Origin of the sequence: Mesorhizobium sp. B2-4-13, assembly GCF_006658535.1 — a bacterium.
GTDB lineage: Bacteria > Pseudomonadota > Alphaproteobacteria > Rhizobiales > Rhizobiaceae > Mesorhizobium > Mesorhizobium australicum.
This window is the reverse complement of the sequence record NZ_VFVB01000004.1, coordinates 566,403-623,857: the sequence shown is the minus strand read 5'-3', so window position 1 is coordinate 623,857 and position 57,455 is coordinate 566,403. Positions and strand designations below refer to the sequence as shown.

General features: G+C 62.7%; 51 protein-coding genes and 1 pseudogene (2 of these 52 cut by a window edge). 18 read left to right on the top strand and 34 right to left on the bottom strand.

The features are described 5' to 3' along the window. The 4 genes from FJ936_RS14925 to FJ936_RS14910 form a co-directional block, all read right to left on the bottom strand. A protein-coding gene (locus tag FJ936_RS14925; protein WP_174361997.1) for an ABC transporter permease crosses the window boundary here: on the bottom strand, positions 1-871 show its 5' portion. Its footprint begins 125 nt before the window's first position; only the first 871 of its 996 coding nucleotides appear in the window; its start codon is at positions 869-871; its stop codon lies off the left edge, out of view. Positions 872-947: 76 nt separating this feature from the next. After that, a complete protein-coding gene (locus tag FJ936_RS14920) occupies positions 948-2,609 on the bottom strand; it encodes an ABC transporter substrate-binding protein (protein WP_140616442.1) in 1,662 nt (553 codons plus the stop codon). 18 nt (positions 2,610-2,627) lie between these two features. Next, a complete protein-coding gene (locus FJ936_RS14915; protein WP_140727022.1) occupies positions 2,628-3,533 on the bottom strand; it encodes a proline iminopeptidase-family hydrolase in 906 nt (301 codons plus the stop codon). Between the two features lie 39 nt (positions 3,534-3,572). Continuing rightward, positions 3,573-5,087, bottom strand: a complete 1,515-nt coding sequence (locus FJ936_RS14910; RefSeq protein WP_140793590.1) for a leucyl aminopeptidase — start codon at positions 5,085-5,087, stop codon at positions 3,573-3,575. Positions 5,088-5,344: 257 nt separating this feature from the next. Between FJ936_RS14910 and FJ936_RS14905 the strand changes: the two genes are divergently transcribed. Both FJ936_RS14905 and FJ936_RS14900 read left to right on the top strand, forming a co-directional pair. Further along, positions 5,345-6,247 (top strand): LysR substrate-binding domain-containing protein, encoded by a 903-nt coding sequence (locus FJ936_RS14905; RefSeq protein ID WP_140793588.1) that lies wholly within the window; start codon positions 5,345-5,347, stop codon positions 6,245-6,247. 252 nt (positions 6,248-6,499) lie between these two features. Continuing rightward, positions 6,500-7,957, top strand: a complete 1,458-nt coding sequence (locus tag FJ936_RS14900; RefSeq protein ID WP_140793586.1) for an NCS1 family nucleobase:cation symporter-1 — start codon at positions 6,500-6,502, stop codon at positions 7,955-7,957. Positions 7,958-7,993: 36 nt separating this feature from the next. Here the strand turns inward: FJ936_RS14900 and FJ936_RS14895 are convergent, their stop codons facing one another. The 5 genes from FJ936_RS14895 to tpiA all read right to left on the bottom strand — a co-directional run bounded on the left by FJ936_RS14895 (position 7,994) and on the right by tpiA (position 13,233). Then, positions 7,994-8,533, bottom strand: coding sequence for a DUF1697 domain-containing protein (locus tag FJ936_RS14895; RefSeq protein ID WP_140793584.1), 540 nt, complete (start codon positions 8,531-8,533; stop codon positions 7,994-7,996). An 8-nt stretch (positions 8,534-8,541) separates the two neighbouring features. Then, positions 8,542-10,179, bottom strand: coding sequence for a CTP synthase (locus tag FJ936_RS14890; RefSeq protein ID WP_083883046.1), 1,638 nt, complete (start codon positions 10,177-10,179; stop codon positions 8,542-8,544). Between the two features lie 299 nt (positions 10,180-10,478). Continuing rightward, a complete protein-coding gene (locus FJ936_RS14885; RefSeq protein ID WP_140790119.1) occupies positions 10,479-11,609 on the bottom strand; it encodes a L,D-transpeptidase in 1,131 nt (376 codons plus the stop codon). 209 nt (positions 11,610-11,818) lie between these two features. Beyond that, positions 11,819-12,295, bottom strand: coding sequence for a preprotein translocase subunit SecG (gene secG / locus FJ936_RS14880; protein WP_140790121.1), 477 nt, complete (start codon positions 12,293-12,295; stop codon positions 11,819-11,821). A gap of 167 nt (positions 12,296-12,462) precedes the next feature. Continuing rightward, a complete protein-coding gene (gene tpiA, locus FJ936_RS14875; protein WP_141906713.1) occupies positions 12,463-13,233 on the bottom strand; it encodes a triose-phosphate isomerase in 771 nt (256 codons plus the stop codon). A 143-nt stretch (positions 13,234-13,376) separates the two neighbouring features. Between tpiA and FJ936_RS14870 the strand changes: the two genes are divergently transcribed. The 5 genes from FJ936_RS14870 (at position 13,377) to glp (ending at position 18,879) form a co-directional block, all read left to right on the top strand. After that, the gene (locus FJ936_RS14870; RefSeq protein WP_015317810.1) at positions 13,377-15,269 is read left to right on the top strand and encodes a SurA N-terminal domain-containing protein; all 1,893 of its coding nucleotides are present in this window, start codon (positions 13,377-13,379) and stop codon (positions 15,267-15,269) included. After that, positions 15,266-16,276 (top strand): anthranilate phosphoribosyltransferase, encoded by a 1,011-nt coding sequence (gene trpD / locus FJ936_RS14865; RefSeq protein ID WP_140616428.1) that lies wholly within the window; start codon positions 15,266-15,268, stop codon positions 16,274-16,276. Before FJ936_RS14870 ends, trpD begins: the two co-directional genes overlap by 4 nt. A 3-nt stretch (positions 16,277-16,279) precedes the next feature. Continuing rightward, positions 16,280-17,125 carry an indole-3-glycerol phosphate synthase TrpC gene (gene trpC / locus FJ936_RS14860; RefSeq protein ID WP_140790124.1) on the top strand — a complete coding sequence of 282 codons (846 nt, stop codon included), beginning with the start codon at positions 16,280-16,282 and terminating at the stop codon, positions 17,123-17,125. Between the two features lie 66 nt (positions 17,126-17,191). After that, a complete protein-coding gene (gene moaC / locus FJ936_RS14855) occupies positions 17,192-17,674 on the top strand; it encodes a cyclic pyranopterin monophosphate synthase MoaC (RefSeq protein ID WP_140718001.1) in 483 nt (160 codons plus the stop codon). After that, a complete protein-coding gene (gene glp, locus FJ936_RS14850) occupies positions 17,674-18,879 on the top strand; it encodes a gephyrin-like molybdotransferase Glp (RefSeq protein WP_140727001.1) in 1,206 nt (401 codons plus the stop codon). Before moaC ends, glp begins: the two co-directional genes overlap by 1 nt. A 68-nt stretch (positions 18,880-18,947) precedes the next feature. Here glp and FJ936_RS14845 read toward each other — a convergent pair whose 3' ends face one another. Beyond that, complete coding sequence (locus FJ936_RS14845) at positions 18,948-19,778, bottom strand: alpha/beta hydrolase (RefSeq protein WP_140790127.1); 831 nt, start codon at positions 19,776-19,778, stop codon at positions 18,948-18,950. 310 nt (positions 19,779-20,088) lie between these two features. Between FJ936_RS14845 and FJ936_RS14840 the strand changes: the two genes are divergently transcribed. Both FJ936_RS14840 and kynA read left to right on the top strand, forming a co-directional pair. Then, positions 20,089-21,714 (top strand): AMP-binding protein, encoded by a 1,626-nt coding sequence (locus FJ936_RS14840; RefSeq protein ID WP_141906712.1) that lies wholly within the window; start codon positions 20,089-20,091, stop codon positions 21,712-21,714. Further along, positions 21,711-22,547 (top strand): tryptophan 2,3-dioxygenase, encoded by an 837-nt coding sequence (gene kynA, locus FJ936_RS14835; RefSeq protein WP_140790131.1) that lies wholly within the window; start codon positions 21,711-21,713, stop codon positions 22,545-22,547. Before FJ936_RS14840 ends, kynA begins: the two co-directional genes overlap by 4 nt. A gap of 63 nt (positions 22,548-22,610) precedes the next feature. Here kynA and kynU read toward each other — a convergent pair whose 3' ends face one another. Genes kynU through FJ936_RS14815 form a run of 4 tightly spaced genes read right to left on the bottom strand, consistent with a single transcriptional unit; the run spans position 22,611 to position 26,660 of the window. Continuing rightward, positions 22,611-23,858: a kynureninase gene (gene kynU / locus FJ936_RS14830; protein ID WP_140790193.1), complete on the bottom strand. Its 1,248-nt coding sequence runs from the start codon at positions 23,856-23,858 to the stop codon at positions 22,611-22,613. Positions 23,859-23,906: 48 nt separating this feature from the next. After that, positions 23,907-24,830 carry an ABC transporter permease gene (locus FJ936_RS14825; RefSeq protein WP_140718009.1) on the bottom strand — a complete coding sequence of 308 codons (924 nt, stop codon included), beginning with the start codon at positions 24,828-24,830 and terminating at the stop codon, positions 23,907-23,909. A 5-nt stretch (positions 24,831-24,835) separates the two neighbouring features. Next, positions 24,836-25,615, bottom strand: coding sequence for an ABC transporter ATP-binding protein (locus FJ936_RS14820; protein WP_015317800.1), 780 nt, complete (start codon positions 25,613-25,615; stop codon positions 24,836-24,838). Between the two features lie 58 nt (positions 25,616-25,673). Continuing rightward, positions 25,674-26,660, bottom strand: a complete 987-nt coding sequence (locus tag FJ936_RS14815) for an ABC transporter substrate-binding protein (protein WP_015317799.1) — start codon at positions 26,658-26,660, stop codon at positions 25,674-25,676. Positions 26,661-26,810: 150 nt separating this feature from the next. On the opposite strand from FJ936_RS14815, the gene FJ936_RS14810 reads away from it, so the two are divergent. After that, positions 26,811-27,584, top strand: coding sequence for a GntR family transcriptional regulator (locus FJ936_RS14810; protein ID WP_140790133.1), 774 nt, complete (start codon positions 26,811-26,813; stop codon positions 27,582-27,584). Between the two features lie 410 nt (positions 27,585-27,994). Further along, positions 27,995-28,738, top strand: a complete 744-nt coding sequence (gene lexA / locus FJ936_RS14805) for a transcriptional repressor LexA (RefSeq protein ID WP_015317797.1) — start codon at positions 27,995-27,997, stop codon at positions 28,736-28,738. Here the strand turns inward: lexA and FJ936_RS14800 are convergent. Further along, on the bottom strand, positions 28,732-31,185 hold the full coding sequence (locus FJ936_RS14800) for a ComEC/Rec2 family competence protein (protein ID WP_140790135.1): 2,454 nt from the start codon (positions 31,183-31,185) through the stop codon (positions 28,732-28,734). The two genes, lexA and FJ936_RS14800, sit on opposite strands and share 7 nt — an antisense overlap. Positions 31,186-31,288: 103 nt before the next feature. Here FJ936_RS14800 and gltX point away from each other — a divergent pair, with 103 nt between their 5' ends. Beyond that, positions 31,289-32,713: a glutamate--tRNA ligase gene (gene gltX / locus FJ936_RS14795; protein WP_140664100.1), complete on the top strand. Its 1,425-nt coding sequence runs from the start codon at positions 31,289-31,291 to the stop codon at positions 32,711-32,713. A gap of 183 nt (positions 32,714-32,896) precedes the next feature. Continuing rightward, positions 32,897-34,219 (top strand): citrate synthase, encoded by a 1,323-nt coding sequence (gltA, locus tag FJ936_RS14790; RefSeq protein ID WP_015317794.1) that lies wholly within the window; start codon positions 32,897-32,899, stop codon positions 34,217-34,219. A gap of 122 nt (positions 34,220-34,341) precedes the next feature. Here gltA and lpxB read toward each other — a convergent pair whose 3' ends face one another. The 13 genes from lpxB to FJ936_RS14725 all read right to left on the bottom strand — a co-directional run bounded on the left by lpxB (position 34,342) and on the right by FJ936_RS14725 (position 47,473). Continuing rightward, entirely contained in the window at positions 34,342-35,520 is a 1,179-nt protein-coding gene (lpxB, locus tag FJ936_RS14785; RefSeq protein WP_140790137.1) for a lipid-A-disaccharide synthase, read from the bottom strand. Continuing rightward, positions 35,513-36,412, bottom strand: a complete 900-nt coding sequence (locus FJ936_RS14780; protein ID WP_246680468.1) for an LpxI family protein — start codon at positions 36,410-36,412, stop codon at positions 35,513-35,515. Before FJ936_RS14780 ends, lpxB begins: the two co-directional genes overlap by 8 nt. After that, positions 36,399-37,232, bottom strand: coding sequence for an acyl-ACP--UDP-N-acetylglucosamine O-acyltransferase (gene lpxA / locus FJ936_RS14775; RefSeq protein ID WP_140664109.1), 834 nt, complete (start codon positions 37,230-37,232; stop codon positions 36,399-36,401). Before lpxA ends, FJ936_RS14780 begins: the two co-directional genes overlap by 14 nt. A 13-nt stretch (positions 37,233-37,245) precedes the next feature. Further along, on the bottom strand, positions 37,246-37,713 hold the full coding sequence (gene fabZ / locus FJ936_RS14770) for a 3-hydroxyacyl-ACP dehydratase FabZ (RefSeq protein WP_015317790.1): 468 nt from the start codon (positions 37,711-37,713) through the stop codon (positions 37,246-37,248). Further along, on the bottom strand, positions 37,706-38,761 hold the full coding sequence (gene lpxD, locus FJ936_RS14765) for a UDP-3-O-(3-hydroxymyristoyl)glucosamine N-acyltransferase (RefSeq protein WP_015317789.1): 1,056 nt from the start codon (positions 38,759-38,761) through the stop codon (positions 37,706-37,708). Before lpxD ends, fabZ begins: the two co-directional genes overlap by 8 nt. A gap of 73 nt (positions 38,762-38,834) precedes the next feature. Further along, positions 38,835-41,231, bottom strand: a complete 2,397-nt coding sequence (gene bamA, locus FJ936_RS14760) for an outer membrane protein assembly factor BamA (RefSeq protein WP_140790141.1) — start codon at positions 41,229-41,231, stop codon at positions 38,835-38,837. A gap of 217 nt (positions 41,232-41,448) precedes the next feature. Continuing rightward, positions 41,449-42,591 (bottom strand): RIP metalloprotease RseP, encoded by a 1,143-nt coding sequence (gene rseP, locus FJ936_RS14755; protein WP_140664114.1) that lies wholly within the window; start codon positions 42,589-42,591, stop codon positions 41,449-41,451. 94 nt (positions 42,592-42,685) lie between these two features. Next, positions 42,686-43,501: a phosphatidate cytidylyltransferase gene (locus tag FJ936_RS14750; RefSeq protein ID WP_140664117.1), complete on the bottom strand. Its 816-nt coding sequence runs from the start codon at positions 43,499-43,501 to the stop codon at positions 42,686-42,688. After that, positions 43,498-44,232, bottom strand: coding sequence for an isoprenyl transferase (locus FJ936_RS14745; protein ID WP_140664120.1), 735 nt, complete (start codon positions 44,230-44,232; stop codon positions 43,498-43,500). The genes FJ936_RS14750 and FJ936_RS14745 overlap by 4 nt, the downstream gene beginning before the upstream one ends. A gap of 32 nt (positions 44,233-44,264) precedes the next feature. Then, a complete protein-coding gene (gene frr / locus FJ936_RS14740; RefSeq protein ID WP_015317784.1) occupies positions 44,265-44,819 on the bottom strand; it encodes a ribosome recycling factor in 555 nt (184 codons plus the stop codon). Between the two features lie 108 nt (positions 44,820-44,927). Further along, on the bottom strand, positions 44,928-45,650 hold the full coding sequence (pyrH, locus tag FJ936_RS14735) for a UMP kinase (RefSeq protein ID WP_015317783.1): 723 nt from the start codon (positions 45,648-45,650) through the stop codon (positions 44,928-44,930). 150 nt (positions 45,651-45,800) lie between these two features. Next, complete coding sequence (locus FJ936_RS14730) at positions 45,801-46,910, bottom strand: aldo/keto reductase (protein WP_015317782.1); 1,110 nt, start codon at positions 46,908-46,910, stop codon at positions 45,801-45,803. A gap of 35 nt (positions 46,911-46,945) precedes the next feature. Next, positions 46,946-47,473 carry a nuclear transport factor 2 family protein gene (locus FJ936_RS14725; protein WP_015317781.1) on the bottom strand — a complete coding sequence of 176 codons (528 nt, stop codon included), beginning with the start codon at positions 47,471-47,473 and terminating at the stop codon, positions 46,946-46,948. Between the two features lie 117 nt (positions 47,474-47,590). On the opposite strand from FJ936_RS14725, the pseudogene FJ936_RS14720 reads away from it, so the two are divergent. Then, positions 47,591-48,534 (top strand): annotated as a pseudogene (locus FJ936_RS14720) (LysR family transcriptional regulator). 4 nt (positions 48,535-48,538) lie between these two features. Here FJ936_RS14720 and tsf read toward each other — a convergent pair. From tsf to FJ936_RS14695, 5 genes are all read right to left on the bottom strand, one after another. Beyond that, on the bottom strand, positions 48,539-49,459 hold the full coding sequence (tsf, locus tag FJ936_RS14715) for a translation elongation factor Ts (protein ID WP_015317779.1): 921 nt from the start codon (positions 49,457-49,459) through the stop codon (positions 48,539-48,541). A 108-nt stretch (positions 49,460-49,567) separates the two neighbouring features. Next, positions 49,568-50,350 carry a 30S ribosomal protein S2 gene (gene rpsB / locus FJ936_RS14710; RefSeq protein ID WP_015317778.1) on the bottom strand — a complete coding sequence of 261 codons (783 nt, stop codon included), beginning with the start codon at positions 50,348-50,350 and terminating at the stop codon, positions 49,568-49,570. Positions 50,351-50,527: 177 nt separating this feature from the next. Continuing rightward, positions 50,528-51,139: a LysE family translocator gene (locus FJ936_RS14705; protein WP_140790148.1), complete on the bottom strand. Its 612-nt coding sequence runs from the start codon at positions 51,137-51,139 to the stop codon at positions 50,528-50,530. After that, positions 51,136-51,414 carry a DUF4031 domain-containing protein gene (locus tag FJ936_RS14700; RefSeq protein WP_140616396.1) on the bottom strand — a complete coding sequence of 93 codons (279 nt, stop codon included), beginning with the start codon at positions 51,412-51,414 and terminating at the stop codon, positions 51,136-51,138. Before FJ936_RS14700 ends, FJ936_RS14705 begins: the two co-directional genes overlap by 4 nt. A gap of 36 nt (positions 51,415-51,450) precedes the next feature. Next, positions 51,451-52,281, bottom strand: a complete 831-nt coding sequence (locus tag FJ936_RS14695; RefSeq protein ID WP_015317775.1) for a cell envelope integrity EipB family protein — start codon at positions 52,279-52,281, stop codon at positions 51,451-51,453. Between the two features lie 138 nt (positions 52,282-52,419). On the opposite strand from FJ936_RS14695, the gene FJ936_RS14690 reads away from it, so the two are divergent. From FJ936_RS14690 to FJ936_RS14675, 4 genes are all read left to right on the top strand, one after another. After that, positions 52,420-52,884 carry a RidA family protein gene (locus tag FJ936_RS14690; RefSeq protein WP_015317774.1) on the top strand — a complete coding sequence of 155 codons (465 nt, stop codon included), beginning with the start codon at positions 52,420-52,422 and terminating at the stop codon, positions 52,882-52,884. Between the two features lie 14 nt (positions 52,885-52,898). Then, positions 52,899-53,627, top strand: coding sequence for a glycerophosphodiester phosphodiesterase (locus FJ936_RS14685; RefSeq protein ID WP_140790150.1), 729 nt, complete (start codon positions 52,899-52,901; stop codon positions 53,625-53,627). 55 nt (positions 53,628-53,682) lie between these two features. Further along, on the top strand, positions 53,683-54,897 hold the full coding sequence (locus FJ936_RS14680; protein ID WP_140790153.1) for a GNAT family N-acetyltransferase: 1,215 nt from the start codon (positions 53,683-53,685) through the stop codon (positions 54,895-54,897). Between the two features lie 177 nt (positions 54,898-55,074). Continuing rightward, on the top strand, positions 55,075-55,506 hold the full coding sequence (locus FJ936_RS14675; RefSeq protein WP_140790158.1) for an HIT family protein: 432 nt from the start codon (positions 55,075-55,077) through the stop codon (positions 55,504-55,506). 79 nt (positions 55,507-55,585) lie between these two features. Here the strand turns inward: FJ936_RS14675 and clpA are convergent, their stop codons facing one another. Continuing rightward, positions 55,586-57,455, bottom strand: partial view of an ATP-dependent Clp protease ATP-binding subunit ClpA gene (gene clpA / locus FJ936_RS14670; protein WP_140664145.1) — the 3' portion only. The gene runs 599 nt beyond the window's last position; 1,870 of the gene's 2,469 nt are visible here — the last part of the coding sequence; its start codon lies off the right edge, out of view; its stop codon occupies positions 55,586-55,588.

Genomic DNA, 57,455 nt, shown 5'->3' with positions numbered 1-57,455 from the left:
TGGTGTAAAGCAGCGCCTGCCCGTCCTGGATGATGGTTCCCCAGCTCGCCGCGGGCGGCTGGACGCCAATCGAGAGGAAGGAGAGCGCCGATTCGGTAAGCATGTTCAGCGCCATCATCAGCGGTATGAACACGATGAGGGTGGTGGTGATGTTGGGCAGGATGTCGCGCCACAATATCCGCCATCCCGGTACGCCCAGATTGATCGCGGCCAGAACGAACTCGCTGTGCCGCAGCGACAGAACCTGCCCCCGGATCGGACGCGCCACATAGGGTATATAGACGATACCGATGATGATGACCGGCAACCACAGGCTGCCGGACTCGATCTCGATCGGTCCGATCGAGATGCCTTGCGAAATTGTGACGATGGAAAGCGAAATCGCCAGGAGATAGATCGGAAATGCCCAGAGCACATCCAGCAAGCGCGACAGAACCGTGTCGGTAACGCCGCCGAAATACCCCGCGATCAATCCCGCTGCCGTGCCGAGGACCAGCGTGAAGATGGTCGCGGCCCCGGAGATCAGCAGCGAGCTCAGCCCGCCATAGAGCATCCGGGCCATGACATCGCGCCCCTGGCTGTCGGCACCGAGGAAATAGTTGCCGACCCGCCAGGTCGGGCCGAGCGGCGTGTAGCCAAGCCCGAGCCCCTCTGTCGATTGTTCCATCACCGGAACGTCGGCACCGTCGATCTGAATGACGGCGTCGAGCGTCGAGGCGAAGGGGTCTGTTCCTGCCCATTTCGCGTAGAGAGGCGCACTGAGGCAGGCAAGGACGATGACGAGGAACACGGCCAGGGACGCCATGGCGGCCCTGTTTCTTGCCAGCTTCGCAAACGCGACGGCCCAGGGCCCTCGCGTTTTGCGCGGCACGGCAGCGACTTGGTACGACACGGACGTGCCCTCCGCGGTTCGTTACTGCATCCAGGCCACTACTGTACCCAGGCCATTACTGTACCCACGACTGGGTGATCATCCAGTTGAACTGCCGGTTGAACTTGAAATTGCCCACGCGCTTGCTGACGAAGTCAAGCCGCTTCGGCGTAAAGAGGCCGACGGCCGGTGCCTTGTCCGTGACTTGCCTGTCGATTTCGGCCCACATTTTGTCGGCGGCTTTCTGGTCGGTCACACCGAGGTCCAATGCCTTCTGCATTTTGGCGTCGATATCCTTGTCGCAGAAGCCGGCGATGTTGATCGAAGCGTCCGAACCTTCACGGAAAGATGCGCAGCTGAACAGGATGTTCAGGAAGTCCGAAGCCGCGGGATAGTCCTTGTACCATTGGGTGACGGACATCTGCACTTTGTTGTTGGTGTTCTGGATGTAGGTGAACTGGATGTTCGACGAGATCGGCTTGACGTCGGCGACATAGCCGATGGTGGTCAGCACGCTCTGCAGATAGACGCCGATGGAGCGGGAAATGGCCGTGTCCTCGACGATGATGGTCACCTTCTGGCCCTTGGTGCCCGATTCCTCGACGAGCTGCTTTGCCTTGTCGAGGTCTGGCGCCGACCACTTGGCGCCGGGGTTCTTGGTGAAGGGGCAGTAGTCTTCGTGGCCGGGGAAATCCGGAGGCAGGACCTGACACACCGGCGAGGCCAGCACCTTGCCGCCGAACAGCTTGACCAGCGTGTTGCGGTCGACCGCGTAGGCAACGGCCTGCCGCGCCTTTTCATTGTCGAACGGCGCCAGCCGGTTGTTGAGCGGCGCATACCACCAGGCCGAGAGCGGCGAGATATGCAACTGGTCCATGGCCTTGGTACCGAGTTCGCCGAGACGATCGCTGGGCAGCGCGTCGAACATCCAGTCGGCTTCCCCGTTCTGGATCGCGGTGACGGCAGCTTCCTCGGAGAGGCCGAAATCATACTGGACGACATCAGGATAGCCGTCCGGCTGGGCGTCCTCGCTCCATTGCTTGAAATTGGGGTTGCGGGTCACCGTCATGCCCTTGTTGGGATCGAAGGCGGAGATCATGTAGGCGCCGGTGCTGGGGATGGGCTTGGAGCCCATGTCTTCCGCGGGCGTGTCCGCCGGCAGAACCACGGCATGCGGCAACGCAAGCTTGTAGAGGATCTCGGCGTCCGGCTTGGTGAGATTCAACGTAATGGTGCCTGCCGCTTCGTCGCCGACAACGCCGCCTTCCAGCGTGCAGCTCTTGGTTTCGGCAAGGCATTTGTCGGCGCCGACGATGCCGGCATAGAAGGTGCCCGAGGTCGGCCCCGAGACCTTGAAGATGCGCTGGAAGGAAGCAACGACGTCCTTCACGCCGAGATCCTTGCCGTCGGAGAACTTGATGCCCTTGCGCAGTTTGAAGGTGAAGGTCTTGCCGTCATTGGTCACCTCGGGCAGCGCCTCGGCCAGATCGGGGACGATGGTGAAGCCGTCCATGCCCTCGGCCTTGCGGAAGGCGACCAGCCCGTCATAGATCGGCTGATACATCTGCCAGCCCTGGTCGGTGTAATTGATGTGCGGATCGAGCGTTCCGGCGGCCGAGCGGGCCAGCAGGCGAATAGTGCCGCCGCGATGTTCCTTGAGGTATTCGGCCTGTGCCGGAGCCAGCCACGAGCCGGCCAGCAATGCCGCGGCTGAGGCCGCCAAGAGCAGTTTCTTCATGTCGCAGTTCCCCTTTTTTCAGTTGTCGTTGTCGTCCAGGAAGTCTCCCACCACCCGCATGCATAGATCCTGCTCTTCGACATGCGGCATATGGCTGGAATGCTCGAATACCTGCCAGCGCGATCCCTCGATGCCGTCCTTGAACGGCTGCACGGTCGCGGGCGTGGCTTCGTCGTAACGGCCGGAAATGATCAGCGTCGGAACATCGACGGCGGGCAGCCGATCGATGATGCTCCAGTTCTTCAGCGTACCGATGACATGGAACTCGTTCGGCCCGTTCATGACGTTGTAAACGGTCGGATTGCGCACGACCTGGGCGAAGGTCTCGGTCACTTCGGCGGGGAACGGAACGATCCGGCAGACATGTCGCTCGTAGAACACCATAGTCGCTTGCTGGTAGTCCGGATGATCCGTCGTGCCAGCCTGTTCGTGCCGGGTCAGCGTCTCCTGTACGTCCATGGGCAGGTCGGCGCGCAGCCGGTTGGCCTCTTCTACCCAGAGCTTCATGGACGCCGGCGAGTTGGCGATGGTCAGCGACTTCAGGCCCTTCGGCCGCGTCACCCCATACTCGGCGCCCAACATGCCGCCCCAGCTCTGCCCGAGCACATGGAAGCCGCCGCGGATGCCGAGATGGTCGACAAGGTTTTCAAGCTCGTCGATGAACAGCCTGGGTGTCCAGAAATCGGCGCCTTTGTCCGGCAGCAAGGTGGAATTGCCGCAGCCCAGCTGGTCGTAGTGGATGACGGCGCGGCCTCTTCGGGCAAGAAGCTTGTAGGCATCGACGTAATTGTGGGCGGCTCCCGGCCCGCCATGCAAAATGACGATCGGAGCCTTGTCGGCATCGAGGTTATCGCTGACGCGATACCAGGTTTCGTAGTCGCCGAAATCGGCCCGCCCTTCCCTGGTGACGATCTCCGATGACATCCCGATCTCCTGAATGTTTGAAGGCATGCCGCTGGTCACCTAATTTGCAACCCGGCTGGAGCGAACCCATTCTTCCAGCATCTGCACGCCGAATGCGGTAGCGCCTTCCCGGCCCAGGGGCTGATCCTTCTCGGTCAGTTCCTTGCCGGCGATGTCGAGATGCACCCAGGGGCGGTCTTCCGTGAAGTGTCGCAGGAACGCCGCGGCGTAGGGAGCGTCACCGTCTTCCATGTCCTTGGCGTGATGTCGCAGGTCCGCGAACGGCGATTGCAGGCCCTCGTCATAAGCCCGGTCGAGCGGCAGCTGCCAGAACCGCTCGCCGACCATTTCTCCGGCCGCGATCATCCGCGAGGCGACGGCATCGTCGGTGCTGAAGAGACCGGCGAATACCGATCCAAGACCGCGCATCACCGAATAGGTCAAAGTGGCAAGGTCGACGATCACCGACGGATTGAAGCGCGAGGCGGTATAGTAGAGGCAGTCGGCCAGGATCAGGCGGCCTTCCGCATCCGTGTCGAACACTTCCACGGTTTGCCCGGAAGCTGTCGTGATGATGTCGCGCGGCTTGAGCGCGGTGCCTGACGGCATGTTCTCGGCAATGCCGAGCACGCCGACGGCGTGCACCGGGCTGCCTTGCCGGGCCAGCGCGATCAGCAGGCCGACCACCGCGGCCGCACCGCCCATGTCGGCCTTCATATCGAACATCTGCTCGCCGCGCTTTATGCAGAGACCGCCGGAATCAAAACAGACACCCTTGCCGACGAACGCCAGCGGCTGCGCGGGGGCGCCCTTGCCGCGATAGCGCAGGACGGCGACCCGTGGCGGCCGCACCGAACCCGCACCCACGGCCAGGATCGCGTTCATGCCGAATTCCCTGAGCTTCGCCGTATCGAGTATCTCGACGTCGATGCCGGCTTCGCGCAGAGGCTCCAGGTGATCGTGGAAATTGTCGGGATGGAGATGGTTTGGCGGCAGGTTGACCAGTGTGCGCGCATATTCGACGCCATCCGCGATGGCATTGATCCGCGCCAATGCTGAATTCAGCTCCGGACCGCCGGCCCCGACCAGTTGCACCCGCAGGGTCCGATCGGCCCCCGCCCCTTGGCGCCGGTTGCGCATGTCGAAACGATAGCGCCGCAGCCGCATGCCAAGCGCGACTCTTGCCAGGATTTCCGCTCCCGGCAGACTTATGCCGGCAATGGGGTCCAGGACCAGGGTGGCCGCGCATTCCCCTTTGCCCTCCAGATGCGCGGCAAGCAGGCCGCCGGCACGCGCCAAGGAGAGTGCGGTGACGGCCTCGGCCTTGCCCATGGCCAGGACAATCACGCGCCGCGCCGATACCGCCTGGGGGGCGATGACATCGATACAGGCGCCGGATTCAGCCAAGGCAGCCGCATCGGCACAGGCCCGGGAGAGGATCCCGCCCATTTCGGTGTCCAGGGCCGTTGCCCGCGGGCCAAAGCCGGTTTGAGCGGCCTGCAAGATCACGACGACGGAGGTTTCAGCGGAAAGCTCGTCCGCCGTTTCAAAGACCGGCACTGGCGATTGAGGCATAGGTAGGCGTTCTCCTCTTTGCGGGGCTTTGGCCAGGCGCGGCTTGCAGTTTGCGCAAGGCTTCTCCCGCCACCGGTGGAAACCGGTCAAAACCGGCCTCACCTCTGGTTGGATCGTGCCGAAGTCCCCAAATTGTCGTTCTTGAGACGACTTAATTGCTCTTGCCTCTTGGGTATCCCCGAACGGGTCAGGCGATCAAACGCCAATTTTGTCCATATCGATTGACAAAAACTCAACTGGCAATTCATGATCGGCCGATGGCCCTACCCTCACTCAATGGCATGCGCGCTTTCGAGGCCGCCGCCCGTCTCGGCAGCGTCAAGGACGCAGCCGAAGAGCTGCATCTGACACCCTCGGCTATCAGCCGTCACATCCGCGCACTCGAACGGAATCTCGGCCAGGACCTGTTCGAGCGCGGCTTTCGGCAGATAACGCCGACCATTCGGGGTTCTTATTACGCACGCAGCCTCTCCGAAGCATTCGAAGCCATCTGGCGGGCCACCGATGATGTCAGTCTCGCCGGGGCCCCAAGCCACGGCAGGACCCAGCGTGTCCGGGTTTTGTGCGTCCCTGCTGTCCTGAACCTTTGGCTGGCGGACCGGCTGCCGAATTTTCGCCGGCGGCATCCGTCCGTGGATCTGGAGATCTCGACATCGGGCAAGCGGGCCAATTTCGATTTGGCCATCGTCGACGAGTTCGTCTACAAGGCCGGCCCGGCTCTGACGCTGCTGATCCCGCTGGTCCTGACGCCGGTCTGTGCGCCCTCGCTGCTTGAAGGGCCGATGCCGCTGCGATCGCCCGCCGACTTGGTCAACCACCACCTGATTCACGAATGCGAGACCATGCGATGGAAGCGCTGGCTGGAGCAGGAAGGCGTGTTGGACACGACGCCGAGATCCAGCACGACGCTGGATGATTGTACGCTGATCATGCGCGAGGCGATCAATGGCGCTGGAATAGCGCTCGCCGACACGATGATGGCCCAGGATCTGCTGCAGCAGGGCAAACTGGTCGCCCCGTTCAGCGCCCGCCATACCTATCCGGCCGGCATCTACCTGCATCAGCGCCGCAGCATCGGAAACAAGCCGGGTACGGGCCTGTTTCAGGATTGGCTGCTTTCCGAAGTCGAGGACCACAAGCGGGTGATGGCCATCGCCTAGGCAGCCTTGCTTGCCGATAGGCGTCGGGAACGCGGGTTTGTCCAGCTTGGAAGCCGTGGATCGAGAATTCGAATCGACAGGCAGGCCTGTTTCAAAAGCGGCTCACCATCACGGGCTCTCGATAATCGCGGTTCGCATTGAATATCTTTAAGGCCAAAGCCGGCAAATCGATTGCTTGCCGGTTCCCCTGCGTCAGGCGTAACCTCTGCGGTCAACGCGTGAGGGCGCGTGCTGCAAGAAGGGGACATTGCAATGACGATACAAGGCGCATCGCCTGACCTGTATAATGAAGACCTCGCTCCTGCCAAGGTTCGAAACTGGGGACCGTTTTCGATCTTCAACGTCTGGACGTCGGACGTCCATAGCCTGTGGGGCTACTATCTCGCCGCCAGCCTGTTTCTGTTCTGTGGCGGCTTCGTCAATTTCATCATCGCCATCGGCATCGGTTCGCTGATCATCTACGCACTGATGAACATGGTCGGTTATGCCGGTGTGAAGACCGGTGTGCCCTACCCCGTGCTCGCCCGCGCCTCCTTCGGCATCTGGGGCGCCAACATTCCGGCACTGGTGCGCGCCATCGTCGCCTGCTTCTGGTACGGCGCGCAGACAGCGGCCGCCTCAGGCGCCATCGTCGCATTGCTGATCCGCTCGCAATGGTTCGCCGATTTCAACGCCAATACCCATTTCCTTGGCCATTCCGGCCTGGAGGTGATCTGCTTCGTGATCATATGGGCACTGCAACTGCTGATCATCCAGCGCGGTATGGAAACGGTGCGCCGCTTCCAGGACTGGGCCGGCCCGGCGGTCTGGGTGATGATGCTGATCCTGGCCATCTATCTCTGCGTCAAATCAGGAACCTTCGCTTTCACCAGCGATATCCCAATGGATGTACTGCTGGAAAAGACCAAGGATGCGGGCGTCCCTGGTACTCCAGGGTCTTGGACCGCACTGTTTGCTGTGGCGGCGATCTGGGTGACTTACTTCTCGGCGCTCTATCTAAACTTCTGCGATTTCGCCCGTTATGCCCCCGACCAGGCATCGCTGCGCAAGGGCAATATCTGGGGCCTGCCTATCAACCTGATCCTGTTCTCGCTGGTCGCCGGCGTCACCACCATCGCCGCCTACGACGTCTACCATGAGGTGCTGCTGCACCCCGACCAGATCTCGGCCAAGTTCGACAGCTGGTTCCTGGCCGCCCTTGCCGCCCTTACCTTCGCGGTGGCGACGCTCGGCATCAATGTCGTGGCCAACTTCGTCTCGCCGGCCTTCGATTTTTCCAATGTCTTTCCCCGCCAGATCGACTTCAAGAAAGGCGGCTACATCGCGGCCGTCATCGCGCTGGTGCTCTATCCCTTCGCACCGTGGGAAGGCAGTGCGGCTTCCTTCGTCAACGTCATCGGCGCAACGATGGGGCCGATCTTCGGCGTGATGATGGTCGATTACTATCTGATCCGCAAAGGTGAGGTCGACGTCGAGGCGCTGTATCGCGAGGACGGCGAGTTCCGCTTCCAGGGTGGCTGGCACGTCAATGCGTTCATCGCCGCCGGCATCGGCGCCATCTTCTCGTCGATCCTGCCCAACTTCACCAACTGGCTGCCGTCCTGGTGGGGCGTCTATGGCTGGTTCTTCGGCGTGGCGATTGCCGGCGTCATCTACTACGTGCTGCGCACCGCGGCCGTGAGCGCCAGCGCCAAGATGGCGAAAGCTTGATGAAACCATAGCGGGGCGGCCCCGAGCCGCCCCGCTCTACCGCGCGATCATTTCGGCCAGCTTGCGCACGGTGTTCCAGTTGCGCGATGTGCCGACGCCCATGCGCTTGTGGTTGGCAGCGGCAAGCAGGCGCGAGCTAGGCCTCTCCCTTGAAAAGACGATCCAGATGTCGCCGCCGACCAGAAGCACCTTCTCGTCCGCGACGGCACAGGCTTGAAGCCCCGATATGGCATCTTCGGCCACAGGTTTGCGCATCACGCGCACCGCCACCTGGTCGCCGGCTTCCACCGACTCGGTCGGGAATGGATTGCTGGCTGCGAGTTTGCGCCAGTCTTCGGCGGCACGCACGATGATATCGACATGGCGGCCAAAGGCCTGTTCGAAGGCGGATTCCAGGCGTGTCTCAAGCGTGGTGATCGAGGTCCTTTCACTCTCGAAGACCAGGTTGCCGGTCGCCACCAAGGTGCGGACATTCTTCAGGCCGAGACTTTCCGCCATGGCCTTGAGGTCGGACATGACGACCCGCCGCCCCTCTCCCAGGACGATGCTGTAGAGAAGCGCGACATAGGTCCGCATGGGAGCGATCAGACCAGGCGGCTCTGCTCCACCGCCGCCTCGATGAAGCTGGCAAACAGCGGATGCGGATCGAGCGGCCGGCTCTTCAGTTCGGGGTGATATTGCACGCCGATGAACCAGGGATGGTCGGGGTATTCGACCGTCTCCGGCAGCACACCGTCGGGCGACATGCCTGCAAACACCAGCCCGCAATCCTCCAGGCGCTGCTTGTAGTCGATATTGACCTCGTAGCGGTGCCGGTGACGTTCGGAAATCTGGGTGTCGCCATAGATGTCGGCGATCTTCGAGCCCTTGGCGAGCTCGGCCTGATAGGCGCCGAGCCGCATGGTGCCGCCGAGATCGCCGGTCGCCCTGCGCTTTTCCAGCATGTTGCCTTTCAGCCATTCGGTCATCAAACCGACGACCGGCTCCTTGGTCGGGCCGAATTCGGTCGACGAGGCATGTTCGACACCGGCCAGCGATCGCGCCGCCTCGATGCACGCCATCTGCATGCCGAAGCAGATGCCGAAATACGGCACCTTGCGCTCGCGTGCGAATTTGGCCGCCAGGATCTTGCCTTCTGAGCCGCGTTCGCCGAAGCCGCCGGGCACCAATATGCCGTGCACCTTCTCCAGCCAAGGCGTCGGGTCTTCCTTTTCGAAGATTTCCGATTCGATCCAGTCGAGCTTGACCTTGACGTGATTGGCCAGCCCGCCATGCGAAAGCGCCTCGATCAGCGATTTGTAGGCATCCTTGAGGCCGGTATACTTGCCGACGATGGCGATGGTGACCTCGCCTTCCGGATTGTGGATGCGGTTGGAGACGGCCTGCCACGGCTCCATGCGCGGCTTGGGCGCCGGCTCGATGCCGAAGGCAGCGAGCACTTCCGAATCCAGACCTTCCTTGTGATAGGCCATCGGCACGTCGTAGATATGTGGCACGTCGAGCGCCTGGATGACGGCGCTTTCCCTGACATTACAGAACAGCGACAGCTTGCGGCGCTCTTCCTTGGGGATGGCGCGGTCGGCGCGCACCAGAAGAATGTCGGGCGCGATGCCTATGCCGCGCAGCTCCTTGACCGAATGCTGGGTCGGCTTGGTCTTCAGTTCGCCCGCCGTCGGGATATAGGGCATCAGCGTCAGGTGGACATAGACGGCGTTGTTGCGCGGCAGATCGTTGCCGAGCTGGCGGATCGCCTCGAGGAACGGCATCGCCTCGATGTCGCCGACCGTGCCGCCGATCTCGCACAGCACGAAATCATAGTCGTCATTGCCGTCGAGGACGAAGTTCTTGATCTCGTCGGTGACGTGCGGGATCACCTGCACGGTGGCGCCGAGATAATCGCCGCGCCGCTCGCGCTCGATGATGTTCTTGTAGATACGCCCGGTCGTGATGTTGTCCTGCTGATTGGCGGACCGGCCGGTGAAGCGCTCGTAATGGCCAAGATCGAGGTCGGTCTCGGCACCGTCATCGGTGACGAACACCTCGCCGTGCTGGTACGGCGACATCGTGCCGGGATCGACGTTCAGATAAGGGTCGAGTTTTTTGATGCGTGCGCGATAACCTCGCGCCTGCAGGAGAGCCCCAAGGGCCGCTGCGGCAATGCCTTTTCCAAGTGAGGAAACCACGCCGCCTGTGATGAATACATATCGCGCCATGGGAGTCATCGCTTAACGCGGCCGGATTGATTCCGCCAGAGAAAAAACCGCCGCGAAGGCTTTTTCCCAAAAAGGCGCTCGGACCATGATCCCGAAAAGTGGGATCCGGCTTTCGGACAGGCATCACGGCCAAAGGGTTTTGACCGGGGGTCTTACAGCAATTCCAGGAAAGGTGCGTAGCGATTTTCCGTCCGGAATGGCGTAAAAACAATGGCTTAGAGCCGGTCGGCGATTCCATCAAACGTTGAATCGCTCTAACAAAACAAAAGGGCCGGCTGAGCCGGCCCTTCGGCATGATGACGGAAACGTCAGATGATGACGACTTTGGTGCCGACCCGGACGCGGCTGTATAGATCCATGACGTGCTCGTTCATCATGCGGAAGCAGCCATTGGACGCGCTGGTGCCGATCGACTGCGGCGCGATGGTGCCGTGGATACGCAGATGCGTGTCCTTCCTGCCATCATAGAGATAGATGGCGCGGGCGCCGAGCGGGTTCTGGCCGCCGCCTGCCATGCCGTCCTTATACTGGCCGTAGTGCTTGGGCTCGCGCTTCTGCATGTCGAGCGTCGGGATCCAGCGCGGCCACTCCTGCTTGTCACCAACCGCGACCGTGCCCTTGAACTGGAGGCCTTCGCGGCCGACCGCGATGGCGTAACGGCGTGCGGTGGTCGATGATTCGACGAGGTAGAGTCGGCGAGCGCTGGTGTCGATGACGATTGTGCCGGCGTCATAGCCGGTGAATTCCACGTCCTGAGGCACGAATTCCGGCTTCACCTTGAACGGCTTCTTGGCGTTCTTCTGGGCAAGTGCCGAGTCGAGCGCGCGTGTCTCGGGCAGATAGCTGATCGATGAGCCAGACGATGTTCCACCGAACAGACCCGCGAACAGGCCGCCGCTTGACTGCTTCTGGCCGCCGACGACCTCGCTGCGCAGTTCGCCATTGTTGCCCGTCAAAGCGACATTCATCGCCTCGGCTGGGATCGGTTCGACCGCCGGGATCGGGGTGACAGGTTCGATCGGTTCGATGATCTTGACGGTCTTCTTGGCCGGCTTGGCATCGGCCACTTCGGTTGCCGCTGCTTTCTGGCCCTTGCTGGCCAGGAACGCCTGCCGATCTGCGTCAGCCCTGGCCTTGGCCGCCTCGCGCATCGCCATTTTCCTGGCCTCGAGCGCCTTGGCCTTGGCATCCTCCTTGTCGGCAACGATCTTGGCCTCGATCTTCTTGATCTGGGCAAGATCCTCCGGCGTGGGGTTTTTCTTCTTCTTGAGAAGCTTCAACTGCGTCGCATCGCTTTTGGCAGCGACGGGGATGGCGTCGGTCTTTTCGAGCGACACCGACTGTTGTGCGGCCATGTTTGCCGGCATGGCGGCGGAGGCCGGGGAACTTATGCCGATTGCGGCGCAAAGTCCCAGGAAAATGAAGCTGCGAAGCTGCATGGCGAAGATCCGATCGTTCAATGCTTGTTGCCCACGGCGTCGCCCGGCGTCCCCCAAGGACGCCGAAAATGCCGCGTGCAATCTATAGTCGAATAAGCGCGTATGCCTCAAGCGCGAGACCGCGCCGTGGTCCGTCGAATCTTCGTGATTGCGCAGCATTTGCCGCGACTGTGTTCAAACGAACACAGATCGCGGTTTAGAACATAAGGTTATTGGTTCGGAACCTGAGGCGACGCCGGCGCGGTGTTGGTGGTTCCATTGGCCGCTGGCGGCGTGGTGCTGCCGGCGGGCGCGGTGGCCGGGGCCGTCGCCAGCGGTTCTGTCGCGGCGTCGTTGCCGGACGGCGGCGTCGGCGTGGTGTTGCCGGCGGGTGCCGGCGTGGCCGTACCCGGCAATTGGTTGAGCACGCCCTTGCCGGCGCCATCCGAGGTCGCGGGAACCCGATCGAGAATGTCGATCGGCTTTTCGCCGTAGCGGGCAATGATCGACAAGGTCAGCGACGTCACAAAGAACGCTGCCGCCAGGATCGCCGTCGCCCGGGTCAATGCGTTGGCCGCGCCGCGCGCGGTCATGAAGCCCGATCCGCCACCAATGCCGAGACCGCCACCTTCGGAGCGCTGCAGCAGCACCACGCCGACAAGGGCGAGCACGACCATGAGATGGATGACGATCAGTACGGTTTGCATAATTTATCCTGGCAAGGCCCTGCCCGGCCGCGGACACGGCCGGTGAATTGGAGGCGGCTCAATACAATGCTTTCACGACATTTCCAAGCCCGTGGCCGGAATATGGGAAGCAACGCCCTCTTTGCAACGAATTTGGACGGGACGAGACCCGTCCATCCTCGCGAATCTCAGCCAGCAATGCTGCGATAGGCTTCGGCGATACCCAGGAAATCAGCCGCTTTCAGGCTGGCGCCGCCGACCAGCGCGCCGTCGACATTCCTGACGCCCAGCAGTTCAACGGCGTTGGAAGGCTTGACCGAGCCACCGTAGAGGATGCGCATCCTGGCGGCGGCGGTCCCAAGTTTTTCCGCCAGCTTTTCGCGGATATGCGCATGCGCCTCGGCCACATCGGCCGCGGTTGGCGTCAGGCCGGTGCCGATCGCCCAAACCGGCTCATAGGCAATGACGGTGTTCGATGGCGTGGCGCTTGGCGGCACCGAGCCGGCGACCTGGCGCGACAGCACCTCCAGCGTCGCTCCAGCCTCACGCTCCTGCCGCGTCTCGCCGATGCACACGATGGCCACGAGCCCGGCCCGCCAGGCGGCGGTGGCCTTGGCCTGGACCGTCGCATCGTCCTCGCCGCTTTGCTCGCGGCATTCGGAATGGCCGACAATGACATGGCTGGCGCCTGCGTCCTTCAGCATCTCCGCGGAGATACAGCCGGTATAGGCACCGCTTTCCTTGGGATGGCAGTCCTCGCCACCGGCATGGACCGGCGTGCGCGACAAAATCTCCGCGGCATGGGAAAGCAGCGTCGCGGGAACGCAGACCAGCGCTTCGGTCTCGGCGTCGAGCCCGCTCATGAGACCGTTGCCGATCATCCTGAGCTCGTTCAGCGAGGCGCTGGTGCCGTTCATTTTCCAGTTGCCGGCGACAAGCGGGCGAATTCCTGGCGTCATGGTGTGCTTCTCCGGGCGATATCAAGCTCTGGCCCTCACTACCAAAATCAGGCCACAAAGCAATCGACAGTGGGCAGGAAGGGCGCTATTGCGCTTGGTTCAGACTCGGCGCATGCGAAAATGCGCATAAATCGGAAGTAACCATGCTTGGTATATTGAGAAGCGCGGCGGGTACCTGGGTCGCGAAGACATTGCTTTCGCTGCTGGTGGTCAGTTTCGCCGCCTGGGGCATCTCCGGACGGCTGATGGGCGGCTTCGCGGGCCACGATTCGGTAATAACGGCCGGCGGCACCAAGGTATCGATCAACGAATACCGCCTCGCCTATGACCGCCAGCTCGCCGTCATGTCGCAGCAGTTTGGTCAGCGCCTCACGCATGAACAGGCAAAGGCGCTCGGCATCGACAACCAGGTGCTGGCGCAACTCGTTTCCGGTGCCGTCCTCGACGAGCAGGCACGCAAGCTCGGCCTCGGCCTTTCCAAGGATCGGCTGGCCGAACTCACCCGCGAAGACCCGGCTTTCAAGGGCCCTGGCGGTCAGTTCGACCGAAGGACATTCGACTACATGCTGCACCAGGTCGGCATGCGGCCCGAGGATTATCTGAAGAACCGTGCCCAGGTAGCGGTGCGCCAGCAGATCGTCGAGGCGGTCTCGGACGGCCTCAAGGCGCCGGACACGTTCTTCAAGGCGGTCGCGCTCTACCGCGGTGAAGACCGCACCGTCGACTATTTGACTTTGCCGAAGGCGCTGGTCGAGCCGATCGCGGCGCCGAGCGACAGCGTGCTTCAGGCCTATTTCGAGGCCAACAAGAAGAGCTACGCCGCACCTGAATACCGCAAATTCTCGTATGTCCGCCTCGAACCGGCGGACATTATGGATACGACCGCGGTCACCGACCAGCAGGTCAGTGACGACTACAACAAGAACAAGTCACGCTACACCACGCCCGAAATGCGCACCATCGAGCAGCTTGTGTTCAAGACGCCGGATGCCGCCAAGGCGGCGCTCGATTCGCTCAAGGCCGGCGCCACCTTCGACAAGCTGGTGACCGCTGAGGGCAAGACCCCGGCCGACACGCTGCTTGGCACGCTCGCCAAGGACAAGATCGCCGACAAGGCGGTTGCCGATGCCGCCTTCGCGCTCAACGCCAACGAAGTCAGCCAGGTCGTGCAGGGCGCCTTCGGTCCGGTGCTGCTGCGCGTGACCGAGATCAAGCCCGAGGTGGTGAAGCCGCTCGCCGAAGTGTCGGACCAGATCCGCAAGGACCTGGCGCTGGGCGAGGCAAGCCGCATCCTTCTGGATGTGCACGACAATTATGAAGACACCCGCGCATCGGGCAGTTCGCTGGCCGATGCCGCCGCCAAATTGAAGCTTAAGGACATCACCATCGACGCCATCGATCGCAACGGCCTGAGGCCCGATGGCTCCATCGTCAAGGACCTGCCGGAATCGCCGGCGCTGATCAAGGCCGTCTTCGATGCGGAACCGAACACCGAAAACGAGGCGCTGACCACGGCGGACAACGGCTTCGTCTTCTATGAGGTCGGTTCGATCACACCGGCCCGCGACCGCACTCTTGATGAGGTGCGCCAAAAGGTTGTCGCCGACTGGACGGCGGCCGAGACCGCCAAGCGGCTCGCCGCCAAGGCGGACGAACTCGAGAAGCGCCTCAAGGCCGGCACCACGCTCGACGTCATCGCCGGCGAACTCAAGCTGGAGAAGCAGACCAAGCGCGGCTTGAAGCGCGAAGCCGACGATGCCGATTTCGGCAAGGAAGGCGCCGCCGTCATGTTCGGCGTCGGCGAAGGCGGCACCGGATTGATCCCCTCGCCCACCGGCGACGGCCAGATCCTGTTCAAGGTCGCCGAAGTATTCGAACCGGCCGGCGCCGACGCCAGCTCGGTGCCGGACGACGCGCAGAAATCATTCACCTCCGGCATGTCCGACGACCTGCTCGACCAGTTGGTGGCGCAGTTGCAGACGCAGTACGACGTCCGCGTCGACCAGGCCGCCGTTGCCCAAGCCTCGACAAGATGAGCGCGCTGAAAACCCATATCGCCAAGGTCGCGACCGGCACCGCCCTGTCCTTCGAGGAGGCGTGCGAGGCCTTTGACATCATCATGTCGGGCGATGCGACCCCAGGGCAGATCGGCGGCTTCCTGATGGCGTTGCGCGTACGCGGCGAGACGGTGAGCGAAATATCGGGCGCTGTCGCCACGATGCGCGCCAAGATGCTGCGCGTCGATGCTCCTGACGGCGCCATCGACATCGTCGGTACCGGCGGCGACAATTCGCATTCGGTCAACATCTCGACGGCTTCCGCCTTTGTCATTGCCGGCAGCGGCGTGCCGGTCGCCAAGCACGGCAATCGCGGCCTGTCCTCGCTGACCGGCGCGGCCGACGTGCTGATTGCCCTTGGCGTCAGGATCGACATCGCGCCGGAGCTAATCGGCAAGTGCATCCATGAAGCCGGCGTCGGCTTCATGTTCGCGCCGGCGCACCATCCGGCTATGAAGCATGTCGGTCCGGTTCGTGGCGAGCTTGGTACGCGCACCATCTTCAACCTGCTCGGCCCGCTTTCGAACCCGGCTAGCGTCAGGCGGCAGATGGTCGGCGTGTTCATGCCGGAATGGATCATGCCGGTGGCCGAAACGCTGAAGGCGCTCGGCACCGAGCATGCCTGGGTCGCCCACGGCGATGGTTATGACGAGATCACCACCACAGGCGAGACACAGGTAGCTGAACTGGTTGGCGGCGAAATCCGCAGCTTCACGCTGACCCCGGAAGAGGTTGGACTGAAGCGTCATACCAAGGATGAGTTGCGTGGCGGTGATGCCGCCTACAATGCCAAGGCCTTGCGCGATATGCTGGGCGGCACCGCCGGCGCCTATCGCGACACGGTGTTGATGAATGCCGGCGCCGGACTGGTGATTGCGGGCAAGGCGACGACGCTCGGTGACGGCATCGCCATCGCCGCACAGGCCATCGACAGCGGCCGGGCGCTGCAGGTGCTCGACCGGCTGGTCGAGATTTCGAACGGGTGAACCGTGTCTGACATTCTGCGCAAGATCGAAGTCTACAAGCGCGACGAGATCGCCGCCGCCAAGGCAAGCGTGCCGCTGGCAGAGATCAAGGCGCGCGCGAAGGACGCCGACGCGCCGCGCGGGTTCCTCGCCGCGCTCGAAGCCAAGCGCGGATCGGGTGGCTTCGCACTGATAGCCGAGATCAAGAAGGCAAGTCCGTCCAAAGGGCTGATCCGTGCCGATTTCGATCCGCCGAGCCTGGCCAGGGCCTATGAAAAAGGCGGCGCGGCCTGTCTTTCCGTGCTGACCGATGGGCCCTCCTTTCAGGGCGCACCGGAGTTTCTGACCGAGGCGCGAGCCGCTGTGACGCTGCCCGCCCTGCGCAAGGATTTCCTGTTCGACCCCTACCAGGTCTACGAGGCGCGCGCCTGGGGCGCGGACGCCATTTTGATCATCATGGCCAGCGTCGATGATGCCATGGCCAGCCAACTCGAATCGACCGCGTTCGAGCTCGGCATGGACGCCCTGATCGAGGTGCACGATGAAGCCGAGACCGAGCGAGCGCTGAAACTGTCATCGCAATTGATCGGCATCAACAACCGCAATCTGCGGACATTCGAGACCAGCCTCGATACGTCGGAGCGGCTGCGGGCGATGGTGCCGGGGGGTCATTTGCTGGTCAGCGAAAGCGGCATTTTCTCGCATGACGATTGCCTTAGACTGCAAAGGATGGACATCGGGGCCTTCCTGGTGGGCGAGAGCTTGATGCGCCAACGGGACGTGACCGCTGCAACGCGCTCGCTGCTCACGGGCAAGGCGTCCGATGCGGGTCGAAAATCGGAATCGATTTTCGGAGAGCACGATGCATAGAGTCAAAGTGACAGAGCGCACTCTGTGCGTCCGAATGGACGCACGTCGCTCTATGGCGATTTGACGATGACAGGCGCTCTCACCCATCTTGGCGCACAGGGCGAGGCCAACATGGTCGATGTCGGCGGCAAGGACGAGACGACGCGCACCGCGATCGCCGAGGGTTTCGTCTCGATGCAGCCAGAGACGTTGAAGACCATCCTCGCCGGCAATGCCAAAAAAGGCGATGTGCTCGGCACGGCGCGCATCGCCGGCATCATGGCAGCGAAGAAGACCCATGAGTTGATCCCGCTCTGCCACCCCCTGCTGCTGACCAAGGTTTCCGTCGACATAGAGCCTGACCATACTCTGCCCGGCCTGAAGGTCACCGCCCTTGCACGCGTCACCGGCAAGACCGGCGTCGAAATGGAAGCATTGACGGCAGCCTCGGTGGCCTGCCTGACCATTTACGACATGGCCAAGGCGGTTGACCGCGCCATGGTCATCTCCGGCATACGGCTGGTCGAAAAGACCGGCGGCAAGTCCGGCGACTACAAGGCAGGGCTCTGATGGCACTGGTTCCGGTCGCCGACGCGCTCGAGCGCCTGCTCGACGGCGCCGTCCCGCTGGCCGGCGAAAGCGTCCCGCTCATCGAGGCGATCGATCGTGTGCTGGCGGAACCGGTCATGGCGCTGCGCACCCAGCCGCCCTTCAACGCTTCGGCCATGGACGGCTATGCGGTGCGAGCCGCCGATGTCGCGTCGGTGCCGTCGAAACTCTCGGTGATCGGCATGGCGCCGGCCGGACGCGGCTTTGACGGCGCGGTCGGCCAGGCACAGGCAGTGCGTATCTTCACCGGCGCACCGCTGCCTGACGGCGCCGACACCATCGTCATCCAGGAAAACGTCCGGGATCTCGGCGGCGGCAACATCGAAGTGATCGAGCCCACCGCCGTGTGGCGTAACATTCGCCGCGTCGGCCTCGATTTTTCCAGGGGCGACGTGCTGCTGGAGACCGGGCGCGTGCTCGACCCGGCGGCACTGTCGCTGGCGGCATCGGCCAATCATCCCCGAGTAAGCGTGGTGAAACGGCCGCTGGTCGCCATCATCGCCACCGGTGACGAGTTGTTGCCGCCCGGCAGCGAACTCGGGCCCGACCAGATTATTTCGTCCAACGCCTATGGCGTCGCCGCGGCGGCACAATCGATCGGTGCCTGTGCGCTCGATCTCGGGATCGCCGCCGACCGCAAGGACGATATCGCCGGCCTGGTCAGGAAAGCGGTCGCGGCGGGTGCCGATGTCATCGTCACGCTGGGCGGCGCCTCGGTCGGCGACCACGACCTGATCCATGACGTGCTGACCGGCGAAGGCATGACGCTCGGCTTCTGGAAGATCGCCATGCGTCCCGGCAAGCCGCTGATGTTCGGGCGCCTCGGCGATATCAGATGCATCGGCCTGCCCGGCAACCCGGTAGCAAGCCTGGTCTGCTCGCAATTGTTCCTGAAGCCGCTTCTGGCAAGGCTGGGCGGTCGCGACCATCGTCAGGACATCCGCCCGGCTCGGCTGGGCGCCGCAATGGCGGCGAATGATCTGCGCCAGGATTACGTGCGGGCGGTGGTCAGGGAGGATGACGGCGAACTGGTGGCGACGCCGTTCGGCATCCAGGATTCCTCGATGCTGAGAATGCTGGCCGACGCCAACGGACTGGTCGTGCGCGCGCCTTTTGCCCCTGCATCCGCTGCGGGCGACGCTTGCAGCGTTCTGATGTTGCGCTGACAGCGTTCTGACGTTGTGCTGAAGAATTTTCCCGTAATGCGCTGATAACAAGAACAAAATGACCTCGGCTATTCCGAGATCAAGGTCCGCGTCAATGCATGCGCCGGATCGGCCAGGCCATCCACTACATCGTAGTGATGCCGGTCGGGCTCGACCACGGCACTGGTGGTGGCGCCAAGCCCGGTCCAGATGTTGGCCAGCAACGCATTCTGGCGCAGGAACTCCGAGCGCTCGCCGCCGCCGGCCCAGCAGGTGATGCGGGCACCATCGATTGGCCGCAGCAGTGCCGGGCTTTCCGTCAGCGCCTCATGCTCATCGATTTTCAGCACGGCGTTCATGCCGGTGCGCATCAGCGGGCGCAAATCATGCAAGCCGGAAATCGAAACGACGTGGCGTATGCGCCGCACGACATCGGTGGCGAGCGGGGTGCTTGTGGTCACCATGCGGCTGGCGAGATGTCCACCGGCCGAATGTCCGGTCAACATTAGCGGTCCTCCGACAATTGCCGCCGCTTTGCCGATCGCCGCCCCGATTTCGCTGACAATGCCGGCAATGCGGATGTCCGGGCACAGCGTGTAGGAAGGCATAGCCACGGCAAAGCCGTTGCCGACTGGGCCCTTGGCGAGATGCGACCATCCGCTTTTATCGGACTCCAGCCAATAGCCGCCATGGATGAACACGACGAGCCCCCTGGGCGTGGCCTCCGGCAGGAAAAGATCGAGCCGGTTGCGTGGCCGATTGCCATACGCGATGTCGAACCGTGCCCGGCCCTCCCCCGACAGTGCGTCACGGAACGCTTGCGCTGGTTCCGACCAGGCGGCCGGCCACCGGTCGCTGCCGGCAATATTCGCGCCGTTGGCATAGGCATTGTCCCAATCGGCAATGCGATGGTCGAGCATCGGCACCCTCCCCAAAAGCATCGTCTCAGTGCTAGCAATGGCCGCCACCAGGCCGTGCGTCAAGGCTTTGGGATGAAACATTTTAGGCTTGAAACAAATTTCGACTGGTGCGATCCTGCCTTCGGAACAGCCGACAAAATGGGAGGTCCGCTGTGCCGTCCGAACCCGCCGATGGTCACCTTTCCGGTGACATGTCGACAAGGGTGTAGCCGGCCGCACGAAGCCTTCCGCGAGAGACAGGAATTCAGATCCACCGCCGCCGGCCAGGTGCCACGCACACTGCCAGGCGGCAGACAGGGACAGCGGCGACATGCTTGGGCCTTCAGCGCATACCGACACGTTCACCCGCGATCATCTGCCGCCGCCCGAGCAATGGCCCGACTTCCTGCTCGACGGCTTCGACTATCCAGAACACCTCAATGCCGGTGTCGAATTGACCGACAGGCTCGTCGAGAAGGGCCTTGGTGACCACACCGCGCTGATCGGCAATGGCCGCCGCCGCACCTACAAGGAACTGTCCGACTGGACGAACCGGCTCGCCCATGCGCTGGTCGAGAACTACGGCGTCGAGCCGGGCAACCGGGTGCTGATCCGCTCCGCCAACAACCCGGCAATGGTCGCCTGCTGGCTGGCCGCCACCAAGGTCGGTGCTGTCGTCGTCAACACCATGCCGATGTTGCGCGCCGGTGAACTCACCAAGATCGTCGACAAGGCCGAGATCACGACCGCGCTCTGCGACACCAGGCTGATGGACGAGATGACCGCCTGCGCCAAGGACAGCGCGTTCCTGAAGCAGGTGATCGGCTTCGACGGCACCGCCAACCATGACGCCGAGCTCGACCGCGCCGCCCTCGACAAGCCGGTTACCTTCACCGCCGTCAGCACCGGCCGCGACGATGTCGCCCTGCTCGGCTTCACTTCGGGCACGACCGGCGTGCCGAAGGCGACGATGCATTTCCACCGCGACCTGCTGATCATCGCCGATGCCTACGCCCGTGAAGTCCTGCAGGTGACGCCCGACGACATCTTCGTCGGCTCGCCGCCGCTCGCCTTCACTTTCGGCCTTGGCGGGCTTGCCATCTTCCCCCTGCGCTTCGGCGCGGCGGCAACGCTTCTGGAACAGGCGACGCCACCCAACATGGTCCACATCATCGAGACCTACAAAGCGACCATTTCCTTCACCGCGCCGACCGCCTACCGGGCCATGCTGAAGGCCATGGACGAAGGCGCCGATCTTTCATCATTGCGCGTTGCCGTCTCGGCCGGCGAGACCTTGCCGGCCCCGGTCTTTGAAGAGTGGACGCGAAAGACCGGCAAGCCTATCCTTGACGGCATCGGCGCCACCGAAATGCTGCACATCTTCATCTCCAACCGCTTTGACGACAGGAAGCCCGCTTCGACGGGCAAGCCGGTGGGCGGTTACGAGGCGCGCATCGTCGACGAGGAGATGCGCGAGGTGCCGCGTGGCGAGACCGGACGGCTGGCGGTGCGCGGGCCGACCGGCTGCCGCTACATGGCCGATGACAGGCAGAAGGATTATGTGCGCGACGGCTGGAATCTCACCGGCGATACCTTCACGCAGGATGAGGACGGCTTCTTCCACTTCGCCGCGCGTTCCGACGACATGATCGTCAGCGCCGGCTACAACATCGCCGGACCCGAGGTCGAGGCGGCGCTGCTGTCGCATCCCGATGTCGCCGAATGCGCGGTCATCGGTGCCGAGGATGGCGAGCGCGGCCAGATCGTCGAGGCGCATGTCGTACTGGTGCAAGGTGTCCTTCCAGACGCAATGACCGTCAAGCGCCTGCAGGACCACGTCAAGGCAGCCATCGCGCCCTACAAATACCCCCGATCGGTCAAATTCATCGCCGCTCTGCCGAAGACCCAGACCGGCAAGATCCAGCGCTTCCGGCTGCGCACGGAGAAGATCAATTGAGTGAGCCTTACGATCCGGCCTCTGAAGGCGCAGAGATGTCGTTCAAGGAGCGCATGTCCTACAGCGACTATCTGCACCTGGAGAAAGTGCTGGAGGCCCAGAGACCGCTGTCCTCGGCGCATGACGAAATGCTGTTCATCATCCAGCACCAGACATCGGAATTGTGGATGAAACTCGCTTTGCACGAGATTGGCGCGGCGATCCGCTCGATCCGTGCCGACCGCCTCGAACCGAGCTTTAAGATGCTGTCGCGTGTCGCCCGCATTTTCGAGCAGTTGAACAATGCCTGGGACGTGCTGCGCACGATGACGCCCAGCGAATACACCGAGTTCCGCGACGCGCTCGGCCAGTCCTCGGGTTTCCAGTCCTGGCAGTATCGCGCCATCGAGTTCATGGCCGGTAACCGCAACCTCGCCATGCTCGGGCCGCACAAGCATCGGCCGGACCTCAGCCAGAAGCTGGAGGCGATCCTGGCCGAGCCGTCGCTCTACGATGAAGCGCTGCTGCTTCTGGCCCGCAATGGCTTCGACATCGGGGCGGACGCAAAGCGCACGGATTGGCGCGAGACGCGGACCGAGAACGAAGAAGTCCTGGTCGCCTGGCAGACGGTGTACCGCGATCCACAGCGCTACTGGATGTTTTATGAACTGGCCGAGAAGCTGGTCGACTTCGAGGACTATTTCCGCCGCTGGCGCTTCAACCACGTCACCACCGTCGAGCGCATCATCGGCCTGAAGCGCGGCACCGGCGGCACGTCGGGCGCCTCCTATCTCAAGAAGATGCTCGAAGTCGTCCTGTTTCCGGAACTGTGGACGGTTCGCACCCGGCTCTGAACTCTCGTCTGACGCAATTCCTGTGGGAAACCGTGTCACACTTTTCCCGACTTCGCGCCGGCTTCAGGTCACTGCCGTCTTGACCGCGAAGCGTGCATCCTGCCAGGCGCCAGTGCGCAGGATATCTTCCAGGACTTCGACCGCCTGCCATACATCGGCGTAGCCGACATAGAGCGGGGTGAAGCCGAAGCGGATCGTCGACGGCGCACGGAAATCGCCAATCACACCGCGCTCGATCAAGGCCCGCATCACCTGGTAACCGTTGGGATGGAGGAAGGACACCTGGCTGCCACGCTGATTGCCGTCGCGCGGGCTTTCCAGCTCCAGGCCGTAGGCGCCGCATCTGGTCTCGACGAGCTGGATGAACAGGTCGGTGAGCGCGATGCTCTTCTTGCGCACCGTCGCCATGTCGACATCGTCCCAGATATCCAGCGCCCCCTTCAGCGCCCGCATCGATAACACCGGCTGCGTGCCGCACAGGAACCGGCGGATACCGCTGCCGGCCGCATAACCCTGCTCGAAGGCGAAGGGCCGCGCATGGCCCCACCAACCGCTGAGCGGCTGCTGGACTTTATCGTGATGACGCTCGGCGGCGTAGATGAAGGCCGGCGCGCCCGGGCCGCCATTGAGATATTTGTAGGTGCAGCCGATGGCGAAATCGGCATTGGCGCTGTCGAGCTCGACAGGCAGCGCGCCGGCGGTGTGGCAGAGATCCCAGACGATCAGCGCTCCGACCTGATGGGCCTTGCATGTCAGTGCCGCCATGTCGCGCAGCTGGCCGGACTTGTAGTTGACGTGGTTGACCAGGATGACCGCAACGCGTTCGTCGATCAGCTCCTCAATGGTCGGCGCATCAACGCCTTCAAGCCGCAACACCGTGCCGGGGCGCGTCGAGGCCACGCCTTCGGCCATGTAGAGATCGGTTGGAAAGCTGTCGCCCTCGGCGACGATGACCGAGCGGTCCGGCCGCATGCCGAGTGCGGCATGCAGCACCTTGTAGATGTTGATCGAGGTCGTATCGCAGACCACCGTCTGGCCGGTCGCCGCGCCTATCAGCCGCCCCAGTTGGTCGCCGAGCGCGACCGGCATGTCGAACCAGCCGGCGGTGTTCCAGGCACGGATCAGATCCTGCGCCCACTCCTGGGTCGCGGCTTTCCGCAGCTCGTCGAAGACGGCGGGTGCCGCGGCGCCGAGTGAATTGCCGTCGAGATAGATCACGCCTTCCGGCAAGATGAACCGGTCGCGCATGGCACGCAGCGGGTCCGCCGCATCCATGGCTTCGACGGCTGCGAGATCGAGCGTCGTAGGCATCATTTGTGACATTCCCTGGTTATTCACGCCTTGGTCATTCACGCCGGGTTACTCACGAATCGCTTCGCGAACCGGTGCGGACCCCCGGCTGCGCTTGAGGCTGGGCAAGGCAAGCATGGCCAGCACGAACAGGCCCGTGGCAAGCTTCAGGTCAGGCGGCGGCATGCCGGCCGCAAGGCAGAACGACACCAGCTGGTAGTAGATGATCGCGCCGGCGAAGGGCGCCAGCAATTGCCGCCACACCGTCTGCTTGCCGACGACGGCTTCGCCGATCATCAGCGCGGCAAGGCCGTTGATGAGAATTCCCAGGCCCATATTGACGTCGGCGAAGCCTTGCGACTGCACCATCAGCGCACCGCTTGACGCCGAAAAAGCGCTGGCCAGCCCGACACCGCCTATGGTCGCGGCCCAGACATTGATGCCTTGCGCCTCGGCCATGTCAGGATTGGCGCCCACGGCGCGCACGGCAGTCCCCTTCTCGGTCCTGAAGAACATGTAGAGCAGCATGAAGGCGGCAAGCGCGAGGAGACCCGCGACGACGATCTTGCTGGCGGGGAAACCCGGCCGCGCGAACGGCACCCAGTCGAACACCGAGGGCGAACCGAAGACGGACAGGTTGGACTTGCCCATAATGCGAAGGTTGATGCTGTAGAGCATCGTCATCATCAGGATGCCCGCAAGCAGCGTGTGGATGCGGAAGCGCAGATGGATGAAGGCGGTGCAGCACCCCGCCGCGAAGCCAGCGACAAGGGCGGCAGCAACGCCCATCAGCGGCGATGCGCCGGCGGCAAGGAGAACGCCGCAGACGCAGCCGCCCAGCGGAAAAGCGCCTTCGCTGGTGAGATCGGGAAAATTCAGCATGCGAAACGGGATCATGATCCCGAGCACGACAAAGGCCAGGATCAGGCTTTGCGCCAGGGTGACCGGCATGATCGCGACGAAGCTGGTGAGAACGTTCCCAACAAAACCCATGATGATCAGCTCGCCAGCAACATGCGATCGGTCTTGACGGAGAAATGGCCGATCAGATCGATAACCGTGACCCTCGCCTTCTCCTGCCCGGCGACTTCCAGGAGCACCCGGCCCGCATCGAGCATGATCACCCGGCTGCCATAATCGACGGCGTGTTGCATGTTGTGGGTCACCATCAAAGTCGTCAGTTTCAGCGCGTTGACGGCGCGCACGGTCGCTTGCATGACGATTTCGGCCGTGCGCGGGTCGAGGGCCGCGGTGTGCTCGTCGAGCAGCAGCAAGTCCGGCGATCCGCCGACCGCCATGATCAGCGACAAGGATTGCCGCTGCCCGCCGGAGAGCAGGTCGACACGCGTGTCGAGACGATTTTCCAGACCGAGACCCAGGATCGACAGGCGTTCCCTGTAGGATGCAAGCCGGGTGGTGTTCAGCCCCGGGCGCAAGGTGCGCTTTTGGCTGCGCAAATCGGCCAGCAGCATGTTTTCCGCAACCGTCATGCTGGCGGCGGTGCCGCGCATCGGGTCCTGGAACACGCGCGCCAGTTTCGCGGCGCGCTTGTGCACCGGCATTGCAGTCACGTCGGCGCCGTTGATCAGGATCTGGCCGGAATCGAGGATCAGGGCGCCGGAAATGGCGTTGAGCATGCTGCTCTTGCCGGCCCCGTTGGAGCCGATGACGATGCCGAACTCTCCGGTGGCCAAGGACAGGCTGAGACCGTCCAGCGCGACCTTCTCGTCGGCCTGGCCCTTGTAGAACACTTTGCGCGCGGATCGAATCTCGAGCATCGTTTCTCCCTGACCTCGGGATGACGGCGCCGACGCCGTCACCCCAGCAGTTCCGATGTTAGTCGACGATGCAGCCGCAATCGGCCATTGAAGCCGGTATCTCGATGCCGAACGCGGCCATCGCCTTGCGCGAGATCGTTGCCATGTGGTCCTTGTAGGCCGGGCGCGACGGCGCGATCGTCTTAGGATCCTTGCCCTTGAGGATCTCGGCGGCGATGTTGCCGGCGTTGACGCCGACCTGCGTGTAATTGACCGCGAAGCTCGCCGGCACGGTGCCGTTACGGACCGCACTGTCATCGGAGTTGACGACCGGGATACCGGCCTGGCGCGCGGCCGCGGAGACAGCGGCGATCGCCGGCTGGATCAGGTTCGAGGCCGGGCCGTAGATCACGTCGGCCTTGCCGGCGAGCGAAGCGATGCGTTGCTGGATGTCATTGACGTTGTCGATGCCGACCTCCACCACCTCGAAACCGGCGGCCGGTGCCGCCGCCTTGATCTTTTCGACCAAGGCAACGTCATTGGCCTCACCGGGATTATAAGGCACGCCGAAGCGCTTGGCGTTCGGCAGCAGCTTCTTGGTGAAGGCCATCACCGCGGCGACGTCCTGCAGATCGCTGGCGCCGGTCATGCCTTCGTCTCCGGCGTCCCATGACGGCACCAGCTTGGCCGCCACCGGATCGGTGACCGCGGCAAAAACGATCGGAATGCCGGAACCGGCAAGCGCTTTCTTGGCGATCTGCGATACCGGCGTGGTGATGGTGTAGATCAGCTTGGGCTGCTCGGCCTGCAGCTTGGCGATCATCTGCGGCACCAGCGATGCATCGAAATTGGTGTGGCTCTCCGTGTAGACGACGTCCTTACCCTCGACGAAGCCATTATCCGTCAGCGCCTTCTTGAAGCCGGCTATGGCGGCGTTCAATTGCGGATGCTCGCCGAAATTGGCAATGCCGATACGGATCTGATCGGCCGCGGCACTGCCGGCACTGACCATCAATGCGCCTGCCAGGGCCAAGCCCGACAACCAAGCGGATTTCGACTTCAACATCATTTCCTCCCAGATTTGATCAGGGCCGCTTGGAAACGCGGCTACTACGGCGATCATGGTGAGTCCGCTGGTCTGTGTCAAACATTATATATAATTGTTGCTGTGACGCACTATCATATATACTTTTCGCCAGACGACGGATTGATCACCATGCTGAATGAAACGAGTTCCACAAAAACGGAAGCCGCCTATCAGCTGTTGCGGCGCGACATCCTGACCACGCGCCTCATGCCCGGCGCCCCGCTCAAACTGAGTGCGCTGCGCGGCACCTATGGCGTCGGCTGGACACCGTTGCGCGAAGCCCTGTCGCGGCTCGAGGCCGAACGCCTGGTCACCGCGATCAGCAATCGTGGTTTTGCCGTGGCTCCGGTGTCGCGGGCCGAGCTGGAGGATCTGGCACGCGCCAGGATGGTGGTCGAGATACCCCTGTTCCTCGAATCTATGGAAAAAGGCGGTAGGGAGTGGGAGGATGCCGTGGTCACCGCCCACTACCGGCTCTCGCGTTGCAAGACGGCGGTCGACGATCCCTCGGACGCGGCCGTCGACAGATGGGACGAGAACCACGAGGCTTTCCATGCGGCGCTGCTGAGCGCCGCCACATGCGACTGGCTGTTGCGGTTCCGCTCGACGATCTCGGATCAGTTGCGCCGGCATCATCGCTTTCTTGGTCTGGCGCCGACACTGCGGGCCGCGGCCGGCCTCAAGGATGGCTATGAAGAGGCAATCGAAGCGCTGCGCGAAGCGATTGCGATCGAACACCATACCGCGATCATGGAAGCGGCGCTCGACCGTGACATCGAGCGGGCCAAGGCGCTGATGACGGCGCATATCGGCTACACACTGCACGTCTATGTCCACAGCGAAGACAGCGGCGCTACCAGATACGCCGCTCGCGCCGGCAGCTTGAAGGCGGGTTCGGGATAACTTCAGCGCTTCCGCGACGCCTATTCGAACGCGCTGGCCGGAGTGCGCCGAACGCCCGGATCCATGGCCGCCCGAAGCTACCAATCGTTGGCATTTTGGTTTCGTTTCGTTCCGCGAATAATGGCTCCGCGAATTATACGTCCCTCCGAGGAGAAGCCTTCCAACTAACTGATGCCAAAGCCTCGTCGGCGGATGGGCCACAGGCCATTAACCAAAACGATTTCAATGCGCCTGCCGATGGCAGAAAGGACTGGTTGCTGCCCGCCGTCGCGGGCAAAAAACTTCAGACCCCTTAACAAATTCATTAAACTTTAAACGGTTGCAGAACACAACTGGAACAGATAGTGTTTGTTCTGGGTTTGTTTTTTCGATTCTGGTTCAACCTTTCGTTCAATGTCTTGGGGGCCGCCATGCTGACACGCAAGCAACATGAACTGCTGATGTTCATCCACGAACGGCTCAAGGAAAGCGGGATACCGCCTTCCTTCGACGAGATGAAGGAAGCACTCGATCTTGCCTCCAAGTCGGGGATCCATCGCCTGATCACGGCCCTGGAGGAGCGCGGCTTCATTCGCCGGCTACCCAATCGGGCGCGCGCGCTGGAAGTGCTGCGGCTGCCGGACTCGATCGCGCCGGGCCTCAATGCGGCAAAGAAGTTCTCGCCAAGCGTCATCCAAGGCAGCCTTGGCCAAGGCAGTCTCGGACGCCAGATCAGGCCGGCCGCTGCGCCTTCGCGCCTGCCCGCGGCCGGCAACGACGACGATGCGGTTTCAGCCGTGTCCATCCCGGTCATGGGCCGTATCGCCGCCGGTGTGCCGATCGATGCCATCCAGCATCAGACGCATTCGATCTCGGTGCCGCCGGACATGATCATGGGCGGCGAGCACTATGCGTTGGAGGTCAAGGGCGACTCGATGATCGAGGCTGGTATCTTCGATGGAGACACGGTCATTATCCGCAATGCCGACACGGCAAGCCCGGGCGAAATTATCGTGGCACTGGTCGACGAAGAGGAAGCGACACTGAAGCGGTTCCGCCGCAAAGGCGCTTCGATCGCTCTCGAGGCCGCCAATCCAGCCTACGAAACGCGCATTTTCGGGCCGGACAGGGTCAAGGTACAAGGCAAGCTGGTCGGATTGATCAGGCGCTACTGAACCGGCTTGTTATCGGGCTTGTCGGGTTTTTTGTACGGCGGCAGCCCCCTCGCCTCGCGTGAGAATTTTCGCTGTTCGTGCCAGGGCCGGTATGGTCCGTCGACGGCGAATGCGATCGCGGCCCGGGTCGTGGCCGACTGGGGATTGAAGAAGACGGCAGCGCTTCCCTTGCGGGCGAGCTGCCGTTTGGTGACGACGAGAACCAGTGGATTGTGGCAGGCGTCATAGGCGGTTGCGTCATTGACGATGATCAGGTCGGCGAAAGCGCAGGCTTTCCAGGTGGTCTTGCGGTCCTCGACATAGGCAATGATCGCGCCGGAAGGGTGCCTGGCAAGGCACAGGCCTTCGCGGCAGTAGAAGGGCGATCCCAGCGGCAGGTCGGTGGGACTGGCAACATCGAATTGCCCGTCTGTCGTGTCGAACATTTCCGGTTTGACGATTGTTTCGGAGATCAGGGCGCGCTTCCAGTTGTCGGTTGCGAATTCGTTCGGACGTTCCCGGTTGACGGCCAGTTCGCCATTGCCGATCGGCAGCGCGACCAGCCGCGCATCTTCCGAGATCAGCACATCGGGCGCGCGCGTATGCGACACAGTCAACAGGCCGGCAAGCGCGAATGGCAGCGCCGCGAGCCGCAGCCATGTCGTCGCCATCGTCGCGATAACCAGCGCGACGGTGACCAGCAGCACGGATTGCTGCGAAATCAGCCCGACTCCATCGACCGGAGAGCGCTCCGATATCCACGCCGACACGGCGATCATTGCTGTCAGGCCCTTGCCCATGAGATAGAGAGCCGGCCAATCCAGTCCGAATGGCATCAGCAGGGCGCTGGCGACGGCCAGGAACATCACGACCGACACGATCGGCATCACGGCCAGATTGGCGAACAGGCTGAGCGGCGATACCCGCTGGAAATGCCAGATGGCAAACAGTGCCGTGGCGCTGCCGGCGATAATGGACGTCATGGCCAATCCTCCTGTCGCCAGCAGGAATTTTCGCGTCAGGAACCCCGCCAGGGATCGCTTTGGCGGCGGTGGCCGCGTCTTTCCCGCACGGTGATCGGCCCAGCCGGCATAAGCGCCAACCAGGGCCGCGGTCGCGGCGAACGACATCTGAAAGCTCGGGCCGACGACCTCGTGAGGCGAGACCAGGATCACGGCGATCGCCGAGATCGCCAGATTGCGCATGGTCAGCGCAGCGCGATCGAAGAAGACGGCAATCAGCATCACCGCCAGCATGATGAAGCTGCGTTCGGCCGCAACGACGACACCGGAAATGATGAGATAGGCCGCGATCGAGAACAGTGCGGCGGCGGCCGCGTATTTCTTCACCGGCCGGCGCGCGGAAAAGTCTGGAAACAGCGCGAAGGCACCACGCAGCAGACCCATGATGGTGCCGGCCACAAGCGCCATATGCAGTCCCGAAATAGAGATGATGTGATAGATGCCGGTACGCCGCATCGCTTCATTGATTTCATCGGGTATGCCGGCGCGCACGCCGACGATCAGCGCCGCCGCGATCTCGCCTTCAGCGCCGCCGACGCTGCCCCTGATGTGGTCGGCGATGGCTTCGCGGGCATTTTCGATGCCTGAAAAAAGGCGAGCCGATAGCGGCATCTCACCGTCGTCGGCGGAAACAACCGTTGGATTGCCGAGAAAGAAGCCGCTGCCGCCGATGCCGGCGAAATAGCTGTCGAAAGAGAAGTCGTAGCTGTCCGGCCGCACCGGGCCGGTCGGCGGCAACAGTTTGGCGTAGCCTGTGATGAGCGAGCCGGCGGTCATTCCCTGCGGTATCTTGCGTGCGGAAAGCCGGACCCTTTCCGGCGCATAGCGCAGTTTTGGCCGGGCGGTCGAAATCACGTCCATGGTCAGCCGGATGCGGCCGCTCTCCATCTCTTCGAGCGAGACCACGCGGCCGGTCAGTTGGGTGGAGATTTCCGAACCCAGCATCCGGGTTCCGGCTCGCCATGTTTCGACCTTCGCCGCGAGCAGGCCCAGCGCGCACAACAGCACTGCCATGAAACACAGATGGGTTTTCGACCAGGAGCGCGAGACGAAGGCACAGACCGCCATCAGCACCACGACCGCGACGGGTTTTGCAAAGTCGGGCTCGGATGCCAGCGAGAAATAGGCGATCGCCCCAACGGCCAGACAGACCGGCACCAGCAGGAACGCGATGCCCCGGTCGAGTTCGAGCTCCGTCGCCCGGGCCACGCCATGGCGCACGCGAGGCAAGGATACCAGGCCGACTTGCCGGCGCACGCGCGCGATCCTGCCCGCGGCAGGAGCCGGCGCCGGCGCCTGCCCACCTGCCTGCAGCGACCTGGTTTCGGGCGCAGCCACGAGCGGAGATGGCAGTGGGATCGTCGCAAGCGCCGCAAACAGGGATCGCTCGCTGACGCCGATAGCGGCATCCTCGCCCCGATCCGAGCCCCGGCCTCGTCCAGTCATCGGGTCTGCCCCTTGCGCCCTCGACACCCTATGCTACATGAACGCGCAACGCGCGAAAGTCCGCACGCTCCGCACCCAGCTTCAGACGTTTTCCGAGAGTTCCATGCCCGACAAGGTCATCACCCGTTTTGCCCCCTCGCCGACCGGCTATCTGCACATCGGCGGCGCGCGCACGGCGCTCTTCAACTGGCTCTATGCAAAGCATACCGGCGGCACGATGCTGCTGCGCATCGAGGACACCGATCGCGAGCGTTCGACCGATGCGGCCACATCGGCCATTCTCGATGGCCTGACCTGGCTTGGCCTTTCGTGGGACGGTGACGCGGTCTCCCAATTCGAGCGCGCGCCGCGCCATCGCGAGGTGGCCGAGGAGCTGGTGCGCCTGGGCAAGGCCTATTACAGCTACGAGACTTCAGCCGAGCTGGAGGCAATGCGCGAGGCTGCACGCGCCAAGGGCCTGCCGCCACGCTATAACGGCCATTGGCGTGACCGCGACCCCTCGGAGGCGCCGTCCGGCGTCAAGGGCGCCATCCGCATCAAGGCACCGACCGAGGGCGAGACGGTGGTGCAGGACCGGGTCCAGGGAGACGTGCGCTTCCCCAACAAGGATCTCGACGACTTCATCATCCTGCGTTCGGACGGCAACCCGACCTACATGCATGCCGTCGTCGTCGACGATCACGACATGGGCGTCACCCACATCATCCGTGGCGACGATCACCTGACCAACGCCGCCCGCCAGACCGTGATCTACAACGCCATGGGCTGGGACGTGCCGTCGATGTCGCATATCCCGCTGATCCACGGCGCCGATGGCGCCAAGCTGTCGAAGCGCCATGGCGCGCTCGGCGTCGAAGCCTATCGCGCCATGGGCTATCTGCCGGAGGCGCTGCTCAATTACCTTGCGCGGCTCGGCTGGAGCCATGGCGACGACGAGATCATGTCGATCGAGGACATGGTCTCGTGGTTCGACATTGGCGACGTCAACAAGGGCGCGGCGCGCTTCGATTTCGCCAAGCTGGAAGCGATCAACGGCGCGCATATGCGACGTATGGCCGACACCGAGCTGTTCGATATCTTTATCGCCACCTTGCCCTATCTGGAGGGCGGCCCGGCGATGGCGGCGCGGCTCAACGAGAAGAACAAGGCGCAGCTGCTGGCAGCACTTCCGGGCCTGAAGGAGCGCGCCAAGACGCTGGTCGAGCTTGTCGACGGCGCCGCCTTCCTGTTTGCCGCGCGGCCGCTGCCGATCGACGACAAGGCGGCACTCCTGCTCAATGACGACGCGCGCAAGATCCTGCGTGGCGCTCACGAAGCTTTGAAGTCGCTGTCAGGCGACTGGACGGCGGCCACGGCCGAGGCCGCGATCCGCGACTTTGCGCTGGCTGGCGGGCACAAGCTTGGCGCCGTGGCCCAGCCGTTGCGGGCTGCGTTGACCGGCAAGAGCACGTCACCGGGCGTATTCGACGTGCTTGCCGTTCTGGGGCGTGAGGAAAGCCTGGCGCGCGTAGCGGATCAAATCGATTAGGAGCAAACTGGCCCAAGAAGATTGGCATTGAAAGGCGGGTTTCGCAGTGCAACATTAGGCCTTGGCCCAATCTGGCACGCACCTCCTAGAATGCGGTGGCGAATACGCGCATTGCGGTGATTTCGACGTGTCGCTCTGCGGAATTTGCCTTTGCCGGCATGAGGAAACAAGAAGGAGTTTGCAATGACCGAAGCTGCGAAAAAACTGGATGTGGGCGGCCAAGAGGCCACGGCAACGCTGGAATTCGCCGGCAAGACTCACGAATTCAAGGTGCGAAGCGGCTCGGTCGGACCTGACGTCATCGACATCGCCTCGCTCTACAGCACCACCGGCGCCTTCACCTATGACCCCGGCTTTACCTCGACGGCAAGCTGCGAGTCGGAAATCACCTTCATCGATGGCGACGCCGGCATCCTCCTGCATCGGGGCTATCCGATCGACCAGCTGGCCGAACATGGCGACTTCCTCGAAGTCTGCTACCTCCTGCTCTACGGCGAATTGCCGACCAAGGCGCAGAAGGACGATTTCGACTACCGCGTAACGCGCCACACAATGGTGCACGAGCAGATGTCGCGCTTTTTCACCGGCTTCCGCCGCGACGCGCACCCGATGGCGGTGATGTGCGGCGTGGTTGGCGCGCTGTCGGCCTTCTATCATGACTCGACCGACATCTCCGACCCGTACCAGCGCATGGTTGCCTCCATGCGCCTGATCGCCAAAATGCCGACGATCGCGGCCATGGCCTACAAGTACCACATCGGCCAGCCCTTTATTTATCCGAAGAACGATCTCGGTTTCGCGGCAAACTTCCTGCACATGTGCTTTGCCGTGCCGTGCGAGGAGTACAAGATCAACCCGGTGCTGGCGCGCGCCATGGAGCGTATCTTCATCCTGCATGCCGATCATGAGCAGAACGCTTCGACCTCGACCGTTCGCCTCGCCGGTTCCTCGGGCGCCAACCCGTTCGCCTGCATCGCCGCCGGGATTGCTTGCCTGTGGGGCCCGGCCCATGGCGGCGCCAACGAAGCGGCGCTCAACATGCTGGGCGAGATCGGGCATGTCGATCACATCCCGGAATTCATCGCCCGCGCCAAGGACAAGAACGATCCGTTCCGCCTGATGGGCTTTGGCCACCGCGTCTACAAGAACTACGATCCGCGTGCCAAGATCATGCAGAAGACGGCGCATGAGGTTCTGGGCGAACTCGGCATCAAGGACGATCCGCTGCTCGACATCGCGATGGAACTGGAAAAGATCGCGCTGACCGATCCCTATTTCATCGAGAAGAAACTCTACCCGAACGTCGACTTCTATTCCGGCATCACGCTGAAGGCGCTGGGCTTCCCCACCACCATGTTCACCGTGCTGTTCGCGGTTGCCCGCACGGTCGGCTGGATCGCCCAGTGGAAGGAAATGATCGAGGATCCACGCCAGAAGATCGGCCGTCCGCGCCAGCTCTATACCGGTGCGCCAGAGCGCGACTACGTGCCGATCGCCAAGCGCTGAGACGAGTGAGTAGTGAGTAGTGAGTAGTCAGGTTAGAGAGTTTTCTAACTCACTATTCACTACTCACTAACCACTACTCACTACTCACTACTCACTACTCACTACTCACTATTCACCACTCACTACTGCCTACTCACTCTCTTGATACACCCCATCACCACCTGCGCCGCGATCTCACCGGACGGTTTGTCCGTTGCCATGCGCCGTGAAATCTCGGCGAACCCGTCTTTCTGCCAGGCGCGCATGCCACTGTCGGCCAACAGCGCTTCCAGCTGGCGTGCCAGATTGTTCGGCCTGACGTATTCGTCGTAGAACTCCGGGATCAGCGCGCGATCCGAGATCAAGTTGGGCAGCAGCGCCGACCAGACCGAAACGAGATATCGCGCCACGGCGCGTGCGACAGGGTCGAGCCGGTAGCAAGAGATCATCGGCACGCCCGACAGTGCCAGTTCCAGGGAGACGGTGCCGGACGCGATCAACGCCGCGTCGGCCTTGCCGAAGGCCTGCCATTTGCGCTCCGGTTCCAGGATAATCTCGGGTTTTTCATCCCAGCGCGTGACCGCGGATCGTACGGTGTCCGCGACATGCGGCACCGTCGGCAACATCAGCCGAAGCCGATGCCCGCGTGCCCGCAGCATCGACACGGTCTCACCGAACGGCTCGAGCAGCCGCCGCACCTCGCCGCGCCGCGAGCCGGGCAGGACAAGCAGCGTCTTCACGCGGTCTGGTGAAAGATCACGCGGCTGGACCTGCGCCCTCGCGGCCGACAGCACGCCTGGATCATGCGTCAGGCGATGGCCGACATAGGTGCCGGGCGGGCCACCCAGCCTATCGAGCTCCTTCACCTCGAACGGCAGGATGCACAGGATGTGATCGACATACGGCTTCATCGCCACCGCCCTGCCCGGCCGCCATGCCCAGACGCTCGGGCAGACATAGTGGACGATCGGGATCGTCGGGTTGGCTGCGCGCACCTTTTTGGCGACGCGCAGCGAAAAATCGGGGCTGTCGATGGTGACGAGGCAGTCCGGCTTGGCATCCGCAACCAGCCCCGCCAGCTGACCGATCCGCCGCATCAGGCGCGGCAGGTCACGCAGGACGGCGCTGAACCCCATCAGCGCGACCTCGCTGGCGTCGAACGGCGAAACCAGCCCAAGCGCCTGCAGATGGCGGCCACCGAGGCCGACGAGCTGCACCTCGCGTCCTGTTATTTGGCGCAGCGACTGGACAATGTCGGCGCCAAGCAGGTCGCCTGACTCCTCGCCCGCGACGATCGCGATCTTCAGCGCCCTGTCAGCCATGACCTGACTCCGTTGCGGCCAGACCGACAATGAACAGCCCAAGGTCATTGGCACGCGAGAGGGTTGCGGGACCTTCGAGGATCAGGGAGCGTCCCGCCTCGACGGCAATGCCGGCAAGCCCGGCCGCATGCGCTGCTTCTACCGTCTGGGGCCCCATGGAAGGAAGATCCGCGCGCAGCTCCTGGCCAGGCTTGGCGCATTTGACCAGCACACCGCGCGTCTTGCCGGCGATACGGCCGTGGCCGCGCAGCAGCCTGGCGCGGTCCAGCAATCCGGCCGTGCCCTCGATGCCTTCAAGTGCGATGGTCCGGCCGCCGACCGCGATCGCCGCCTGGCCGATATCCAGCGCCCCGATGGCTTTTGCCGCGGCAAAACCTGCCTCGATGTCGCGCCAGTCCGACTTCCGGGGCGTGGCCCTGGTCAACACCCCTTCGGCGGCGACAAGGTTCGGCACGATCTCGTGGGCGCCCACGACCTTTATCCCCCGGGCCTCGAGCCCGCGCGCCACCACCTTGAGCAGTCCATCGTCGCCGCGTGCCAACGCCATGACGACGACGGGTATCACAGCGAGCAGGCTGAGGCTTGGACGCATCTGTGTCAGCCTTGGCCTGCGCTTTATCTCGCCGGCAAGCACCAGATGCGTAATCCGGTTACGCTTGAGCAGCGGAATGAGCGATCCTATCGCCTCCAGGGCAAGGGTCTCATGCTCGTAACGGCACAATTCCGCCAGGCGGTCGGCCTCACCGTCCATGAGCACGACGAATGGCGGATGACCCTGTCCGGCCAAACCGGCAGCGACTTCGACCGGAAGGCTGCCGCCGCCGGCGATGATGCCGACCCTGGCACCAGGCGGGAGATCAAGACCAGCCGCGGCTGTCTCAGCCTTCGTCATCGGCATCGTCGCCATCGCCGCCCTTGAGCGATGGCACCGCGTAGTGCCGCTTGCCGCGACTGGTGATGAAGTCGATGATCTTCATCGCTGTCGGCGACGAGGCGAACTCCACCTTGGCGAACTCGATGTTCTCGCCGACGGTGCGGGAGCGGTCGAAGATCGTCTTGTAGGCCTTGCGCAGCAGATGGATTTCGGAACGCGGCAGACCGGCGCGCTTGAGCCCGATGATGTTCAAGCCGCGCAGGCTGGCGCGGTTACCGACCGCGATGGCATAGGGAATGACATCACCGACAAAAGCCGAGCACCCGCCAAGAAAGGCGTTGTCACCCACGCGCACGAACTGATGGACGGCGCTGAGGCCGCCAATATAGACGTTGTTGCCGATCTCGCAGTGGCCGCCCAATGTCGCCCCATTGGCGAAGGTGGCGTTGTTGCCGACGGCGCAGTCATGGGCGATATGGGCGTAGGCGAGAAAATTGCCATTGTCGCCGACCGTGGTTTCGCCACGGCTGGTGTCGGTGCCGACATGCATGGTCACGCCTTCGCGGATGGTGCAGTTGGCGCCGATGACCAGCGTCGTGCGGCCGCCCTTGTGCTTGGTGTTTTGCGGCGGTGCGCCCAGTGTCGCCATCGGATAGACCTTGGTCGACGCCCCGATAGTGGTCGCGCCCATCACCGAGACATGGCTGACCAGTTCGACCCCGTCGCCGATCACGGCATCGGCGCTGACATGGCAGAACGGCCCAATGCGCACACCCTGGCCGATCTGGGCGCCTTCTTCCACGACGGAGGAAGGATGGATTGACGTCTTGATTTTCATAGGCACTCGATCGTCAGTCGCCGGTGACCATCATGGCTGAAATCTCGGCCTCGGCCGCCTTGGTACCTTCGACCAGGGCTTCACAGGCGAATTTGAGCAGGTTGCCGCGCTTCTTGATTTTCTTGACATGGATCTTCAACTGGTCGCCGGGGACGACCGGTTTACGGAATTTGGCGTTGTCGATGGTCAGAAAATAGACCAGCGACGGCTTCGATGCCCCGAGGCTGCGGATGCAGATGGCTCCGGCCGTCTGAGCCATGGCCTCGACGATCAGCACGCCAGGCATCACCGGCTGCTCCGGGAAATGCCCCTGAAAATGCGGCTCGTTTATGGTCACGTTCTTGATGCCGATGGCGGAGTCGTCGCCGTCGATGTCCACGATGCGGTCGATCATCAGGAAGGGATAGCGGTGCGGCAGGAGCTTCATCAGCCCCAATATGTCGACCGCTTCCAGCGTTGTCGCCGCCACCATGTCAGCCATTGTCCTTGCCCTGCTTGCGTGCCCTGGCCATCGTGCGCAACATGGCTATCTCTCGCATGGCTTCCGCCATCGGCTGCGCCGGATAGCCACCCCAGATCTCGCCGGCGGGAACATTGCTCATAAATCCACTTCTGGCTGCAAGCTTGGCACCTGTACCAATCGTCAGATGATCCGCAAGCCCGACACCGCCGCCCATGGTGACATTGTCACCCACCACCACGGAACCGGAAATACCCGACAGCCCGGCCACTATACAATTGCGGCCGATGCGGACGTTATGGGCGATCTGAACGAGATTGTCGATCTTGGTGCCTTGCCCGATGATCGTATCGGACATGGCGCCACGATCGACGGTGGAATTGGAGCCGATCTCGACATCGTCCTGGATGACGACGCGTCCGATCTGTGGAACACGTTCCGGCCCCTTGGCGCCGCCGACAAAGCCAAAGCCGTCCTGGCCGATCCTGGCGCCACCATGGATGATGACCCGATTGCCGATCAGAGCGTACTGGATACTGGCGCCCGGCCCGACATAACCGTCACGGCCAATCTGGCAGGACTGTCCGATGACGGCGTTGGGCGCAATGACTGTGCCGCTGCCGATCGAGACACCAGGCCCGATGACCGCGCCGGCCTCGATGATAGCCCCGGCTTCGACATGCGCCGTCGGATCGACATGGGCATGCGGCGAAACACCGGTTTCACTGGTCATTGGCCCCGGCGTGGCGGCTGTCGGGAACAGCAGGCGCCCAACCAGCGCGAAAGCCTGCTGCGGCCGTGGATGAGTCAAGACAGCGACGCTGGAAGGCGCCTTGTTTGCGAATTCGGCCGTGCACAGGACCGCTGCCGCGCGCAGCGACGGCATCAGCGCGGAATTACGCCTGCCGTCGACGAAGACAAGCGCATTTGCGCCGCCTTCATTGGCCGGCGCCAGCGCTTCGATCAAAACGTCGGATTGGCCGGAATCGACTAGCACCGAGCCGGTCAGATTCGCGACTTCGGCCGCCGTATACCGGCGTGATGGCGCGAAGAACACCGGATCGGTCATTCCAGAAGCTATATCCAGCTAGGTCGGAACATTTCTCCCGGATCCAAAACCCGGGAGCATCGTTGGCCGCCGATCAGAAGCGGGTCGATATGCCGAAGTTGAATTCCTGCACGTCGTCTGTGGCTTCCTTCTTGACCGGGATCGCATAGTCGATACGGATCGGGCCGAATGGTGAGGCCCACATCAGGCCGACACCAACCGAAGCGCGCAGCTTCATGCCGGTGCTAGCAATAGCTATGTCTGGAGCGGGATCTGCGCCAAGATGTTGGTTGATCTTGCTACCATATAGTGTTGCAGCGTCGGCGAACACCGCACCACGCAGACCGAAACTCTCCGGAATGACCGGCAACGGGAACTGCGCTTCGGCCGAGGCGTTGAAATAAGTCACACCCCCCAGATGGTCACCTGTGGTGGGGTCCACAGGACCGATGCCGTTATAGGCAAAACCGCGGATCATGCGATCGGTGCTCTGGAATTGATCAAAGATTCGCAGATTACCGTCACCCCCATAAGCCTCCACATGCCCTGCGCCGCCGGAGATCAGCCCGACCAGATCAAGCTGTTCTGACAGCGTCTGGTAGATGCTGCCGCGCCCGGTGATCTTCACGAACTTGGCATCGCCACCAAGACCAGCCATTTCGACCGTCGTGTTGGCATAGATGCCTTCATGCGGGTTCTTCATATCGTCGATCGTGTTGTAAACCAGCCCCAGGCTGATCGACGACTTGATCCAAGGACTCTGAGCGATGCCATCCAAGATCGCCGGCGAAATCGTGCAGGTGCCGTCGGGATTTGAATCGGAGGTAGGACCGCAGTTGTCATCCACCTTATATTTCTCTTGCGAGATGTTGTACGCCAACTGGGTCGTGATGCTGTTGGTGATCGGCAGCCCGAAGCGGATCGTCGCGCCGGTCGTGTCGCTGTCGTAATTGTTGTTGTATTCCCGCGTCGACTTGAAAATATCGAAGCCGGCGGCGATACGCCGCCCGAGGAAATACGGCTCGGTGAAGGACAAGCTGTAGTCGCGCGACCTCTTGCCGCCACCCGCCGACAGCTTGATGAACTGGCCGCGGCCGAGGAAGTTGCGCTCGGTGATCGATCCTTCGACGGACGGTCCAGCCGAATCGCCGCCGGTCGAATAGCCGGCGCCAACCGAGAATTCACCCGTCGACTTCTCGACCACGTCGACCACCAGCACGACCTGGTCAGGGGCCGAGCCGGGCACAGTCGAAATGTCGACTTTGTCAAAATAATTCAGGTCTTCCAGGCGCTTCTTCGCGCGCTGGATGAGCACCTGGTTGAACGCATCGCCTTCGCTGACATCGAATTCGCGACGGATGACATAGTCACGCGTGCGGTCGTTGCCGCGGATCTCGATGCGCTCGACATAGGCCTTGGTGCCCTGGTCGACGGTGTAGACCACCGAGATCGTGTGGTTCTCGAAGTTGCGGTCGCCGCGCGGTGTCACCTGGGCAAAAGCATAGCCCGAACCAGCCACCTTCTCCGTCAGCGCAATGATGGAGTCTTCGACGTTCTTGGCGTTGTAGACATCGCCCTTGCGGGTTTCGACCACCGATTCCAGCGACTTGGAGTCGACTTCCGGGATCGTGCTTTCGACGCTGATATCGCCAAAATTGTAGCGCTCGCCTTCCTGGACGGTGATGGTGACCGTGTATTTGTTGGTCGCATTGTCGAGCTCGCCGACGGCGGACACGACCTGGAAGTCGGCATAACCGTGATTGTAATAGAAGCGGCGCAGCAGCTCCTGGTCGGCGCGCAGCTTGTCTTCGTCGTAGACGTCGTCGCGCAGGATGAACGAGACCCAGGACGAGCGCTTGGTGTTGATCACATCAGACAGGCGGCGGCTGGAATAGGCGCTGTTGCCGACGAAATTGATTGCCGCGATCTGCGTGCGATCGCCTTCGGTGATGTGGAAGACCACGTTGACGCGGTTGTCGCCGAGCTCCATGATCTGCGCGGTCACGCCGGCATCGTCACGGCCGATGCGCCTGTAGGCGGCCTTGACCGCCTCGACATCCGAATCCAGCGTAGCCTGAGAGAACGTGCCGCGCGGCTTCAGCTGAACCGCTGCCTGAAGCGCATTGTCCTTGAGCTTCTTGTTGCCCTGGAACAGCACCTGGTTGACGACCTTGTATTCCGAAACCTTGACCACCAGGGTCGAGCCGACCTGGTTGATCTGGACATCCGAGAACAGGCCGGTGCCGAACAGCGCCTTGACCGCGCTATCGACATCGGAGCTGGAGAAGGCCTTGCCGGGCTTGATGGTGATGTAGTTGCGGATGGTATCGGCGTCGACACGCTGGTTGCCGCTCACCTCCACCCGGCTTACGACCGCGGCTTCGGCCGCCGATGTGGCAACGAACTGCACTGCGAGCGCACCTGGTACGACCAGAGCGGCGGACAGTGCCGCCGCTGACGCGGCGTTTAGAAACTTGGATGCTGCCTTCATCGGGCTTAATAACCTTTTCTCGTAGTCCCCACGGCGAGAAAACCGGACGTGCGGTCATTTCCCCTACCGTATTAACCGGATTTTCCCTACACGCAAGGCTTCTGGTTAATTTGTATTTACTTAACCCTGTTGCGTGGCTTTCGCGTCACTCATATCCCCGTGCATGGTAAACGGCGTCTCAACATCCGCCATGCTCAGGCCAAATTCCTTCATGATTTCAGCACCCAAAGAGATCGTTCCAGAACACGAACCCCATGAAGCACAGCACCAGAAGCAGACCGGCCCGATAGGCCATTTCCATCATCCGTTCCGACACCGGCCGGCGGATGACGGCCTCCACCCCGTAGAACAACAGATGGCCGCCGTCGAGGGGGGGAATCGGCAAAAGGTTTAGAATGCCTATCCCCACGGACAGCAGCGCGACGAGCTGCACCAGCCATTCGAAACCGAGTTTGGCCGCCTTGCCGGCCATGTCGGCGATCTTGACCGGGCCACCCAACTGGCACTTGTCCTCGCGCCCGACGGCGAAGCGCTGCAGGAACTGTCCTGTGCGCTCGATGACGTGGCCGGTTTCCGCAACGGCCGCCGCAACGGCTCCGACCGGGGTGTAGGTGATGAGGCGGGGCTGGCCGAGTTCCTTGTTGTTGACGACGCCGATCACGGCGACCTTGACCTTGTTGCCGAGCGCGTCCTCCTGCTCCATCAGCTGCGGCGACGCGGTCACCGTGACCTCCTTGCCGCCGCGCAGCATGACGAAGGTGATGGTGTCGCCGGCGCGGCCCGAGACCAGCCGCTGCACGTCGCCGAAGGTTTCGACCTTGCTGCCGTCAACGCTGACGAATCGGTCGCCTGGCAAGATGCCGGCCTTGGCCGCGGGACTGTCTGTTGTAACCTCCGCCACCATGGGCTCCGCGACATAACGCCCATAGGCGGCAAACAGCACGGAAAAGACGACGATCGTCAGCAGGAAGTTGAACAGCGGCCCGGCCACCACCGTTGCCGCGCGCTTCCAGATCGCCTGGGTGTGGAAGGCAACCTTGCGTTCCTCGTCGGTCAGCGTTTCGAGTTCTTCCGATGTCGGCTGGCTGGAGGTGGCGTTCATGTCGCCGACAAACTTGACATAGCCGCCAAGCGGTATGGCGCAAAGCTTCCAGCGCGTACCATGCCTGTCGTTGAAGCCGATGAGCTCCGGACCGAAGCCGATTGAGAAGGCCCTGACCCCGATGCCGCACCAGCGGCCGACGAGATAGTGGCCCATCTCGTGAACGAACACCACGACGGTCAGAACGAAGAGAAACGGCACGAGCGTGCCGAGAAAGAGGCCTTCCGTGCTGAAAATCGCGTGAAGAATCTCGTTCAATTCAGGCCCTCAAGTTCTTCCGCGTCGCTGCGTGACTGTGACATCAATACAGGCGAATCCAAGGCGCCCGCGCCAGATCGTGGAATGACACCGTTCAAATGGGAAACAGCCCCTGTGCCGGATGCTCGGCGCCCGCCGCGATCCAGCCGATGACGTATAGGGCAAGAGCGGCCGCGACAAGCCCGTCGACACGGTCCATGACGCCGCCATGCCCAGGGATGAGCACGCCAGAATCCTTGCGGCCGTGCCGCCGCTTGACCCAGGATTCGAAGAGGTCGCCGGCCTGGGCGACGATCGACAGCACCAGCGCCACAACACCCAGCAACGCCAGGTTGCCGGCGCCGGCGAAGGCGGCAAGCAGAAGCCCTGCCACGACACCACCGACCGCCCCGCCGAGGGCGCCGCTGCGGGTCTTGCCGGGCGAGATCGAAGGCGCCAGTTTGGGCCCGCCGACGGCACGCCCGACAAAATAGGCAAAAATGTCGGTTGCCCAGACGACCGCGAACAGGAACAGGATGGCGACGAGGCCCGAATGGTCGCCGTCCCGCAGCAGGGCAAGCGACAGGCCCGACATGCAGGCATAGGCAAGGCCGCTGGCGTCCCACTGGCCGATCTTGCGAACTCCGGCGGTGATCGCAGCTGTCGCAACCAGAATCACGACGAGCGGCAGCAGCCACCGTGCGGGCAGGCCGGCAATCAAGGCGCCGACGAAAAGGACCATCAGCGCTTCCGGCAGAAAACCAAGCCCGTCGGCGGCGGCGGGCCGCGACATGCGTGTCCACTCGTAGAAGATCATTGCCGCCATGATGGCGCACAGCAGCCGGAACGGCAGGCTACCGAGCCAGGTCAGGCCGAGGGCGACAATGGCCAGCACGACGGCCGAGATGACGCGCAGCTGAAGGTTGCTCATCCCGCGGCCGGCCGCGAAGCGACGTCCTGCGGCCCCAGTCCGCCGAAGCGGCGCTCGCGGCCGGCATATTCGCGCAAGGCCTCGGCGAAATGCTCGCGGTTGAAATCCGGCCAGTAGCACGGCAGGAAGACGAGTTCGCTGTAGGCGGCCTGCCACAAGAGGAAGTTGGACAGGCGCAGTTCGCCGCTGGTGCGGATGACCAGCTCCGGATCGGGAATGCCTTGCGTGTCGAGAGAGCCGGCAAAGCTTTCAGCCGATATAGCCTCGCTGTCCATTTCGCCGCGGGCCACGGCCGCCGCAAGCTTGCGCGCCGTGCGGACGATCTCGTCGCGCCCGCCGTAATTGAAGGCGATCACCAGCGTCAGCGAGGTGTTGTGGATCGTCAGCGATTCGGCCTCGTCGAGCAGCCCTCTGATGTCCGCCTGCAGCCCTGTGCGGTCGCCGATGATCCTGACCCGTACGCCGCTCTGGTGCAGCTCGGCAAGGTCGCGACGGATGAACAGCTTCAACAGACCCATAAGGTCGCTGACCTCGGACTTCGGCCGCGACCAGTTCTCCGACGAGAAAGCGTAGACGGTCAGGAAGGAGATGCCGAGACCCGGGGCGGCGCGCACCGCCTTGCGCAGGGCCTCGACGCCGGCGCGATGACCGGCGAGCCTCGGCATACCGCGCGCCTTGGCCCAGCGTCCATTTCCATCCATGATGATCGCGACATGCGCGGGCGTTGTCATGATCTCGCTTTCGGGTCAGCCAAGGGCCAACCCTAAACCTGCATGATTTCAGCTTCCTTGTCGGAAAGCAGATGATCGATGGTGCTGATGGTTTCGTCGGTAAGTTTCTGGACCTGGTCGGAACGCTTGCGCTGATCGTCCTCGCTGATGTCGCCGTCCTTCTCCGCCTTCTTCAGGAAATCCATGCCGTCGCGGCGCACATGGCGCGCGGCGACACGGGCGTTCTCTGCGTAGCCGTGCGAGATCTTGACCAGTTCCTTGCGGCGCTGTTCGTTGAGCTCCGGCAGCGGAATCCTCAGATTGGTGCCATCGACGATCGGGTTGAAGCCCAGATTGGATTCCCGGATCGCGCGGTCGACCGCGCCGACCATCGATTTGTCCCAGACCGAGACCGAGATCATGCGCGGCTCCGGCACCGAAACGTTGGCCACCTGGTTGATCGGCATGGTGGTGCCATAGGCCTGCACCTGGATCGCATCGAGCAGGTTGCTGGAGGCGCGACCGGTCCGCAGCGAAGCCAGGTCATGCTTGAACGCGGCGATGGCCCCATCCATGCGCCGCTTCAGATCGTCGTACTCACCACTCATCTTAGTCTCCTCGACCCGTCTGCCGCGGGTTCACTGCTTCGGGGCAAGGGCCCCGTGTTCGAGCCTGATTTTCGAAAGCCGGTTTCCCCTTCCAGGGATCGGCCCCGATCATTCGTCCGCGACGACCGTGCAGCGGCCGCCGCCCCTTAGAATATCGCCGAAACCACCCTTTTCGTGGATCGAATAGACGATTATCGGAATGTTGTTTTCGCGCGCAAGTGCAATCGCAGCGGTATCCATGATGGAAAGGCCGCGATTTATGACTTCGGCGTGGCTGATGCGCTCGAAACGTGTCGCATTCGGGTCCTTTTTCGGGTCGGCCGAATAGACGCCGTCAACCTGTGTACCCTTGAACAGCGCGTCGGCGCCGATTTCGGCCGCGCGAAGTGCCGCCGCCGAATCAGTGGTGAAGAACGGATTGCCGGTGCCGCCGGCGAAGATCACCACCTTGCCCTGGTTCATGTAGGCGGTCGCCTGGCGCTGCGAAAAACTCTCGCAAAGCTCGGGCATGGCAATTGCGGACAGCACGACGGCATCGACACCGATCTTGTTCAGCGACGTGCGCAACGCCAGCGAATTGATGACCGTGGCAAGCATGCCCATGTGATCGCCGGTAACGCGGTCGCCTCCCTTGGAGGCGACCGCCACGCCGCGAAAGATATTGCCGCCGCCGATAACGACACCCACCTCGATGCCCAGCGCACGGGCCTCGGCAATGTCGCCGGCGATGCGGTCGACGACCGAGACGTCGATGCCGAAATGCTGTTCGCCCATCAACGCTTCGCCCGAAGCTTTCAGCAGAACACGTCGGTAGCGGGGCTTGACCGTCATCTGGTTCCTCGAAATTCCGGCGTGGCAAGCTCTGAAGGCGAAAACGCCCCCTGCTTCGCCCGGCGGTGCTGTCATGACGGGTTGACCGGATACACGAAGGGCGCGGCGATGTCACGCCGCGCCCTTGTGCAAAATTCCAGGCTTTCTGGATCAGTTGCTGCTGATGGCAACCGCCTCGCCTTCGACCACGACCGGCAATGCGTAGCCTGACGGCTTGTCGCCGGTCACGACACCGCCCGCGACACGGACCTGGATCTCGGGACCGAAATAAGAATGCGGGAACGGTGCCGGCGTGCCGCTCACCTTGTCCAGGCGCTGGCGAAGCGCGGGCGGTATGGAGAAATCGAGCGCCGCAAGATTATCCTGCAGCTGCGAAAGCCGCGTTGCTCCGAGAATGACGGTGGCAACTCCTGGCTGAGTCGCCACCCAGTTCAGCGCGACCTGAGCCATGCCGCGGCCGAGTTCGGCGGCGACTTTCTCCAGCTCCGCCACCACAGCCCAGTTGTGCTCGCTGAATTTCTGGAAGCCTGGGTGGGTGGTGTTGCGGAAGCCGTCGAGCCGGCCGGCATTGCCCGCCTGCGCCGGGCGGTATTTGCCACTTAGCAGTCCGCTTGCCAGCGGGCTCCAGACCATGATGCCGGCGCCATGGCGTGTCCCGAACGGCACGAATTCATGCTCGATGGCACGCTCCGCGAGGGAGTATTCAAGCTGCAACGCCGAGATCGGCTCATAGCCGCGCAGTTCGGCGATCGCCTGCGCCCGCCCGGCATACCAGGCCGGCACGTCGGACAGGCCGATGTGACGTATCTTGCCTGCCCGAACCAGATCGTCGAGCGTACGCAGCACTTCTTCGGCCGGCGTCAGCCTGTCCCAGATATGCATGAGATAGAGATCGATATAGTCGGTACCCAGCCGCTTCAGCGATGCGTCGACGGCACGCATGATGTTCTTGCGGCCATTGCCGCCGGCATTCGGATTGCCGGGGTTCGAGTTCATGGTGAATTTGGTGGCGATCACCGCCTTGTCGCGCAAGCCCCGCTCGGCCACAAATTCACCGAGCCAGGTCTCGGCCGTGCCGCCGGTGTAAAGGTCGGCGGTGTCGAAGAAATTGCCCCCGGCCTCGACATAGGCGTCGAACATCGCGCGCGCCGTATCCCGGTCCGCGCCCCAGCCCCATTCCGTCCCGAAAGTCATCGTGCCCAGTGCCAGCCGGCTGACGCGCAGCCCGCTGTTGCCGAGTGTGTAGTAGCTCATCGTCATTGTCTTTTCCGATCTTGGTCCGGTTGATGCGGGCGTCATTGGCCAGGTGTCGCCTTGACCCAGGGATTGCCGCGCTCATGCGTCATGCGGAAGGTGAAGCCATCGACCTTCCAGCCAGCCGCGGAGCGCGTGAGGTGATGCTCATACGTGCCCCAGACCTCCCAGAGCGGGTCGCCATTGCCCTCCATCCGGTTCCAGGCGTAGCCGTTCGACAGAACGGTCGCCGTGTCCGCTTCAAGGACGACCTGGTGATTGGTGCGCAGATGCAGGCTGGTCTTGCTGCCTTTGAGATTGCCGGCCCAAGCGCCGATCAGATCGTCGGAGGCGATGTTGGCCGCGGGCTGCCCGGACAGGCTGCTGAAGTCGGCGGTGACCCGATCCGCGAAATAGCTGCGCGCGCGTTTCCAGTCCTGCGCGTCGACGGCGCGGTCGATGGCATCGGCGATGCGGATGATGGCGCGGTCATCGGCAAGCGCCTGCCAGCCCATCGGTTCGGCCCCGCCGGCGTCGAGCGGCGCCAAGGCAAGCCCTGCGGCGAAGGTAGCGTGTTTCAAGGCGTTCATGTCTCTTCTCCTCGATACCATCAGCCCGATCGCCGATGTGTTGGCGACAATGTGGACCTCTGCCTGGGCGTCGATAAGATTGCATTGTCCGCAAAGACTATGCGATACTGTTCATGAATGGACCGGGATCTGCTCAGCCATCTGCCTGTCATCATTGCGGTCGCCCGGCGCGGCGGTTTTGCCCTTGCCGCGGCCGAACTGGGCATGAGCCCTTCGGCGGTCAGCCATGCAGTGCGCCTCGTCGAGGAGCGGATCGGTCAGCCGCTGTTTGCGCGCACGACGCGCAGCGTTTCGCTCACCGAGGCCGGCAAGGCGCTGGTGGAAACGGCGGCCCCTGCCCTTCAGGATATCGCCGAGCGGATGGATCGTATCCGCAGCGTCAAGGGTAGGCCGTCCGGGCTGCTCAGGATCAACGCCTCCAACATTGCAATGCCGTTGGCGGTGACGCCGGTCGTGGCGGCGATGGCCGAGCGATATCCCGACATCACGGTCGAGATTTTTGCTGATCAAGGGTTGGTCGACATCGTCGGCGAAGGTTTTGACGCCGGCATCCGGCTCGGCGAGATGATCGCCCAGGACATGGTGGCCATCCGACTGACGCAGCCCTTCAAAGCCGTTATCGTCGCCTCGCCCGCCTATATCGGGCGACATGGCCGTCCGCGCAGCGTGGCCGATCTCGCGAACCACAATTGCATCGGATACCGTCTCGTCGCTCCGGTGCCCTCTATCGCTGGGATTTGACCTGGGACGGCAAGGACGTGGTCATGGAAACCAGCGGTACGGCCATCGTGACGGATTCGCTTGCGGCAATCGATCTGGCTCTCGCCGGAGTGGGCCTTGCCTACATGTTCGAGCCGCTGGCGCGCGCCGATCTCGCGGCCGGTCGCCTGGTGCAGGTTCTGCCGCAATCAGCGATCGAGGAACCCGGCCTTTTCCTCTACTTTCCGCGTCGCGCGGCGATGGCGCCCAAACTCAGGGCCTTTATCGACACCGCGAACGAAATCGGCCGGGCATCCCAGCGGATGTCCGGCCGAAAAAACACAGGCGAAATGGACCGGTAAGAAGTTACTTCTTGACCGCCGCCGCGACTTCCGCGGCGAAATCCGTCTCTTCCTTCTCGATGCCCTCGCCAAGGGCGAAGCGCAAATAGGCCGTGATCTTGGCCGGCGCGCCGATTTCCTTTTCGGCATCCTGCAGCGCCTTCTCGACGGTGATGTCGGGATTGAGCACGAAGGCCTGCTTCAGGAGCACGACTTCCTCATAGAATTTGCGCAGGCGACCCTCGACCATCTTCTCGATGATGGCTTCCGGCTTGCCGGACTGGCGCGCCTGGTCGGAGAAGATTGCCTTCTCACGCTCGACCGCGGCCGGATCGATCTGCTCGGCGGTCAGCGCCATCGGGTTGGTGGCGGCGACATGCATGGCGACCTGGCGGCCAAAGGCATTGGCGGCATGCTCGTTGCCCGTGGTCTCGATCGCGACCAGCACACCGAGCTTGCCGAGACCATCGGCAACAGCGTTGTGCACATAGGTCGCAACCGCACCATGCGGAACGGTGAGCTTGGCCGAGCGGCGGAAGCCCATATTCTCGCCGATAGTGCCGACCGCGTCCTTGATGGTGTCGGTGACCGACTTGTCGGAGCCCGGATATTTGGCGGCGGCGACCGCTTCGGTCGTGCCATAGGCAAGCGCCACCTTGGCGACGTTGGCGACGATTTCCTGGAAGGCGGCATTGCGGGCGACGAAGTCGGTCTCGGAATTCACCTCGACCACGGCAGCTTCACGCACACCGTTGTCGACGCCGATCAGGCCTTCGGCTGCCGTACGGCCGGCCTTCTTGTCGGCCTTGGAGATACCCTTCTTGCGCAGCCAGTCAACGGCCTCTTCCAAGTTGCCGTTGGTCTCGTTCAACGCCGCCTTGCAGTCCATCATGCCCGCGCCGGTCAAGTCGCGGAGTTCTTTGACCTGTGCAGCCGAAATGCTCATTGTCGCCTCTTTGTTTAAATGCACCGACGCACCATCGGTATTCGATGGTGCGTCTGTTTAGCGTGCCAAAATATGAGAAAGATGAAGGCCGCAACCGGCCTTCGATTGTCAAGCCTCGGGGGCTTCCGACGCCGGAGCCGGATCGAGCGCCGGTTCGACCGGAGCTTCGACCGAAGCGCCGATATCCATGCCGAGCGCGCCCTGCTGACGGGCGATGCCGTCGATGGCGGCCTTGGCAATCAGGTCGCAATAAAGCTGGATGGCGCGGGCCGCGTCGTCATTGCCGGGGATCGGGAAATCGATCTTGTCCGGATCGCAGTTCGAATCGATGATGGCGACGACCGGGATGCCCAGGCGCTTGGCCTCGAGGATGGCAATCGCCTCCTTGTTGGTGTCGATCACGAACATCAGGTCGGGCGTCGAGCCCATGTCCTTGATACCGCCCAGCGCCTTGTCGAGCTTCTCGCGCTCGCGATCGAGGTTCAGGCGTTCCTTCTTGGTCAACCCTTGCGCTTCGCCGGCCAGCATCTCGTCGAGCTTGCGCAGGCGCTGGATCGAGTTCGAGATCGTCTTCCAGTTGGTCAGCATGCCGCCGAGCCAACGCGAGTTGACGTAGTACTGGGCCGAACGCTGTGCCGCATCGGCAACGATGTCCGACGCCTGGCGCTTGGTGCCGACGAACAGCACGCGGCCGCCCTTGGCGACGGTGTCGGAAACCTGCTTCAGCGCCTGGTGCAGCAAAGGCACCGTCTGCGAGAGGTCGATGATGTGGATGTTGTTGCGGGCGCCGTAGATGTAGGACGCCATCTTCGGGTTCCAGCGGTGGGTCTGGTGGCCGAAGTGAATGCCAGCTTCCAAAAGCTGGCGCATGCTGAAATCAGGCAGTGCCATTCTAAGTTCCTTTCCGGTTAGCCTCCACGGACACAGGCATTTTTAGACCGAGGTCCTCGAACGCCACCGGAGGTCTCAGCCGGATTTCTCCCGGGCAGACACCAAAGTCCGTGTGTGGAATGAGCGCGCATATAGAGGGGAAGTCCGACAAACGCAAGCGGGGCGGCGCTTTAACGCCTAGCGTGCGGCAATCAGCGCTCCGGTGCCGATCATGGCGCTGCCGGCGAACCTGTTCATCAGCCGCATGCGCCTGGGTGTCCTGAACCAGCCCGAAGCCCGGCCCGCGAGCGCGGCATAGACCCCCATCGTCACGATATTGGCGCTGATGACGGTAGCCACCACCAGCAGGCCATCGAAAAAGGTCATCGTGTCGAGGTCGAGAATCAGCGGCATGATCGAGGCATGGAACAGGATCGCCTTCGGGTTTCCGAGCGCTATGGACGCGCCGAGCAGGAAGGATCGGGACAATTTCGCCTGCCCCGTCCGCGGCTCATTCGATTGCGCGACCGAGGCCCGCCACATCCTGACGCCGAGAAAGATCAGATAGGCGGCGCCGGCATATTTCAACAGGAGGAAGATCCATTCGAAGGTCTGAGCCAGGGCCACCAACCCCAGCAGCGCCAGAGTGACGAGCACGGCATCGCCGGCGGCGACCCCAAGGCCGGCCATGAAGGCCCGCAGGAACCCACGCGACACGCCGTTGGTGATGACCGCGAACATTGCCGGCCCCGGCGTGGCGGCGGCGAGCGTCACAGCGGCGCAATATGCCAGGAATGCCGTTGGTGTCATCGCTTGGACTTTCCGTTGGGCACCCGCACGCGCCGGAAGATGGCGACGATCTGCTCGCGGCTGCACTCGATGGCGCCGAGCCGCACCGCACGGTCGCGCTCGAAGCCGGTTATGTCATAGTGCGGAGCGGATGTCTTGGGCGGGCCCTGGTAGGACGAGCGCTTGATGCCGAGTTCCGCCGCAAAGCGATGCAATTCGTCGGTGTCGTCGGCTAGGAGATGGCACCAGAGATGGCCGGCCCATTTCCAGATCGCCGCATCTACATAGACTGCCATCAAGCCCGCCACGGCCAGCTCAATTGCCCGACCCTGCTATTTCGATACTGGGCAAGGCTTTGTCTGGTCGAACAGCGACAGGTTGACCAGCTTGCCGGTCATCGAGAAGTCGCCATAGTCCATGACGAGATCACGGGTGATGCCGTTCTCGTGCAGCTTGAAGCTGATCCGGTATTCCGGCACTTCCTCGCCGTTCTGGGCGCTGTCGTCGAAATAGGCGATGTCGACCGGCCAGTATTTGTCGGTGGCAAGCTTCGCCAATGCCGGCGCTTCCGGATCGGCCTTGTCGGCCTCGCTCTTCTTGCCGACGACGACGGTGGTCGTCATCACCTTGTTGGCGTCTTCCGAACCATCAAACAGGTTGGTCTGATAGAAGTTTTCGCCTTTTTCGGCCTTTCCGATCAGCTCGACCAGGTGCTGGGTCGGAAACTGGGTGGCGGCGAGTTCGAGACTGTTCTTCTCCGGCTTATCGATGTCGACCTTGAGGCCCTTCGCGTCTTTCGTGGCCATACCCTTGACCTCCTTGTCGAGGTTCTGGTCGACAAAGGATTTCGTCACGAACGAAAAGGTCTTGCCTTCGGCATCCTCGAAAGTCGTCGTCTGCTGGTCGGTCAGCTTCGTGTTGTCGTTGGTGGCGATCTGGGTGACGAAACGGAATTTCACCGTATAGCCTTCGCAGGCCGAGCCATTGAACTCGTAGACCATGCGGCCGGTGATGCCGGTGATGCCGGACCGATCATCCGCCTTCTTGAGCGTGAGATCATAGACGGCGCGATGCGCCTGCAGCGCCGGTGCGGCGACAGCGGCGCCTGTTGGCAAAAGCGCCGACAACAGAACGGCGTGGAATGCAAGGCGCGTCGCGCGCATGAGGTACTCCGATCGTCGCGGCTGATGGCAGGCCGCAGGGAAAGATGGTCCAGCTTAAAAAAAGTCGTGGCGGAAGCGAGGCAAAAATAGCAATTTCGGCCCGGCCAGCGCGGCGCCTTCCAGCAATAGGGAAAAGCAATGAGTGAAACAATCGAAAAGCGGCTAAGTGATCTCGGCGTGACGCTTCCCGTCGCCGCCGCACCAGCCGCCAACTACGTGCCCTATTGCAGGACCGGCAACCTGCTGTTCACCGCTGGTCAGTTGCCGCTCAAGGACGGCAAGCTGCAGGCAAGCGGCCTGCTCGGCCGCGACGTCGACACGGCAAGCGGCAAGGACGCGGCGAAATACTGCGCCATCAACATCCTGGCGCAGGCCAAGGCAGCACTTGGCGACCTCGAGAAGATCCGTCGCCTGGTGAAGATCACCGTCTTCGTGGCCTCTGCCCCCGACTTCGTCGAGCAGCATCTGGTCGCCAACGGCGCCTCCGATTTCCTGGTTGCCGCGCTCGGCGAAAGCGGCAAGCACGCGCGCTCGGCCGTCGGCACCGCCTCCCTGCCGCTTAATGCCGCGGTGGAAATCGAAGCGATCTTCGAAGTCGAATGAGTGTAGGTGCTGACATGACCGACCTCTCCTGGCTGACGGCCCGGCCGGTTGCCCATCGCGGCTTTCACGACATGAACAAGACGCGCTGGGAAAACACGCTTTCCGCCTTCGCTGCCGCGGCCGAACGCGGCTACGCGATCGAATGCGACGTGCATCTGTCGTCGGACGGCGTCCCCATCGTGATCCATGACGACGATTTGCAACGGCTGACCGGGCAGGACGGTTTCGTCTGGCAACGCAGCGCGGCCGAACTTACCGCGCTCAAGGTCGGCGGCACGGCGGATCACGTGCCGACGTTGCAGGAAGCGCTCGACCTCGTCGATGGTCGCGTGCCCATGGTCGTCGAACTGAAAGGAACTCCCGGTCGCGACGAAGGCCTGGTGGCGCGCGTCGGCAAGATGCTCAAGCGCTACAAGGGCAAGGCGGCGATCATGTCATTCGATCACTGGCTGATCCGCGATTTCCCCAAACACGCGCCCGGCATCCCGGCTGGATTGACCGCCTATGGCAAGGACGCCAAGCTGATCGAAGCACATTTCGCCATGCTGGCGCACGAACTCGCCTTTACCTCCTATGCCGCCGGCGATCTGCCGAACCCGTTTGTCAGCTTCGTGCGCGAAAAGCTCAAAATGCCTGTCATCACTTGGACGGTGCATGATCAGCCCGCGATCGACCTGACCTTTAGATACGCCGACCAGATGACGTTCGAAGGGTTCGAACCGGACATGGTCGAAGTCGCCTGAGAAGGGTGCCCGAAACGTGACTTGTAGCGGCCCGAATGGAGCTTAAATAAGCCTCATGGATCAGGGCGACGACGGCGACGGACAAATGGCGAATGCAGACTATTCGATCCGCATCGCCGCCGGCATCGGAGCCTTTACCTGCGACGAATGGAACGGCTTTGCCGGAACCACGCGTAGCGACACGGAAACTGGGTACAACCCACTCGTTTCATTCGCTTTTTTGAGCGCTCTGGAGGATTCCGGCTGCGCCGTGCGGCGCACCGGCTGGCAAGGTCATCACCTGCGGCTGGAGACCGCCCAAGGCAGGCTCCTCGGCGCCGTCCCCTGTTATCTCAAGTCGCACAGCCAGGGCGAATACGTGTTCGATCACGGCTGGTCGGATGCCTTCGAGCGCGCCGGCGGCCGTTACTATCCAAAACTGCAAAGTGCCGTGCCGTTCACGCCCGTCACCGGCCCTCGCCTGCTGGTCGGCAAAGGCGAGGATCAGGGTGCGGTGAAGGCTGGGCTTGCCGCCGGTCTCAAAATGGTGACCGACAAGCTCGGCGTGTCCTCTGCGCATGTCACCTTCGTGCAGGAGAGCGACGTCGCGACGCTGGAAGCAGCGGGTTTCCTGCATCGCACCGACCAGCAATTCCATTTCTTCAACGAAGGCTTTTCAACCTATGACGACTTCCTCGCCACACTTGCCTCACGCAAACGCAAGGCGATGAGGAAGGAACGGCGCGAGGCGCTGGCCGATGGCATCTCGATCGACTGGCTGACCGGAAAGGACCTGACCGAAAAGGCCTGGGACGACTTCTTCGCCTTCTATATGGACACCGGCAGCCGCAAATGGGGCCGCCCCTACCTGAACCGCCAGTTCTTCTCGCTGATCGGCGAACGCATGGCGGACGACATCCTGCTGGTGATGGCCAGGCGCGACAGGCGCTATATTGCCGGCGCCATCAACTTCATCGGTTCCGACGCGCTCTACGGCCGCAACTGGGGCTGCATCGAGGATCACCCCTACCTGCATTTCGAGGTTTGCTATCACCAGGCCATCGACTTCGCCATCGAACGCAAGCTGAAGGTGGTCGAGGCAGGCGCGCAAGGCGAACACAAGCTGGCGCGCGGCTACCGGCCGGTGACTATGCATTCGGCCCACTACATTTCCCATCCTGGCCTGCGCAACGCGGTCGCCGACTATCTCAGGCGCGAGCGGCGCGAAGTCGAGCGGATGGGCGAATATCTGGAAGAGCACACGCCCTTCCGCAAGGATCTCGAGGAATAGCAGGCTCTTTGGCGCGCCATGCCCCGGCCATGGGTGCGTAAGCACCATCGCAGCGCAAAAAGGCGCTTCATGACGCGCTTGTCGAATTTTGGATGGCCGATCACGTCGGCCATAGTCTTGCTGCTCCGGAAGAGCTTCGCTACACGGGACGGCGAGGCACAATCCGGAGCGTTCGCCATGGCCGAAACCGCCTATGACACAGACAACATTTTCGCAAAGATCCTGCGTGGAGAAATTCCTTCGCACCGCGTTTACGAAGATGACGCCGTAGTGGCCTTCATGGACGTGATGCCGCAAGGACCGGGCCACACGCTGGTGGTGCCGAAAGCGCCGTCGCGCAACTTGCTCGACGCCAACCCGGAGATATTTGGCTCGCTCTTTACAGTTGTTCAAAAAATGGCGCTGGCGGTGAAGAAAGCCTTTAACGCCGATGGCGTCACCATAATGCAGTTCAACGAGCCAGCCTCCGGACAGACCGTCTATCACCTGCATGTGCATGTGGTTCCGCGCTTCGAGGGCGTGGCGCTCAAACCGCATTCCGGACAGATGGAGAAGCCGGAAGTGCTGGCGGAGAATGCCGGCAAGATCCGTGCCGCGCTCGCGGGCTGAGGTGTCTGTTCGCCGCTTTCATATGACTTTGGCGCAATGAAAAAGCCCCGTTTCCGGGGCTTTTCCGAGTAAGTTCCGATCAGCCCTTGCGGGGCAATTGCGGCACCAGGCTGCGTTTGCCGCCATCCTTGCCCTTGGGCTCCGGCTTCTGCGCGACGACCTTCTTGGCCGCGGGCTTCTTGGCCACCGCCTTGGGCGGCTTCGGCGCGTCTTCGGGCTCTTCCTTCTTCGGCTTCACCGGCGCCTCGTCGGCGAGCGATTCGAGCTTCAGGCCGGTCTCGCCGGTTTCCTTCTTCTCGACGGTGACGCGCACCGTGCCGCCCTTCTTCAGCTTGCCGAACAGCACCTCGTCGGCCAGCGGCTTCTTGATGTGCTCCTGGATGACGCGGCCAAGCGGACGCGCGCCCATGCGTTCGTCATAACCCTTGTCGGCAAGCCAGGCGATCGCGTCCGGCGACAGGTCGAAGGTGACGCCGCGCTCGGAGAGCTGGGCTTCCAGCTGCATGACGAACTTCTGCACCACCTGATGGATCACCGGCACCGGCAGCGAGCCGAACGGGATGATCGCATCGAGACGGTTGCGGAATTCCGGCGTGAACAGCCGGTTGATCGCCTCGACATCGTCGCCTTCGCGCTTGGTCGAACCGAAACCGATCGCCGCGCGCTGCGCATCGGATGCGCCCGCATTGGTGGTCATGATCAGGATGACATTGCGGAAGTCGATCTGCTTGCCATTGTGGTCGGTCAGCTTGCCGTGGTCCATCACCTGCAACAGGATGTTGAACAGGTCCGGATGCGCCTTCTCGACCTCGTCCAGCAGCAGCACGCAGTGCGGATGCTGGTCGACACCGTCGGTCAAAAGGCCGCCTTGGTCGAAACCGACATAGCCGGGAGGCGCGCCGATCAGCCGCGAGACGGTGTGGCGTTCCATATATTCCGACATGTCGAAGCGGATCAGTTCGACGCCGAGCGAGGCGGCCAACTGCTTGGCGACCTCCGTCTTGCCGACGCCGGTCGGGCCCGAGAACAGGTACGAGCCGATCGGCTTTTCCGGTTCGCGCAGGCCGGCCCGTGCCAGCTTGATCGCCGAGGTCAGCGCCGTAATGGCGGTGTCCTGGCCGTAGACGACGCGCTTGAGCTCAATGTCCAGGCCCTGCAGCACCTTCTCGTCATCGGCCGAAACCGTCTTCGGCGGAATACGCGCCATGGTGGCGATCGTCGCTTCGATCTCCTTGATGCCGATCGTCTTCTTGCGCTTGGCTTCCGGCACCAGCATCTGCGAGGCGCCGGTCTCGTCGATCACGTCGATCGCCTTGTCCGGCAGCTTGCGGTCGTTGATGTAGCGCGCCGACAGTTCCACCGAGGCCTTGATCGCCTCGTTGGTGAACTTCACCTTGTGAAATTCCTCATAATAGGGCTTCAGGCCCTTCATGATCTCGATGGCGTCCTCGACGGTCGGCTCATTGACGTCGATCTTCTGGAAGCGCCGCACCAAGGCACGGTCCTTCTCGAAGAATTGGCGGAACTCCTTGTAGGTGGTCGAACCGATGCAGCGGATCGCACCGGAAGACAGCGCCGGCTTCAACAGGTTCGACGCATCCATGGCGCCGCCCGAAGTGGCGCCGGCGCCGATCACCGTATGGATCTCGTCGATGAACAGCACGGCACCCGGATAATCCTCGAGTTCCTTGACGACCTGCTTCAGCCGTTCCTCGAAATCGCCACGATAGCGCGTGCCGGCCAACAGCGTGCCCATGTCGAGCGCGAAGATGGTGGCATTGTGCAGCACTTCCGGCACGTCGCCCTCGACGATGCGCTTGGCCAGCCCTTCGGCGATCGCCGTCTTGCCGACCCCGGGGTCACCGACATAGAGCGGGTTGTTCTTGGAACGGCGGCACAGCACCTGGATGGTGCGGTTGATCTCGCCTTCGCGGCCGATCAGCGGATCG

Bases quoted from the DNA above. Each gene is read 5' to 3' on its own strand.
- FJ936_RS14920 (WP_140616442.1), bottom strand. From the start codon at position 2,609: ATGAAGAAACTGCTCTTGGCGGCCTCAGCCGCGGCATTGCTGGCCGGC.
- FJ936_RS14915 (WP_140727022.1), bottom strand. From the start codon at position 3,533: ATGTCATCGGAGATCGTCACCAGGGAAGGGCGGGCCGATTTCGGCGAC.
- FJ936_RS14910 (WP_140793590.1), bottom strand. From the start codon at position 5,087: ATGCCTCAATCGCCAGTGCCGGTCTTTGAAACGGCGGACGAGCTTTCC.
- FJ936_RS14905 (WP_140793588.1), top strand. From the start codon at position 5,345: ATGGCCCTACCCTCACTCAATGGCATGCGCGCTTTCGAGGCCGCCGCC.
- FJ936_RS14900 (WP_140793586.1), top strand. From the start codon at position 6,500: ATGACGATACAAGGCGCATCGCCTGACCTGTATAATGAAGACCTCGCT.
- FJ936_RS14895 (WP_140793584.1), bottom strand. From the start codon at position 8,533: ATGCGGACCTATGTCGCGCTTCTCTACAGCATCGTCCTGGGAGAGGGG.
- FJ936_RS14890 (WP_083883046.1), bottom strand. From the start codon at position 10,179: ATGACTCCCATGGCGCGATATGTATTCATCACAGGCGGCGTGGTTTCC.
- FJ936_RS14885 (WP_140790119.1), bottom strand. From the start codon at position 11,609: ATGCAGCTTCGCAGCTTCATTTTCCTGGGACTTTGCGCCGCAATCGGC.
- secG (WP_140790121.1), bottom strand. From the start codon at position 12,295: ATGCAAACCGTACTGATCGTCATCCATCTCATGGTCGTGCTCGCCCTT.
- tpiA (WP_141906713.1), bottom strand. From the start codon at position 13,233: ATGACGCCAGGAATTCGCCCGCTTGTCGCCGGCAACTGGAAAATGAAC.
- FJ936_RS14870 (WP_015317810.1), top strand. From the start codon at position 13,377: ATGCTTGGTATATTGAGAAGCGCGGCGGGTACCTGGGTCGCGAAGACA.
- trpD (WP_140616428.1), top strand. From the start codon at position 15,266: ATGAGCGCGCTGAAAACCCATATCGCCAAGGTCGCGACCGGCACCGCC.
- moaC (WP_140718001.1), top strand. From the start codon at position 17,192: ATGACAGGCGCTCTCACCCATCTTGGCGCACAGGGCGAGGCCAACATG.
- glp (WP_140727001.1), top strand. From the start codon at position 17,674: ATGGCACTGGTTCCGGTCGCCGACGCGCTCGAGCGCCTGCTCGACGGC.
- FJ936_RS14845 (WP_140790127.1), bottom strand. From the start codon at position 19,778: ATGCTCGACCATCGCATTGCCGATTGGGACAATGCCTATGCCAACGGC.
- FJ936_RS14840 (WP_141906712.1), top strand. From the start codon at position 20,089: ATGCTTGGGCCTTCAGCGCATACCGACACGTTCACCCGCGATCATCTG.
- kynU (WP_140790193.1), bottom strand. From the start codon at position 23,858: ATGCCTACGACGCTCGATCTCGCAGCCGTCGAAGCCATGGATGCGGCG.
- FJ936_RS14825 (WP_140718009.1), bottom strand. From the start codon at position 24,830: ATGGGTTTTGTTGGGAACGTTCTCACCAGCTTCGTCGCGATCATGCCG.
- FJ936_RS14820 (WP_015317800.1), bottom strand. From the start codon at position 25,615: ATGCTCGAGATTCGATCCGCGCGCAAAGTGTTCTACAAGGGCCAGGCC.
- FJ936_RS14815 (WP_015317799.1), bottom strand. From the start codon at position 26,660: ATGTTGAAGTCGAAATCCGCTTGGTTGTCGGGCTTGGCCCTGGCAGGC.
- FJ936_RS14810 (WP_140790133.1), top strand. From the start codon at position 26,811: ATGCTGAATGAAACGAGTTCCACAAAAACGGAAGCCGCCTATCAGCTG.
- lexA (WP_015317797.1), top strand. From the start codon at position 27,995: ATGCTGACACGCAAGCAACATGAACTGCTGATGTTCATCCACGAACGG.
- FJ936_RS14800 (WP_140790135.1), bottom strand. From the start codon at position 31,185: ATGACTGGACGAGGCCGGGGCTCGGATCGGGGCGAGGATGCCGCTATC.
- gltX (WP_140664100.1), top strand. From the start codon at position 31,289: ATGCCCGACAAGGTCATCACCCGTTTTGCCCCCTCGCCGACCGGCTAT.
- gltA (WP_015317794.1), top strand. From the start codon at position 32,897: ATGACCGAAGCTGCGAAAAAACTGGATGTGGGCGGCCAAGAGGCCACG.
- lpxB (WP_140790137.1), bottom strand. From the start codon at position 35,520: ATGGCTGACAGGGCGCTGAAGATCGCGATCGTCGCGGGCGAGGAGTCA.
- FJ936_RS14780 (WP_246680468.1), bottom strand. From the start codon at position 36,412: ATGACGAAGGCTGAGACAGCCGCGGCTGGTCTTGATCTCCCGCCTGGT.
- lpxA (WP_140664109.1), bottom strand. From the start codon at position 37,232: ATGAAAATCAAGACGTCAATCCATCCTTCCTCCGTCGTGGAAGAAGGC.
- fabZ (WP_015317790.1), bottom strand. From the start codon at position 37,713: ATGGCTGACATGGTGGCGGCGACAACGCTGGAAGCGGTCGACATATTG.
- lpxD (WP_015317789.1), bottom strand. From the start codon at position 38,761: ATGACCGATCCGGTGTTCTTCGCGCCATCACGCCGGTATACGGCGGCC.
- bamA (WP_140790141.1), bottom strand. From the start codon at position 41,231: ATGAAGGCAGCATCCAAGTTTCTAAACGCCGCGTCAGCGGCGGCACTG.
- FJ936_RS14750 (WP_140664117.1), bottom strand. From the start codon at position 43,501: ATGAGCAACCTTCAGCTGCGCGTCATCTCGGCCGTCGTGCTGGCCATT.
- FJ936_RS14745 (WP_140664120.1), bottom strand. From the start codon at position 44,232: ATGACAACGCCCGCGCATGTCGCGATCATCATGGATGGAAATGGACGC.
- frr (WP_015317784.1), bottom strand. From the start codon at position 44,819: ATGAGTGGTGAGTACGACGATCTGAAGCGGCGCATGGATGGGGCCATC.
- pyrH (WP_015317783.1), bottom strand. From the start codon at position 45,650: ATGACGGTCAAGCCCCGCTACCGACGTGTTCTGCTGAAAGCTTCGGGC.
- FJ936_RS14730 (WP_015317782.1), bottom strand. From the start codon at position 46,910: ATGACGATGAGCTACTACACACTCGGCAACAGCGGGCTGCGCGTCAGC.
- FJ936_RS14725 (WP_015317781.1), bottom strand. From the start codon at position 47,473: ATGAACGCCTTGAAACACGCTACCTTCGCCGCAGGGCTTGCCTTGGCG.
- tsf (WP_015317779.1), bottom strand. From the start codon at position 49,459: ATGAGCATTTCGGCTGCACAGGTCAAAGAACTCCGCGACTTGACCGGC.
- rpsB (WP_015317778.1), bottom strand. From the start codon at position 50,350: ATGGCACTGCCTGATTTCAGCATGCGCCAGCTTTTGGAAGCTGGCATT.
- FJ936_RS14705 (WP_140790148.1), bottom strand. From the start codon at position 51,139: ATGACACCAACGGCATTCCTGGCATATTGCGCCGCTGTGACGCTCGCC.
- FJ936_RS14700 (WP_140616396.1), bottom strand. From the start codon at position 51,414: ATGGCAGTCTATGTAGATGCGGCGATCTGGAAATGGGCCGGCCATCTC.
- FJ936_RS14695 (WP_015317775.1), bottom strand. From the start codon at position 52,281: ATGCGCGCGACGCGCCTTGCATTCCACGCCGTTCTGTTGTCGGCGCTT.
- FJ936_RS14690 (WP_015317774.1), top strand. From the start codon at position 52,420: ATGAGTGAAACAATCGAAAAGCGGCTAAGTGATCTCGGCGTGACGCTT.
- FJ936_RS14685 (WP_140790150.1), top strand. From the start codon at position 52,899: ATGACCGACCTCTCCTGGCTGACGGCCCGGCCGGTTGCCCATCGCGGC.
- FJ936_RS14680 (WP_140790153.1), top strand. From the start codon at position 53,683: ATGGATCAGGGCGACGACGGCGACGGACAAATGGCGAATGCAGACTAT.
- FJ936_RS14675 (WP_140790158.1), top strand. From the start codon at position 55,075: ATGGCCGAAACCGCCTATGACACAGACAACATTTTCGCAAAGATCCTG.